Genomic DNA, 57671 nt, shown 5'->3' on the forward strand with positions numbered 1-57671 from the left:
TAATAATGGAGAAATTTTTCTGGCGGATTGGTTACTTAAATTGTTGCTTACAGTTTTAACTTTATCAATAGGATTTCAGGGAGGAGAGGTTACACCATTATTTTCAATTGGAGCTTCTCTTGGAATAATACTTGGTAGCTTTCTTGGAATTTCTCCGATGTTATGTGCAGCACTTGGTTATGCGGCAGTTTTTGGCAGTGCCACTAATACATTAATGGCACCGATTATGCTTGGAATAGAGGTTTTTGGTGGAAACAATATGCTTGCATCTGTGGTAGTATGCAGTCTTGCTTACGTTGTAAATGGCAATAGATCCATATATGGAGCACAGGAAAATATTGACAAAATCATTAGCAGATAGTATCATAACAGTGTTATATAACACTGTTATAGAAGTCGGGAGGTTAAAGTGACTAAACAAGTTGAAGGTGTTTATGAGAGAGTTTTAGCTTGTGCTAAAGAAGAATTCCTTGAAAAAGGTTTTTCCAAATCATCATTAAGAACAATTGCAGCAAAGGCTGACACAACAACAGGAACGATATATTCCAGATTTGGTGGCAAGGAGGGATTATTCAGTGCCATTGTAGAGCCGGTATCAGACAGAATTATTAAGATGTTTTTGGAAACACAGGAAAGCTTCCATGCGTTAGATGCCAAAGAACAACCATCAATGATGGAAACATATGTCAGTGAAGGAATGAAAACAATACTTGACTATGTTTACGATAACTTTGAGGAATTTGAGTTGTTACTTGATGCATCATATGGAACAAAATTTCAAAACTTTGTGGAAAGTCTGGTTGAAATTGAAACAGAGTACACATATAAATATATGGAGGCAATCAACTTTCAGGGAGAAGAAGGTGAAGTAATCACCGAAGAATTTATACACATAATGACAAGAGCAATGTTTGAAAGCATGTTCGAAGTCGTAAGACACAAAATGCCAAAAGAAAAAGCACTGAAATATATGATGATGTTAGAAAAATTCCATTACGGCGGATGGGACACAATAATGAAATTCAGCAACAGCGTGGAAAAATAATGCAAACGTCATAAGACATTAGAAGGAAGCATTAAAAATAAAGTGCTAAAAAAATAATAAAGAATATTAAGTATAGGCTGCTTTGAAAAAGCAGTCAATATTTAAACCACACAGTTAGAACACCCTAACTTCAATAAGTCAAAACAACCTCCAAACAACATTTCATAAAAACACATATTAAGGAGCTTTACTACAATAAATATGGAAAATTTAATTACAAATAATAGGCAGATTTTTGAAATTTTGCGAGCATAGTGTAAGGCGCAAAACCTGCCGTCCGAGCCGAAGGCAAGTTTAGGTTTTCGCCTTACAAAAGACGGCGGAGCAAAATGATAAAATCAACGTATTTGAAATTAAATTTTCCATATGTTCTAGAGAAAAAAAGCAACTTTTGAAAGGAGAAGAAATGAAAAAAGAAAGTGCGTTATCAAAACTTTTTAAGTATGCAGGAAATTACAAATACTTAACCATTGCATCCTGGGTACTTTCAGCAGTTAGTGCATTAATTGCACTGTCACCATTTTATTTTATTTGGAAAATCATTAAGGAAGTGTTAGATGTTTCGCCTAAATTCAGTCAGGCGCAGAATCTTTCAGAGTATGGCTGGAAAGCGGTAGGTTTTGCATTGCTTTCAATGATTATTTATATTGGAGCATTAATGTGCTCACATATTGCGGCTTTCCGCGTACAGGCAGCCATACGTTCAAGCCTTATGAAACATATTTTAACATTACCAATGGGAATAATGGAAAGCGAGGGAACGGGAAAAATAAGAAAAATCGTAAATGAATCAAGTGCGGCAACTGAAACTTATCTTGCCCATCAGCTTCCGGACAAAGCGGGAGCAGTGGCAACACCTGTAGGTTTGCTTGCTTTGCTTTTGGTATTTGACTGGAGACTTGGGCTGTTAAGCTTAATTCCCGTAGTTTTGTCTTTTGCAATAATGGGTACAATGGCAGGAAGCCGCATGAAAACTAAGATGGAAGAATATCAGAACGCCCTTGAAGAAATGTCAGCAGAGGCAGTGGAATATGTAAGAGGTATTCCGGTAGTTAAAACTTTCGGTCAGTCAGTTTTTTCTTTTAAGAAATTTAAAAATTCAATTGAAAAATATAAAAAGTGGGTAATCGCTTATACTAAGGAACTTAGACTTCCTATGACTTTTTATACAACAATTATTAATGCAGTTTTTGCAGTTTTAATAGGGGCAGGTTTTATGCTTGCAGGTGGAAATTATGACAATAAGTTTTTATTGAATTTATTATTTTATATTATTATCACTCCGATTATTACAGTTACATTAAGTAAGATAATGTATTCAAGTGAAAATGAGATGATTGTTGAAGATGCCATTAAGCGAATCGAAAGTATTCTTGAAAAAAGACCTCTTCCTGAAGCTAAGGAGGAAAAGAAGATTTCTAAGGCATCGATTAAGTTTGATAATGTAACTTTCCGTTATGAAAATGCAGGAAAGAATGCTCTTAATAATGTAAGGTTGGAAATAAAAGAAGGTGAGCATGTTGCTTTTGTTGGTCCTTCAGGCGGTGGAAAAACTACTTTGGCAAGTCTGATTGCAAGATTTTTTGACACAACAGAAGGGGCAATTACAATTGGCGGAGTTAATATAAAGGATATTCCTACAAAACAGTTAATGAGTATGGTTTCTTTTGTATTTCAGGATAGCAAACTTTTGAAAATGTCTATTTTGGATAATGTTAAGATGGGAAGAAAAGATGCCACAAGAGAAGAGGTTATTGAGGCTTTGAAAAATGCCCAGTGTGAGGATATTATTGAAAAATTCCCTAACGGAGTGGATACGGTAATCGGTTCAAAGGGGACTTATGTATCAGGTGGAGAGGCACAGAGACTTTCAATTGCAAGGGCAATGCTTAAAGATGCACCTATATTGATTTTGGATGAGGCAACAGCTTTCGCTGATCCTGACAATGAAACAAAAGTTCAGCAGGCTTTTTCACAATTGTCAAAAGGCAAGACAGTTATTATGATAGCTCATCGTTTGTCTTCAGTAGTTGACGCTGACAAAACTTTTGTTTTGAAAGATGGCGAGATTGTGGAAGTTGGAACTCATAAAGAATTAGTTGAAAAAGACGGTTTGTATGCACATATGTGGAATGAATATAACAAATCAGTAAAATGGAAGGTAGGTGCTTAACATAGGATTAAAAGAAAAAATACAGCATAAATATGCACTTTCAAAACAGGGTGCAAATGATATGATTAAGGCTTTTGTTTCAGTAACAGTTTCGAACATTGTATTAATGTTCCCTGTTGGAGTACTTTATTTCTTTGTTAAAGATTACCTGAACGGAGTTGCTTTCCAAAAGGGGATGTTTTATCTCTTAGCATGCATTGGCTGCCTTGTTCTTATTGGCATTACAACTTACATACAGTACAACTCAACATTTCTTGCTACATATGTTGAAAGTGGTGTAAGAAGAATTACTTTGGCAGAAAAATTAAGAAAAATACCGTTATCTTATTTTGGCAAAAAAGACTTGTCAGACCTTACAAGTACAATTATGGCTGACTGTGCAACAATTGAAACAGCATCTTCGCATTGGATTCCTGAACTTTTCGGTTCTTGCATCTCAACATTGTTAGTTGCAATCAGTTTGTTTTTCTTTAATTGGAGAATGGCAATTGCGGCGCTTTGGGTACTACCTGTTTCATTTATAATTGTTATTTGTTCAGGAAATGTTCAGAAGAAACTGGGCAGACATCAGATGAAGTTGAAAATGGCATGTGCCGACGGCATTCAGGAATGCCTTGAAACTGTCAGAGATTTAAGAGCCAACAGTGCAGAAGATGATTATATGGTTGGTCTTGATAAGAAAATTAAAGCAGTGGAAAAACATTCTATTGTAACAGAACTTGGAACTGCTGTTTTTGTTGCAAGTGCCCAGATGATTTTGAAACTTGGAATTGCAACTGTAGCATTAACAGGTGGAATACTTCTTTCAAAGGGAAGCTTGGATGTTTTAACATTCTTTATGTTTTTGTTGTTAGTTTCAAGATTGTATGACCCGATGCAGGTATCATTACAGAATCTTGCTGCAATTATCAGTGCAGATGTTCAGTGCGAAAGAATGGATGAAATTTTATCCCATAAGGTTCAGAACGGAACAACTGAAATGAATAACAATGGTTTTGATATTAAATTTGAAAATGTAGGATTTTCTTATGACACTAATAATGAAGTTTTGTCTGATGTAAGTTTTATCGCAAAACAGGGCGAAGTTACAGCGATTATTGGACCTTCAGGTGGAGGAAAAACTACAGTTTCAAGATTGGCTTCACGATTCTGGGATATTACAAAAGGAAAAATCACAGTAGGTGGTATGGATATTTCAAATGTTGATCCTGAATCTTTAATGTCACTTTATTCCATAGTATTTCAGGATGTAACTTTGTTTAACAACACAATTATGGAAAATATCAGAATTGGTAAAAAAGACGCAACAGACGAAGAGGTAATGGCAGCGGCAAAGCTTGCCCATTGCGATGAGTTCGTTAACAAGCTTCCTAATGGATGGCAGACAACAATTGGCGAAAACGGTTCAGAGCTGTCAGGGGGTGAACGACAGAGGGTTTCAATTGCCCGTGCCTTCTTAAAAGATGCACCAATTATCTTACTGGACGAAGCCACAGCTTCACTTGACGTAGACAACGAAACATTAATTCAGGAATCTTTGTCCAAATTAATACAAAACAAAACAGTTATGATTATTGCTCATAGAATGAGAACAGTCGCCAACGCAGACAAAATAGTTGTACTAAAAGATGGAAAAGTTGCCGAGCAGGGTAAGCCGGATGAACTTGCAAAGACAGGTGGAATCTACAGCAATATGGTAGAAAAACAATTGGCAAGTGCAGAGTGGAAGTTGTAGGAGATGCTTTGCAGTGAAAAGTAGTTTGGAAAATTGCATTATAAATGCGTTAAACTAGGAGGCGGAAAGATTAGTAATCATAATATGAAAAAAAGTTTTCAGCTAATGAATGGGGGATTACGGAAGCAGGGAAGTTTTTGTTTATTTGTGCGTCGGCTGGTATCAGGCACATCATATTTGGCAGAAGGATTACACAATAAAGACAGACAAAAAAGTTGGCAATATTAAGGTGGCACTGTTGTCCGACTCTCATGTTGGAACGACTTTTCACGGAGAAGGTTTTGCAGAGCGAATGAAAGAAATTGAAAAACAAAATCCTGATGTGATTTTGGTGGCGGGGATTTTGTGGACGAGGATACTACAAAGGAAGATATGATTAGTTGTTGCAAAACATTAGGAAGTGCGAAAACAAAATACGGTGTTTATTATGTTTTTGGAAATCACGACAAGGGCTATTACCCGGATTCATACCGTGGTTACGGTGAGGCTGATTTGGTGAAAGAATTGAAGGATAATAATGTTAAAGTTTTACAGGATGAAAATGTTCTAATAGATTTTATATAATCGGTCGTCAGGATCGTTCAGAAGAAGTGGAAAAGAATAAAGGACGAGCTACAATGAGTGAACTTACTTCAAGTCTTGATGACAGCAAGTTTTCAATTGTAATGAATCACCAGCTATGTGATTATGCAAATCAGGCAAAATCAGGCGTGGACTTGGTAGTGTCAGGTCACACACACGGCGGCCAGCTATTTCCGTTAATGAATATTGAAAACCTGACAGGTTTAGGTGACGATAGAGTTTATGGATATGAAAAGCGTGATAACACAAACTTCATAGTAACATCAGGAATTTCAGACTGGGCAATCAAGTTTAAAACAGGCTGCAAGTCAGAATATGTTATAGTGAACATACAGGGAAAATAGGAGAAATATAATTGGGTGTATCAGAAATGGTGCGCTCATTTATTTTTGTTTTGGATTACGTGTCGTGTGGAAAAAACGCTGTGTGACACGTAAATGATTGAAATATTTGATTATTTATGCCTGAGATTACGTGTCAGAGAGAAAAATGCTATTCCACAAGTAATTTGAACATATGAGTTTCTTAGAATTACCATAGATTTTCACAGCCTACTTCTGTATAATAAATAGTGTGAAATCGGGGAAATACAAATTAAGATAAAGCTATTAATAAAAAAAGAAATAATGGTAGCAAGAAGTATCAGTAAATATCAACAAATAACCATAAATAAAAACAAAAAATATAAGGAGGACACTATGAGAAGAAGCGATAGAGAGATAAAAGATTTTGATGAAATAATTGAAGTAATAAATAAATGTGACGTTTGCCGATTGGCGATTAATGATGGAGATTATCCATACATTGTGCCAATGAATTTTGGGCTTAATATAGAAGATGGTAAGGTGGTTCTTTATTTTCACTGCGCAAGCGAGGGAAAGAAGCTTGAATTACTTAGAAAAAATAACAAGGTAGCTTTTGAAATGGACTGTGGACATGAGTTTATTTTAAATGATGAAAAGATGAGTTGCACTATGGCATACGAAAGTGTAATGGGACGCGGTCAGATTCAGTTTGTTGAAGATGAGGATAAGTTTGCGGCACTTAAGATAATTATGAAGCAGTATCATTCAGAAGATTTTGAATTTGGGACAAAAGTAATTCCGGTAACAACAGTATTTAAAATGGTTGTAGAGGAAATGACAGGAAAAAGAAGAAAGAACAATACCAAAAGAAATAATAAAAAGCAAGATTAGAAAGTAATAATAAAAAGCAAGATTAGAAAGCAATAATAAAAAGCAAGATTAAAAAGTAATATTAAAAAGTAATATTAAAAACAAGACTAAAAAGTATAACAGTAATGACAAGTTTAGAAAATCAATCCAAAGAAAGAGGAACACAATGAACATTCTATCATTAGAAAACATAACACATTCATATACAGAAAGAAAATTATTTGACGAGGCAAGTTTTTACCTTCACGAAGGGGAGAAGGTAGGAATTATAGGAATTAATGGGACAGGGAAGTCCACTTTGCTTAAGATTATGGCAGGTCTTGAAATCCCGGATGAAGGACAGGTAATTAAGGCAGCCAATATGATGATTCATTATTTGCCACAGAATCCTATTTTTAATGAAGAAGACACGGTGCTTGAAAGTGTTCAGAACATGATTCACCATCATGCCAATGAAGATGAATTGGTTAAGGCTAAAGCGATGATGACAAGACTTGGAATTACTGATTTTGAGCAGAAAACTTCAGAACTTTCAGGTGGACAGAGAAAGAGACTGGCGTTGGTTTCTGTATTGATTACACCTTGTGATATTTTGATTTTGGACGAGCCTACTAACCATTTGGATAGCGAAATGGCAGAATGGCTTGAAAATCAGTTGCGCGGTTTTAGGGGGGCGCTTGTTATGGTTACTCATGACAGATATTTTCTAGACAGCGTAACTAACAGGATTATCGAGCTTGATAAAGGAAAAATCTATAGTTACAACGAAAAATACTCAGGATTTTTGGAGAGAAAAGCTGAGCGTGAGGCAAGTGCCAAGGCAAGCGAGAGAAAGCGTCAGAGCATTCTTCGAAAAGAAATTGAATGGATGCAGCGTGGGGCAAGAGCAAGGTCTACTAAGCAGAAAGCACATATTCAAAGATATGAAAATCTAAAGAATCAAAAAGGGATTGTTCAGGACGAAAAAATTGAGTTAAGTAGCATTAAGTCAAGAATGGGCAAGACGACTATTGAACTTGAAAATATTTCAAAGGCATATGACTGCAAAGTTTTGATAAATGATTTTTCTTATAATTTTCTAAAGGGCGACCGAGTAGGCTTTGTGGGCAAAAATGGTTGTGGAAAAACTACCTTAATGAAGATTATTGATGGAAGAATTGAGCCTGACAGCGGTAGTGTAAACATTGGACAGACTATCAAAATAGGTTATTATACACAGGAGATTGAAAATAACAAAGAGGCAGGAATTGCTTATATGAATCCTGATGATAGGGTTATTGATTATATAAAAAATACTGCCGAGTTTGTAAGAACAGAGGAAGGGCTTGTGTCAGCCTCGGTTATGCTTGAAAGATTTCTTTTTGAACCGTCACAGCAGTATAGTAAGATTGAAAAATTGTCAGGTGGGGAAAAACGTCGCTTAAATCTTTTGCGTGTGCTTATGGAAGCCCCAAATGTGCTTATACTTGATGAGCCAACTAACGATTTGGACATTGAAACAATGACAATTCTTGAAGATTATTTGGATAGTTTTGATGGAATTGTAATTACCGTATCCCACGACAGATATTTTCTAGACAGAGTTGTCAGAAGAATTTTTTCCTTTGAGGAAAATGGGGTAATCGACCAGTACGAAGGTGGTTACACAGACTACATAAATCGAAAGAAGGAAAAGGGACTGCTTGAAGAAAATGCTTTGTTAAAAACAAAAAGTAGCAGTGCAGGAAAGTCAGATTCAGACAAAACCGAAAAAGAGGAATACAAAATAAGAAACAAAAAGCTTAAGTTTTCTTACAATGAACAAAGAGAATACGAGACAATTGAGGACGATATTGCAAAATTAGAAGAGAAGATTGAAAAGCTTGACGGTGAAATAGTCAAGAATGCAACTAATTCAGTTAAGCTTAGGGAACTTATGGAAAGTAAGGAAGAAACGGAAACACTTCTTATGGAAAAAATGGACCGTTGGGAGTATTTGGAAGATTTGGCAAAGAAAATTGAGGAACAATAAAGAGAATATCTGAGTTTATCCTAGCAATTCCTACCACAGTGGTATTATATATAAAAATCTACTAATCTGGTAGAAAAAATCAAAATCAGGGTTGACATCCCAACCATCAGATGTTACTCTAAAGAAGTAAATTAAATAATTTTAAATAGTATGTAACTTTAAGTAGGCATTAACTATACACACATCTCAAAGGGAGTCGTGTATCTGTTATACCTACTTTTTTTGTGTTTAAAAGAGCTGCAACTTATAACAAAAATAGTCGTAAATGTATGATACATGCCCAAATGAACCAAAATATTATTAGTGTTTGAAAGGAGAAAAAATGAAAGACAAAATTTTTGGTGTTTTACAACGTGTAGGAAGATCATTTATGCTTCCAATAGCTATCCTTCCTGTAGCAGGTTTGTTACTTGGACTTGGTAGCTCATTTACAAATGAAACAATGCTTAAAGCATACGGATTATTAGGTATTATGGGACCTGGAACAGTATTTAATGCAATATTTCAGGTAATGAGTGATGCGGGAAATATAGTTTTTACTAACCTGCCGATTATTTTTGCAATGGGTGTTGCAATAGGTATGGCAAAAAAAGAAAAGGAAGTTGCAGCACTTGCAGCAGCTATAGCTTTCTTCATTATGCACGCATCAATTGGTGCCATGATTACAATTAACGGTGGCGCAGAAAAAATGCTTGAAGGTGCCACAACAGATGTCGTAGGTATTACTTCATTACAGATGGGTGTGTTTGGTGGTATTATTGTTGGTCTTGGTGTTGCAGCACTTCATAACAAATTTTACAAAATCGAATTGCCACAGGTATTATCATTCTTTGGCGGAACAAGATTTGTTCCAATTATTTGTTCATTAGTTTTCACATTAGTTGGCATTTTAATGTTCTTTATCTGGCCGGTTATCCAGAGCGGAATTTACTCTGTTGGAGATTTAGTACTTAATTCAGGTTACGCAGGAACATGGGTATACGGATTTATGGAAAGACTTCTTATTCCATTTGGTCTTCATCACGTATTTTATCTTCCATTCTGGCAGACAGGCGTTGGCGGAACAATGGAAGTTGGAGGTCAGTTAATTGAAGGTGCACAGAATATTTTCTTTGCACAGCTTGCAGATCCATCAGTTACAAAATTTGCAGTTTCAGCAACAAGATTTATGTCAGGTAAGTTCCCACTTATGATTTTCGGACTTCCTGGAGCAGCACTTGCAATGTATAGAACAGCAAATCCTGAAAAGAAGAAAGCAGTAGCAGGTCTTCTTTTGTCAGCAGCTTTAACATCAATGATTACAGGTATTACAGAACCATTGGAATTTACATTCCTTTTTGTTGCACCATTACTTTATGGTATTCACTGCGTATTTGCAGGACTTGCATATATGTTAATGCATGTATTTAAAGTAGGTGTAGGTATGACATTCTCAGGCGGTCTTATTGATATGTTCCTGTTTGGAATAATGCAGGGAAATGGAAAGACTAACTGGATTTGGATTGTTATTGTAGGTATTGTTTACTTTATCGTATATTATTTCTTATTTAGCTTCTTAATTAAAAAATTAGATTTGAAGACACCTGGTAGGGATGACAGTGAGGAAGTCAAACTTTATAGAAGAAGCGATGTTGAAGCTAAGAAAAACGGCAAGTCAGAAAACGGAGAAAATAGTGATGTTGACGAATTATCAGAAATGATTACTAATGGTTTAGGCGGAAAGAAAAATATTTCTGATGTTGATTGCTGTGCAACAAGACTTAGATGTACAGTTTTTAAAGCTGAATTGGTTAATGACGGAATGCTTAAGGCAACAGGAGCGTCAGGTGTAGTACACAAGGGTAACGGTGTTCAGGTGATTTATGGACCAAAAGTAACAGTAATTAAGTCTAACTTAGAAGATTATCTGGAAACAGCTCCAAATATAGAGTATAATGGTAGCAATAGTCAGTCAGACGAAGTTGAAAACAAGACTGAGGATGGAAATAATCAGAAGGAGCAAGAGACAAAAATAGTAAAATCAATTATTATCTCAAGCCCTATTACAGGGATAGCCGCAGATTTAGGTACAGCGCCGGATGAAGCTTTTGCAAGCAGAATGATGGGAGACGGTGCAGTTGTAACTCCAACAGATTCAGTTGTTAAGGCACCTGCTGATGGTGAAATTGTATTTGTTTTTGATACTAAGCACGCAGTAGGATTTACAACAGAAGATGGTATTAGTATGATTATCCATGTTGGTATTGACACAGTAAAACTTAACGGCGAAGGCTTTGATGTAATGGTAGAAGCAGGACAGAAAGTTAAAAAGGGTGATCCTATTATGAAACTTGATTTGGATTATTTATCTGCCAATGCACCATCATTGGCATCACCTGTAATGTGTACAGAGCTTAGCGACAATCAAAAAATCAGATTACTTAAGGAAGGCGATATACAGGCAGGGGAATCACTTTTTGCTATTGATATTTACGAATAATGTCACAGAGTAATTAGGATATGTATAGAGTAAAAAAAGCGTTAAACCACAATGCGGTTGTGGCAATTGATGCAGAAAAATGTCAGGAATTTTTGATTTTGGGAAAAGGCATCGGGTTCGGTAAGAAAGTTACTGAGTATGTTGAACCAAGAGCAGAAGACACTGTATATTCAATGAAAGAATGTACGGAAAGAGGAGAGGCAGAAGACATTGTTAATGAAGTTTCTCCAGTTTGTTTAGAGATTGCAGATGCAGTTTTAAACAAGGCGGAAGAAGAATTTGGAAATATTGACAGAAGAATACTTTTTCCATTGGCAGACCACATTGAGTTTGCAGTCAAAAGAATAAAGAACAATGAGCAAATAAGCAATCCGTTAACAGCGGATATAAGAGTTCTTTTTCATTCAGAATATAAAGTGGCAGAGGGGATTAAACCATTGTTGCTTGAAAAGATGGGTATAGAAATAGATGAACATGAAGTAGGCTATATTGCACTTCACATTCATTCAGCCATTGATACAGAGAACGTATCCCAGTCAATGATTATAGCTCAGGGTGTGCGTGAGTGTATTTCTATGGTAGAAGCTGAAACAGGAAGAAAAATAAATGTTCTATCTATTTCATACAACCGTCTAATGAACCACATTAAATATATGATAGCAAGAGCCCTTAAAGGTGAAAAAATCAAGCTTAATCTGAACGACTATATGGAAAACAAATTTCCACAGGAATTTCAGATGGCAATCACCATATGTGACAATATAAGCCATTTGCTTAAGTTGTCCTTTGATGAGTCAGAAATAGGATATCTTGCAATGCATATCCAAAGGGTAACAAGCGGAGAGCTTGACTAAAAGTTGTGAAAGAAAAATAAAGAAAGTAAAACTAGTCAGATTAACCATAGTTGATTTGGCTAGTTTTTTTTGTGGGTGCGAAAGTGGTTTGTTTTGCAATTGTGGAAGTGGTTTGTTTGCAATTGCGGAAGTGGTTTGTTTGCAATTGCGGAAGTGGTTTGTTTGCAATTGCGGGAAAAGATTGTTTGTTTTGTCTTGTTTCGTTGCTGATTACGTGTCGTAGAGCGAAAATGCTGTGGCACACGTAAAATATTGAAATATTTGTCTTGATTCGCAGCCGATTACGTGTCGTAGAGCAAAAATGTTGTGGCACACGTAAAATATTGAAATATTTGTCTTGATTCGCAGCCGATTACGTGTCGTAGAGCGAAAATGCTGTGGCACACGTAAAATATTGAAATATTTGTCTTGATTCGCAACCGATTACGTGTCGTAGAGCAAAAATGTTGTAGCACACGTAAAATATTGAAATATTTGTCTTGATTCGCAACCGATTACGTGTCGTAGAGCGAAAACGCTGTGGCACACGTAAAATATTGAAATATTTGTCTTGATTCGCAACCGATTACGTGTCGTAGAGCGAAAATGCTGTGTGACAAGTAATTTATTGAAATTAAGCTTGTATTTTTGCATGGGATTACGTGTCGGTGAACGAAAATGTTATATGACACGTAATTCTCCAAAAGTTCATTGATATTTTATGAATAATTACGTGTCAGCGAAAGAAAATAGTGTATGATACGTAATTGAAAACAGTATTACGGATATATGAGCAAAAACATCTCATAAACCGTAAAATTAGGAAAAAATCTTATCCTATCGTATCCCATTACGGAATCTGGCAGCCAAAATATTTCAGAATCCGTAATTTATATTCAAGAATCCTTGAGCAGGACGAATATTACGGAACTATAGGAAGACAATCTCTCAGAATCCGTAATTTATATTCAAGAATCCTTGAGCAGGACGAATATTACGGAATTTCAGTATAAAGTTTTCCAAAAATCCGTAATGCTCCAAATCAAGCCTGTCCACAGAGCAAAAAAATCAAGTCTACCGCATTAGAAAATCATAACAAATAATCTAAACCCCTCATATGGTTATAAAAATAAAGAATAAATTACATGAATCCATGCTAAAAGTCATAACAATCAGATGAAAATATTAAGGAGGTTATGATTTTGGCATAAAACCACTTGACTTCTAACTACCACAGGGCTATACTACATTATATCAGTAATGTAGTATAGTTGATAAAAGATATTATACAAGGAGGTACATCATTGAAAATTGATGAAAACAGTATGATTCCAATCTATGTGCAAATTGCTGATTCCATTGAAGATGACATACTATCAGGAAAATTGAAGGAGAACGATACATGTTACTCACAATTAGTTTTGGCGAAGGAGCTTAAAGTCAATCCGGCTACTGCGGCGAAAGGAATTAATCTTTTGGTTAGCAGAGGGATTCTTATAAAGCACAGAGGCCAGGCAATGACAGTTGCAGGCGATGCCATAAGTATGATTTCAGAAAGGAAGAGGCATAGTGAAGTGGAACAGATAGCAGAACAATTAATTAAACTAAGTAAGAAATTGTCAATTACAAAAGAGGAGTTACTTAAACTAATAGCAGAACAATACGATAAGAAGTAAATAAGACAAAAAAGCTAAACATAAAGTTAAACAATCAAAAAAATTAAATACTAAGCTAAAAAGAAAAACAGACACATAATTAAATACAAAGCTAAGTACAAAAGCCAGAAAAAACAAACAAAAAAGAAGTAATTTACAACAAGTAGTAGTAACAACAATTTTAGTCAGGAGGGAAGTGCAGTAATGCATAATGAAAACATGGAAGAGATTAAAAGCATAAGCATGCAGAATGTAACTTTCTCATACAAGGGAAAGAAAAGATATGTTTTTGAAGATTTTTCTGTAGATATTGAGCCAAATCACATTACGGGAATAATTGGTAGAAACGGACAGGGAAAAACAACATTAATGAATTTAATAGCCGGCAAGTTTGAACCGGATGAAGGAATAATTGAAATAGACGGAAAGAATCCGGCAACTGATATAGGGACAGCTAAGCGCATTGTTTATGTGGCAGGGGTAATGAGTTACAGCGAAATTAAGTTAAAAAAGATAATCGAAGAGTATAGGTTGATGTATGAAAAATTTGATGAAGAGTTTGCTCATAAGTTAATGGAATTATTTGGTTTAAATAAAAAAGCAAAAATTAAAAACCTGTCAAAAGGTCAGGAAACAATTTTTAATTTTTGTTGTGGAATGGCAACAAGAGCAGACATAACAATACTTGATGAGCCGGTTTCGGGAGTTGATGCAATAAGCAGAAACAAAATATATGAAATTATTTTAAGAGACTACATAGAACATCCAAGAACAATATTAATTTCAAGTCATATGTTAGGTGAAATGGAAAAGATTTTGTCACATATGATAATGATAGGAAACAAAGATGTACTTTTTGCAGGAGATATTGAAGAACTGAAAGACAGCGTTTACAGGGTAGACGGCGAACTTGCAAATATTGAAAAATATTGTGAAGAAAAGAAAGTTTTATATAAGAAAAATCAGACATTGGGAGCTATGGCAGTTATCGAAGGCAGACTTAACAAAGAGGAAGCAGAGAAAGCCGATGAATTGGAACTTGCCACAAGCAAGCTTTCAGGGGAAGAAATTTATATGTATAAGACAGATTTGAAAAACACAAATCAGATGGAGGCATTATGGGAAAAGAAGAACTAAATAATATTAAAAAAATGTATTTGCTAAGAATGCACACAAATAAAAAATATGCAATAATAGTATTTTGTGTTGCCATTGTATTTGCATTAGTAGATATATTGTCAATGGTTATAAATTTTTCAACAGACAAAGATGTATTTTATCTGAATCTTAACCGCAATAGCGTTGCATTGTTTTGGATAGTAATTTTGGTATTGGTTATCACATCCTTTAATATTGGTGAATACAAAAACAATTATATGGTATTTCCACAGAACAGTGTTACAAGATATGTATCAGCATATTTGGCCGATGTAACAACCTTTGGAATTGCGTCATTGTTTCAGGTAATGAACCAGTTGATTTTGTTTGGTGCGGTATCATTAGTTTCATTATTTAATAAAAACATAAAACTAATAAATGTTTTTTCAATGAAAACTGTTTTTGCTGAGTTTGTATATTTATTGGGATATTTTTTACTTATTACAGCAATTATCAAATTATTTGCAGTTATTTATAGAAAAAGCATGGCAGTATTTGGCGTTATTACAATTACACTAATTGTAGGAGCTTTAAGCTATAGGAATATTTTGCAGAACATTGCAGCTTATGCTAAGGAAAATAACAAATTATTCCTATATGAAAAAGCTATAGATTTAGTTTCAGCTATAGCTGGATTTTATAAAAGAGAATATAATATGGGATTATTTTTCTTAAAAATCGTAGTGACTCTTGTAATAGCATTCTTCATAGGATTTATTATTGAAAAGAAAATCCGTGATAGCAAGTCATTGACTTTTGGCGGAAATCAAAGAGCAATATTAATAAGAATAATGGCAGTTTGCGGTTTTACAATGGCAATAGCAGGGGTTACTATGCATTATGACAGTAACGTAATATCTAAAACAGCTACTGAAAAGAAAACATATCCGCTACAAATAAAAGAAGATGACAAGTACCCGCAGACAATTTCAACTTCTTATGATATGAGTGCAGTTGGAGTAGGAAACATTGATATAAGTAAAAGCAAAAATCCAAGAATTGTAATTGAAAGGATGGAATTAGATTCAAAGAGCAAAAATAAATATATTAAAGATGTGTTTAAGGATTGCCAGATAAGTGCAGAAGTTAAAGATGGAAAAATTCAAGTTACAAGCAGTGCAAAAGATAACAAATTTGTTTACATATCAAATATGTATCAGGAAAATAACCACGTAAGAAGATTTTTAAACAAAGATCAGACAGCGGATTCAATTATGGGTACGGATATTGAAAACATGGCTAACAGTTATATGACAGAATATTTTGTTACGCTGTATGTTCCAAAGGCAAACATAGTCAAAGATGATGAAGACTACAATATGAAATTGTTTGTTAATGGAAGAGATATGAGTGATAACTTGGGATATTTTGATGAAGAATAAATAATATATTACAGTGCAGGGCTGTTGCTTTAACGGTAAAAAACGTTAAGGTGACAGCTCTGTTTTGATGTTCCAAAATAAAAAGTCAATTCAGGAAAAAAATTTTTGGAAAAATTTGGTATACTGAAAATATAATATTATTTAGGAGCGTTTACGTTGAGAAATAACTTAGTGACAGAGATAGAAAAATATTTAACTAAATATAAGGAATACACTGTAGAAGATAAGCTGGCGTGGAACCAGGGAGGAGTATGTTTTAAAGTTATTTTAAATAAAAAAGAGAAAACGTTATTTGCCACAAGTCTTGAAGAAAATCAAATGTATTTGGAAGACTATTTTGTTAAGGTATATAATTTTTGTAAGAATAATGACAGAACAATAAAGTGCGAAGATATGTACATAAAGAAATACGAAAAGGTCATGTATATTTTTGTAATTATGGAAAAATTAACGCCTATGACTAATTTAATTCTTGGAAAAGAATATACAAAAGCTAACGAAAGCGAAAACAATAAAAAGTTAAAGATGTTAAACAATATAATTGAATCAATAGACAATGTTAGAATTATTGAAGAAAATTTTCCGGAAATAAAGATTAATATTGGGAATCAGCAGATTTGTATTAATGAAAATGGAGTGGCAAAAGTTCAGATTTTTGATTTGATAAAAAACAGAGTTTATGACAATGATTACATTTCTCAATTTATACATATAGTAAATAGAATGTCAAAAATTCTTAAAGTAAAAATTGAATTAGGTTCGAATGAAATAAATAGTCCGAATTTATTGGCTTATTGTGTTAATGAAAAGAAAAAAATAGAGGAATTGGAAGAAACGTACAAGAGTATTTTGAAAGAAAATTTGGAATTATCACAAACGGAAAATCCTTTAATATATACCAATTTGGGATATATGTATGAGAAAGGAAGAGGAACGAATATTGATTATAAGGAAGCACTGAAATGGTATGAAAAGGCAGCAGAGTATAATAGTGCCAATGCATACAATAATATGGCTCATATGTACCAAAAAGGATTAGGTGTGGAAAAAGATTATGGGAAAGCCATAGAATATTTGCAAAAGGCTACGGATTTGAAAGATAATGTGGCACAGTTTAATTTAGCATTAGCTTATCAAAAAGGGCAGGGTGTGGAAAAGAATTATAAGAAAGCATCATATTGGTATAAAAAATCTGCAAGAAATGGAAATAGTATTGCAAAAAAAGCATACCGACAACTAAAAGAAAAACAGGATGGAAAATGAAATGAACAGTATAAAAACCAGAGATATGTACGAAAAAATAATTAATTGTGAAGAAATAGATGAATTAAAACAGGTTCTTAATCAATATAGTCCATATTATGCAGCATGGAATAATTACATAAATGATGTTTTGTTAAACAATGGTTTAACATATGAAAATTTAGGGGACTTGTGTGGCTTTAGTAAGAATACAATAAAAGCATGGGCTACGGAGAATAGAATTCCAAGAAGTCGTGAAAAATTTATTCAGTTTGGGCTTGGAATAAGATGTTCTTTAAATGAAATGAATTATATATTACAAAGATATGGAAAATATCCAAGGCTATATTCTAAATCGTTGGAAGATGCCATTTGCATATTTGTAATATCTCATTATACTGAAGACGAAAATGTAAAAGCATATGATATTTATAATGAATTGAAAAAGAAATTTTTGGAAGAAATACAAATAAAAAACAAACGAAGATTTTTACTGGATTCAAAAAATGAAACTTCAAAAATGGAAAATGAAATAGTTGAAATGAAGGATTTACAGGAATTTAAGAAATTCGTTAAAGACAAAGAAATGGAATTTATGAACAGTTATTACAAATTGCTTGATTATATTGTAGCTTTTGTAAAAACAGAAAACCTTGGAAGATCATATCATAGTCTTGTGCTTGGAAAAGAAATGGATAAGGGTTATGAGAAAATGATATCTAATCTTAGAAACTGGGGAGAAGTTCCAAACAGAAAGAAATTAATAAATCTTGGAATAACATTAAATATGTCTTTGGCAGAAATAAATACTATGCTAGAGTATGCAAATATGGAAAAGTTGTGTCCAAAAGACAAATTAGAATGTATAATATTATATGTATTGGCAAATGTTGACGTAACAAGTCCATACCATGAAATTAATCATGCGGTACTTGTGGCTCAATATACGGAAAATCAGGAAATAAAACAACAGTGTAATAAGCTGTTAGAAGAATTAATTGGATTAAAAAATGCAGATGAAGTAAGGGAAGATGTTGAATTCTATGTTCGAAATGCCCTTGAAACTTTAGAAATAGACGAAAGAGAAATACTTATGATAAGTGAGTAGACAAAACAGGAAAAGAACTAAAAAGAAGTAAATGAGGAAATAAAAGTGGATTCTATATTAGGTAGAACTATATTAGGATACGAAGTAAAAGAAAAAATAGGCACAGGCGGTTTTGGAAATGTATACAGAGTAGAGCGAACAAATATAGTTGGAAATGTAAACAGAGCCTTAAAAGTAATAACTTTGCCTGAAGATAATCAATATTTGGAAATACTTAATTCTATGGGTGGTGATTATGGAAAGGCAGACCAGTATTTAAAAACTGAACTTGACAGAGTGGTAAATGAAATAAGAGTTTTTTCAATGATATCTGAGAAAGATAATCATCACATAGTTTCTTATTATGAAAATGACATAGAAAAAACAGAAAAGTATAAATACAATATTTATATTCTTATGGAATTAATGATGCCTCTTGATAAATGGTTATACGAAAATAATTTAACGGTGTCACAGGCAATAGACATAAGTCTTGATGTTGCCAAAGGAATAAAGATTTGTCATGACAATAATATTGTGCACAGAGATATAAAACTAAATAATATCTTTGTTTCTAAGGATGGAAAGTTTAAGCTGGGGGATTTTGGCATATCTAAGAAAATAGGAGAACTGACAAGGTCTCATACGATAAAAGGAACACCTCATTACATAGCTCCGGAAATATATGTAAAAAATGAAAAGTATAGCAACTCGTCAGATATATATTCACTGGGCATTTTAATGTATTATCTGTTTAATAAGAGACGTTATCCTTTTTATCCTAACTATCCTGAAATTTATAAAAGAGAGGACGAAGATAGGGCATTCTATGAAAGGATGCAGTATGAGAAGCTTGCTTATCCCATTTGTGCACCGGATAATGTGGCTGAAATCATATTAAAGGCAATGGAAAAGCCAGGAAAGAGATACAAAAATATTAAGGCGCTGATAAATGATTTGGAGAAAGCCAAAGCCAATTTGGATGAAAAAACTCTAAACATAAAAGTAGGATTTGAACCTAAAACTTTTGACAAAGGCAGAGAGAACAAGGTTGATTCACCTACTGAAAAAGAACTTCTTGAAGCATTAGAGCGAAATATTGGAAAGAGCATAAGCTTTCAGGAACACAGCATACAGAAGAAAGTGAATGTTAACAAATCTAAAACAAGAAAAAAAATCGCTTTTGGAATTATCTCTTTGATAACTGTGGCAATAGTTTTATTTTTTGTTTTTAGAATGAATAACACGAAGAAAGTATCGGATTCAGATAGTGATTCAATGGTAATAACAACAACTTATAATCAGAAAAAGACAACTGACAAAGAAACTAATAAACCAACTAAGTTAATTGAACCGACTACATACATTCAGGTTATAAAAGTTGAAAATTACAGAAACTGCAAATACAGCAAAGTAAGCAGAAAAATAGAAAAGTCAGGCTTAGTTGTAAAAAAGAGATTAGCATATAGTGAAAGTGTAAAAAAGGGATTAATTATTTCCCAAAGCATAGCATCCGGTACGGAAGTTGTTAAGGGGACGACTATTGTATTGAAGGTAAGTAAAGGTAGCAAAAAAACAACAACTTCGAAAAATGTTGTTAATGAAACAACAGGGAGATCTACAAATATTCCTAAAACAACAGGTCAAAGCAATCCTGATAAAGGCAAATCAAACTCATCAAAGAAACAGTTTGATTTTGGAGAGATAGTGGAATAATTATTGAGGTACAATAATGAATACAAAGATTAAAAGGATAATTGCATACATTTTAACAATAACACTACTTGTAACAATGACGGGCATAAATAACTATGTTAAGGCAGATGAAAACATAGATCAGGGAAAGTGCGGCTTAAAGGCAAGTTATGTTATAGACAATGATGGAATACTTACAATATCTGGTAGTGGTAAGGTTACTAATAAAAATTGGTCAAGCTTCAAAGAACAAATAAAGAAAGTTGTTATAGAAGAAGGAGTAACAGAACTTCCGTATGGAGCATTTAGTAACCATAAGAATCTAACCGATGTGATTATGGCTGATAGTGTAAGAAAGATTGGTAGTTGTACTTTTGATGGGTGCATATCTCTTCTAAAAATAACATTATCAAAATCTTTGAAAGAAATTCCACTTAAAACATTTAATAATTGTGCTACATTAAAGGAAATTCAAATTCCTGATAGTGTTACAAAAATCAGTGATTATGGATTTTATAATTGCGTACAGTTAAAGGACATAACTATGTCTTCCAATATAGAAGAGGTGGGAAATGAAGTATTTGACAATACTGTTTTTTATAATGACAGTGATAATTGGACAGATGGAGTGCTTTATTGTGGAAATGTAGTGGCAGCATCTGATGAAAATATTTCCGGAGAGATTGTAATAAAAGAAGGTACAAGAGTTATAAGTGAACATGCTTTTGAAGAAAGAAAAATCAGTGGGGTTAGTTTTCCTGAAAGTATGATTAGAATAGGCAATTGTTCATTTTATGAATGCAATTCATTAAAATCGGTTATTACAAAACCAGGTCTAAAGTATATAGGGGTGAATACTTTTTATCATAATGATTTGTTAAAGAATGTACAATTACCGGATACAGTAATCGAAATAGGTGCTGGAGCTTTTCAAGTATGTATAAGATTGGTAAGTATAAAGATGCCGGAAAATCTTGCAAAGTTAGGCGAAAAGGCATTTTATGGGTGTGCTTCGCTTGAAAGTTTTGAAGTGCCTAAGAGTGTATCAATAATTGGCGAAAATTGCTTTGAAGGATGTGAGCAACTTTCGGAATTTACTTCACATAGTACTGCTTATCCAGGAAACTATAAGAATGCATTGGCAGAATTAAAACTTTCAGAAACAATTGAAAAGATAAGAGCCATAGAAGGTTCAGCTTATGAAGAATATGCAAAGTCAAAGGGGATAACTTTTGAAAAGGTGGACGATTGGCAGACCATTGAATCAGAAAATGAATACGGAAAAATAACTGTTACAAAAAATCATAAGCAATATTCTAAAAATATTATTGATAATGGAAAAACATATTTGGACTATGCAAATATATCGAATAATAGTTCAGTTATAGCAAAAATCGAAAGTGAGTATTATAATCAGAATGAAGTACAGAATATTTTGAATGGGGATTTGATTAAGTATTTTCAAACAAAATATTTATATAAGGATTGTTGTATAACAATAGACTTAGGAAAAAGTATATCTTTTGACAAAATAAAATTATGGATTTGTAATACAGGTTTGGAATATGAAGTAAATATATCTAATGATAATATATATTTTCAAAGAGTAATGTATGTAACTAATCCATGTTTTAACGCTCGAACAGATGAATTAACATTAAGAGAAAATGTAAGTGCAAGATATGTACAGATTAACAGGTTGTATGACAGTGGAGGAAGTGATTATTTATACGAAGTTGGAGTATATGGTGTGGAAGGTCAGGTGGAAAAAACGGACGAACCAGAAACCACAACTAAAGAATCTGAACAGGAAGTTACCACAATAGATGAACAACAGGAAAGCACAGGGGAAAACATATATGAAACCACAACATATGAACGTGAATCCGTAACAACAAGTGAAAAGCAGGGATGCGAATCGGAATCTGTGACAACAACCGATGCAAAAGATAATGAGGAATCGGCTACAACTACAGGAAAACAAGACCACGAATCTGTCAGCACTACGAAAAAGAAAAATTCTGAGTCAGAATTAGTTAGCACAACTAACAGTCAGAATAATCGTGCAACATCAAAAGCAAAAAATGAAAGATTAGCAGTTCCAAAAATCAAAAGCATAAAAGAAAAGGACTACCACACAGTTCTTCTTGAATGGAGCAGGTCAAAAGATGGCTGTAGCTATGAAATATACAGGTCAGAAAATAGGAAAGGAAGATATAAAAGAATAGCAACAACATCCAAACTACAATGTGCTGATAAGAATATTAAAGCAGGAAAAAAATATTTTTATAAAATAAAAGCAATTGAGGCAGATGAGACCATAACTTCAAGTGTTAAGAAAATAAAAATAAAAGGAACGCCATCAAAGCCATCTTTAAAACTTAAGGCAGATAGTAGAGTTCTTAAAATAAAGTGGGGAATAATTAGCGACAACAGCAAAGGCGTAGAAGTGTATGTAAAATCCAATGGTGGAGGCTATAAAAAATACACAAAGATTTATGCAACAACTAATTTAAAGAAAAGCAAAAGTAAGAAAGGCGCAACAGGTATCGAAAGCCCGAAATCAGGAATGAAAAAAGGCTGTACATACCAGTTTAAGATAAGAACATATGCAATAGTAAACCGTAAAAAAGTTTACAGCAAATGGTCGAAAGTAAAGAAAATAAAAATTAAATAAAAGATAAAAAACAGGCTAAAAACAATGGTTGAGAGTTATAAAAGTTATGACAAAACCAACGTACAATAGCCTGTTTTTTTAATTAATAGAATTTCTTTGGAAATCCTATTAATTAAAAAATCCTCCGGAGGATCGCAGAGGCGCGGAGAGGTAGTTTTTCTTACGAACCGCGCCTCGCGAGAGAGTTCGTAAACGAACTCTATGTTTATGCCCTTTTTTGAAAGTCAATTCGCGAAAAATTTTTAAAAAAGGTGGTGGTATACTGGGGCTAACAAACGAAGGAAAGCAAAGGATAAATAATTGAAAAATTATTATGATTTATTGGAAATAAATAAGAATGCTTCAGAGGAAGTTATAAAATCGGCATACAGGGCTTTAGCTAAAAAATATCATCCCGATAATAATGGAATGTCAAATGCTGAAAAATTAGCTGAAATAAATGAGGCATATGAAGTTTTATCAAATCCTGAAAAAAAGAGAGAATATGATGCCCAACTAAAGGACGATAATGTGGATACAGAAAAAACATACCATAAAAAAGCTGAGTATACACCAAAGCAAAACAACTATGAAAAATATGAAACAGATCCGGAAATGGATGCTGTTGCAAAAAGGTTTATGAAAAGCAAACCAATACGTTTTTTTAGAAGTGTGGGAAGAGAGATAAGTCACAGTCATTCTGAAAATCTTAAAAATGTTGATAATGCTTATTTAATGGGGTTAAGTATGTCAGAGTATGAATTAGTAAAAGCGTTTAAAAAGTCGTCAGGTGCAGAAAGAGGAGGATACCGAAAAGCATTAGTCGAAAAAGGACTTTTGAAAAGAGATTCACAGGGAAATCTTGTACCTACAGACGTGTTTAAAAATTTATATTAAAAGAGGAGAAACCAATATGGAAGATTACGATTTAGACACAGAAAAAATCAAAAAATCAATGGAAAGTGGAATGAGAACGTTAGAAAACGGATTTCAAAAATTAAGCAATGATGTAAAAAATGAGGAAGGAGTATTCGGAAAGTTATTTAGCAAATCAATTTCATTTTTGCAGGAAGGTAATGCAAAATATGAAGATGCATATTACGAGGCAATGAATATGTCAGACAAAATGTTGATGCGAAGATATAAAAATTCATCAGGTTTCAAAAGAACAGGTTATGCGAAAGCATTAAGAGAAAGAGGATTGCTTAAAGACAAGTAAAGTAGAACATTAGATAATTTATTTAAAAGAATAGGAGAGTAAGAAAATGGCAGAGAAATTTAATCATATAGCATACATTTGCAGTTATTGTGGAGCACGTCAGGTGAAATCAGCAGGAAGCGGACGTCCTGCACCGGGTACATGTGCAAGAAAAGGTAAAACAAGGGACGGAAGATCAAAACCACATACATGGGTTATTGATAAGAAGTTTTAGGAATGTTTTAAATGCCAAGGAGTAAACGTAGGAAATGCAGGCAGTTAATTATTATTTTTCGAGAATTAAATATGAATTGCGGAGGAGAAACAAATGGCAAAGAAAGTAAGATTTTCATTAGAAATGAAAAATGGAGTAGAGGTAACGGATTTAGAATCACTAAAGGAAAATTTTGACATAGAAAAAGTTAAGCAATATATGATTGACGGCAGACTTTTAACATGGCTTCAGGACAGATATTATGAGGATGAAGCGGATGAAGTAGAAGAACTTGATGAAGAGGATAGAAAGCTTGGTGAAAAACTTTGTGAAATCTTTGAAGTGCCATATGATCCAAGGGAGGAACAATCAGCAGAAATGATTGAAAGATTAAACAAGCTTAAGGAGTATACATGTAACGAAGAAGTATTAAATCATGTAACAAGTGTAGCCTTTTCTCAGGAAGAATTAGCAGATTTGTTAGATGAAGAGGAAGAGGTTATTTATCTTTGTGGAGACAGATTTAGCATTCCATTAAGCAAAACTAATACAACATACATTGGTGTAAATGAGCCAATTGTAACTTACAAAAATAAAAAGAATAAAAATCTTGACGAACTTGGAATTAAGTTTGCATATGTAAAATTTGATGAAGGGGTTGTTAATACACCTCAGATAGCTGAAATAGATAAGACCGAAAACAAAAATTATAATGAAGAACAACATAAAGATGAGGAAAGACTAGAAGAATATCCAATAATTTTATTTGCAGAAAATTCACCGTATAAAGGGTCAGAATACAGATGTCTTTATATGAATGATCCAAGGACGGGTATGGATGTAAAAATTTCAGAGGAAAGAAAAGATTCAGTAGTAGATTACTGTAATTCAAAAGAATATGTTTTTTATGCATTTGAAAATGACAATAACATTATGAGATATAATATTAGGACAGGTGAAACAATGATAATTCCAACCAAATTAAAAGGAAAAATGGGACTAGTGTATAAAGAAGATTCATTGTTTAATATGTTTGAAAAAGTAGATTATTTTGAAGAAAGGAAAAGAAAGGAGGAAGAATACAAAAAAACTACATATAATACAAGACGCTGTGGTTTTGTTGATCAAACTGACATTAACCGAACAAATGGGAAGGAATCAGAATTTGACAGAGATATTTCAGATTTACAATATGAGAGAACAATGTTTTGTGGAGAAAACTGCGTAATAGTCAGAAATCCTGAAAATGGAAAATTTGTTCAAATTGGATTTGATGGGAATAGTCAAAAGGAGATTAGCATATTAGGAAATGATGAAACATGTGCTATAGGATGGATTCATAAGGACATTATATATTATTGCAATATGGGAACTTATATGATGTATAACTTAAAGACACGTGTAAACCAAAAAATAAAGTCAGAAGATGAATATTATAAAATTCCTTTTTTAGTTACGGATGGTGAATGTGTTTGTTATCCTGAACAATATGCTGAATACAAAAAGAATGGTGAATATATTGACAGTTTTTACAGAGTGATTTGCCAAAATATGGATGGAACTGACAAAAAAGTAGTTAAGGACAGACTGAATACATCATCTAGTGAAGTAAAAGCAATAGTCATTAATGGAAACAAAATAAAAATAAAACAGTATAGTAAAAGTTTTGTAATTGAAAAATAAGAACAATAATAAAGACATATTAATTTAAGAACTAAAAAACAAGAAATAAAGGAGATTATTCTCCTTTATTTTTTTGATAATATATGTTATTCTATGTTTAGATTTTTGCGCTTATATATTGTTTAATATATGAAATTATGTTGCGCATATATTAGAGGAGATAAAGATGAACAGAGTTTTATTAAAGTTAAGTGGGGAAGCCTTAGCAGGTGATAAAAAAACTGGTTTTGATGAAGATACTTGTGTAGCTGTTGCAAAACAGGTTAAGACTATAGTAGATAAGGGAGTTCAGGTAGCTATCGTTATCGGTGGTGGAAATTTCTGGAGAGGACGTACAAGCAATAAGATTGACAGACCAAAGGCTGACGGAATCGGTATGATGGCAACAATTATGAACTGTATGTATGTATCAGAAATTTTCAGAACAGAAGGAATGGATACTAATGTGTATACACCTTTTGCATGCGGAACATGGACTAAGTTATTTTCAAAGGATGAGGCAGTAGCAGACCTTAATGCAGGAAAGGTTGTTTTCTTTGCAGGTGGTACAGGACATCCTTATTTCTCAACAGATATGACTATGGTTCTTAGAGCCATTGAAATTGAAGCTGACTGCATTCTTGGTGCAAAAGCAATTGACGGTGTTTATGACAGTGATCCTGCTGTTAACCCTGATGCTAAGAAGTACGATGAACTTTCAATCAGCAAGATTGTTGATGACAGATTAGGTGTTATTGACTTGGCTGCAAGTGTTCTTGCAATGGAGAACAAGATGCCAATGTTATTATTTGGATTAAACGAAGAAGACAGCATTAACAAGGCTGTATCAGGTGAAAAGATTGGCACAAAGATTACTGTAGAATAGTTAATAATTATTAACTGAAAAGTAATTTTGGATAATAACTATAGAATCAAAAATTTTAAGGATTATATAATTAGAAATATAAAAAGATTATTAATCAAAAAATTATTAAGTATAAAATTTTATTAATTATAAAAGATTAGAGGAGAATTATAATGGAAGAATTATTAATGATATACGAAGATAAGATGGAAAAATCTTTGGCTAATTTAGGTGAAGAATATGCAACAATCAGAGCAGGACGTGCTAACCCACATATTCTTGACAAAATCAAAATTGATTACTATGGAACACCAACACCTCTTCAGCAGGTAGGTAACGTTTCAGTTCCTGAAGCAAGAATGATTTGTATTCAGCCTTGGGACGCTTCAATTCTTAAAGATATTGAACATGCAATTAATATGTCAGATGTAGGAATTAACCCTACAAACGATGGTAAGGTTATTCGTCTTGTATTCCCTGAACTTACAGAGGACAGAAGAAAAGAACTTGTTAAGGATGTTAAGAAGAAGGGCGAAAATGCCAAGATTGCTATCCGTAACATCAGAAGAGATGCAATTGATGCCATTAAGAAGAAAGGCAAAGAAGACGGCATTTCAGAAGATGAAGTAAAAGGATATCAGGATGATGTTCAGAAGAAGACAGATGAATACATTAAGAAGATTGATGTGGCAATCGAAGAAAAATCAAATGAAATAATGACAGTATAATAAAATATCAGATTTTAGAGAATAAGAGGAAACCTGTGTTTCCTCTATTTTCGGTTAAAGGAGATTAATTATATGGCAAAAAAGATTGATATAACAGGACTTAATATACCAAAGCATGTTGCCATTATTTTGGATGGAAACGGCAGATGGGCAAAGAAAAGATTTCTTCCAAGAAACGCAGGACATGCAGCAGGTGCAAAGAATGTGGAGAAGATTATTAAAGATGCCCACGATATGGGAATTGAATATATTACAATGTATGCTTTTTCAACTGAGAATTGGAACAGACCTGATGATGAAGTAAAGGCTCTTATGAAGCTTCTTAGAAATTATCTTTCAGACTGTATTGAGAGAGCAAACAAGAACAATATGATTGTTAAAGTAATTGGTAAGAGAGAGAGACTTGATCAGGATATTCTTGACAGAATTGATGAGTTAGAGGAATGCTCAAAGAACAATACAGGAATTACTTTTATTATAGCTCTTAATTACGGAAGCCGTGATGAAATAACAAGAGCAACTAAGAAGATGGCAAAGGCTGTTGCAGACGGAGAGTTAAATCCTGATGACATTACAGAGGATACTGTTAATTCATATTTAGATACAGCAGGCATTCCTGATCCTGACCTTCTTATTAGAACAAGTGGTGAGATAAGATTGTCTAATTATCTTTTATGGCAGTTGGCTTACACAGAGTTTTATTTTACAGATGTTTTATGGCCGGATTTTAACAAAGAAGAATTAAAGAAGGCTATTGTAAAATATAATGAAAGAGACAGACGTTTCGGCAGAGTAAAAACAGAAGAATAAAATAATATTATAAATACATAATGGTAGGAGAAAAACAAAAATGGTTTTAAGTAAATTTGCAAATAAATCTTTCTTTACAAGATTATTAAGTGGAATAGTTCTAGTAGCTTTAATGTTGGCTACAATTATACCGGGAGGAAACATTCTTTTTGTGGCAAATCTTTTGATTTCAGTAGTTGGTGTGTATGAATTATACAAGATTCTTGGAATTGAAAAAAATTCACTTGGAATTACAGGTTATATAGCAGTTTTGGCATATTATGCAGTACTTTATTTTGATAAGAAAGAATATATGATGATTCTTATGGTAGTATTTTTAATGTGCTTACTTGCTCAGTATGTATTTATGTTCCCTAAGTATAAAACAGAACAGATTTCAAATGCTATTATGAGTATGTTATATGCAGGCGTAATGTTATCATATCTTTATAGTGTACGTGAGGGAAATAACGGAGCATATACAGTATGGCTTATTTTCCTTTGCTCATGGGGAAGTGATACATGTGCATACCTTGCAGGTGTAGCTTTTGGAAAACATAAGATGGCTCCTGTTTTAAGCCCAAAGAAGTCAGTTGAAGGTGCAGTTGGGGGTGTTGTTGGAGCAGCAGCACTTGGAGCAATTTATGCAACAATTTTTTCAAGAAATATTACAATGAGCATTAATCCGGTTGCGGGATTTGCAATTATTTGTGCAGTGGGAGCTTTAATTTCAATGGTAGGCGACCTTGCTGCATCAGCTATTAAGAGAAATCATGATATCAAGGATTATGGCAAATTAATTCCCGGACATGGCGGAATTATGGATCGATTTGACAGTGTTATTTATGTGGCACCTGTTATTTGGATTTTATTACAGATTTTTTAAGGAGACGATATGAAAAATATTTCCATTCTTGGATCAACAGGATCCATAGGAACACAAACATTAGATATTGTAAGAGCAAATGATGATTTGAACGTTGTTGCCATTGCGGCAGGCTCAAATATTACAAAATTAGAAGAACAGATTAGAGAGTTTCATCCTGAACTTGTATGTGTTTTCAATGAAGATGCAGCATTAAAACTTAAAGATGCAGTTAAGGACACATCAGTAAAATTAGTAGCAGGAATGGACGGACTTATTGAAGCAGCTGTTTATGAAAAAGCTGAAATAGTTGTTACGGCTTTTGTTGGAATGATTGGTATCAGACCTACTTTGGAAGCAATTAAGGCAGGTAAGGATATTGCTTTGGCTAACAAGGAGACTTTGGTTACAGCAGGACATATTGTTATGTCAATGGCTAAGGAATATGGCGTAAAAATTCTTCCGGTAGACAGCGAACACAGCGCTATTTTCCAGTGCTTAAACGGCGAAAATTCAAGAGAGATAGACAAGATTCTTCTTACAGCTTCAGGCGGACCGTTTAGGGGCAGAACAAGAGAGCAGATGAAAAATGTTCAGGTTGAAGATGCATTAAAGCATCCAAATTGGTCCATGGGACAAAAAATAACCATCGACTCTGCTACAATGGTTAACAAGGGATTGGAAGTAATCGAAGCTAAATGGCTTTTTGGAGTTGGTCTTGATGATGTTCAGGTTGTTGTTCAGCCACAGAGCCTTATTCATTCCATGGTACAGTTTAAGGACGGCGCAATTATGGCACAGCTTGGAACTCCTGATATGAGATTACCTATCCAGTATGCACTTTATTATCCTGAAAGAAGATTTTTGGCAGGAGAAAGAGTTGATTTTGGCAAAATAGCACAGATTACATTTGAAAATCCTGATCCTGAGAACTTTAGGGGATTAGCATTGGCTTATCAGGCAGCAACAGTTGGAGGTTCAATGCCTACAGTATTTAATGCTGCAAACGAGAAGGCAGTAGCTAAGTTCCTTAACAGAAAGATTGGATTCTTAGACATAACAGATATTATTGAATATTGTATGAGTATGCATAAGGCTATACCAAACCCTACAGTAGAGCAGATTTTAGACATTGAACAGTGGACATATGAATTAATCGAAAGTAGGTGGTAGGATGCAGACATTAATTAGTATTATAATAGCCCTTATAATTTTCAGTGTATTGGTTTTAATACACGAATTTGGACATTTTATAGTTGCAAAGAAGTGTGGAGTTGTAGTTAACGAGTTTTCCGTTGGTATGGGACCAAGACTTCTTAGCAGAGTTGCAAAAAGTGGCACAAGATATTCAATTAAGGCACTTCCTTTTGGCGGTTCATGTGCAATGCTTGGTGAAGATGAAGATAATGCAGAAGAAGGTTCTTTTAACTCTAAACCTTTATGGGCAAGAATGGCAATTGTTGTTGCAGGACCTTTCTTTAACTTTATTCTTGCATTTTTATTGGCCTTAATTGTTATTGGTTACAACGGCATTGATATTTCTTACGTTTCTAAAGTAACAGAAGGCAGTAATGCATACGAGGCAGGACTTAGAGAGGGAGACAGAATTACTAAATATAACGGAGCTACAGTTTCAGTAGGCCGTGAAATTTATTTGGAAGATTATGTTAGCCCACTTGACGGAAGTGATATTTCAGTTACTTTTGTAAGAGATGGAAAGAAGCAGACTATTAGTTATGCACCTGACAGTGAAGAGCGTTATATAGTTGGCATTTCATATTATGAAACAGATTCAAAGGCTACTATTAGTAGTGTTCCTGAAGGTTCAGCAATGGATCAGGCAGGAGTTGTTGCAGGAGATGAAGTTGTGGAAATTAACGGTACAAAGATTTCAACAGGAAAGGATTTAAAGGAATATATTGATGCACATCCTTTTGGAAAAGAAGAAATCAATATTACTGTTAAGCGTAATAATAAAGAAAAGAAAGTAGTCGTAGTTCCACAGATGACTAAGCTTTACAGCAGCGGATTTGTTTATAATCTTGCAAGAGATAAGCAGTCTGTAGGCGGAGTTTTAAAATATAGTCTTGTTGAAGTGAGATATGAAATTAATACAGTTCTTAAAAGCTTAAAAATGCTTGTAACAGGAAAGGTTTCAGCTAATGAAGTATCAGGTCCGGTAGGTATTGTTAATGTTATTGGAGATACTTACAACCAGACTAAGTCAGAAGGCTTTATGGTTACTTTGTTCACAATGATTAATATGGCAATTATGCTTAGTGCAAACCTTGGTGTAATGAACCTTTTACCTATACCGGCATTGGACGGTGGAAGATTATTCCTTTATATTGTAGAGCTTATTATTAGAAGACCTATACCTAAGGACAAAGAAGGAATGATACACTTTATAGGATTTATTTTGTTAATGGTGCTTATGGTATTCTTAATATTTAATGATATTAGAAAGATTATTTTATAAGATTGCAAGGTGGCAGGTAATATGTATAGAGATAATACGAAAGTAATTAAGATTGGCGACAGAGTAATAGGCGGGGGAAATCCTATTCTTATTCAGTCAATGACAAACACAAAAACAGAAGATGTAGAAGCAACGGTTAACCAGATTAAGGAGTTAGAGGCAGCAGGTTGTGACATTATAAGATGTGCAGTTCCAACAATGGAAGCAGCCAAGGCTCTTAAGGAGATTAAGAAACAGATTAATATTCCACTTGTTGCGGATATTCATTTTGATTACAGACTGGCAATTGCAGCAATGGAGAACGGAGCTGACAAGATTAGAATTAATCCGGGAAATATCGGCTCAGTTGAAAAGGTTAAGGCAGTAGTTGATGTGGCAAAGGAGAGAAACATTCCAATAAGAGTTGGTGTAAATAGTGGTTCTCTTGAAAAACACATTCTTGAAAAATATGGAAAAGTTACAGCAGAGGGAATAGTTGAAAGTGCATTAGATAAGGTTAAAATTATTGAAGACTTAGGCTATGACAATCTTGTTATCAGCATTAAGTCATCAGATGTTTTAATGTGTGTTAAGGCACATGAACTTATTGCGGAAAGAACTAAATATCCACTTCATGTAGGAATAACAGAATCAGGTACTGTAACATCCGGAAATATTAAGTCAGCAATAGGACTTGGACTTATTTTAAATCAGGGAATAGGTGATACTATAAGAGTTTCACTTACAGGTGATCCTGTTGAGGAAATAAGAAGTGCTAAGCTTATTTTGAAAACATTAGGACTTAGAAAAGGCGGTATTTCAGTAGTTTCATGTCCTACATGTGGCAGAACCAGAATAGACTTAATAGGTCTTGCCGAAAAGGTTGAAAAGATGGTATCCAAATACGATAATCTGGATATAAAGGTTGCCGTAATGGGCTGTGTAGTTAACGGTCCCGGAGAGGCAAGAGAAGCTGATATTGGAGTTGCCGGTGGAGTAGGCGAAGGACTTTTAATTAAGAAAGGTGAGATTGTTAAGAAAGTTCCTGAGGATATGCTTTTACAGACACTGGAAGATGAATTGAAAAATTGGAGTGAATAATTTGGAGAGAAAGAAGTTTTTTGACGTTTTTCCAGCACTTAAATTAAATGATAATTTGCAGGCTATGTTTGAGGAAGTTTATGTAACACGAGTTTCCTCTAACATGTCTCATGACAAGTTAAGAGTTTATATTGAAAGCAGCAGACTTATTGAAAAGTCTGCTATTTTCACCGTGAGAGATGAAATTATAAGAAATCTCAGAATGGGAAAGCGAATTGGAATTGAAATAGTAGAAAAATATCATTTATCACAACAGTATACAGTAGAAAATCTTCTTGATGCCTACAAGGAGAGCATAGTTATGGAACTTGGAGTAAGAAGTCCCATAGTTTCAACTATGTTTAAAAAGGCTCCCATTCGTTGGGATGGCAATAAGATGATTATTGACTTGGAGGCTAATATTATTTCAGAATCCAGAATGAAGATTTTAAAGGACACAGTTGAAAGAATATTTGCTAACAGATTTGAAATGCCTATTGAGGTAGTTATTGATAAGAAAAGATTTGAAACTAACAGGTTTGCAAAGCAGAATGCCAGACGACTTCAGAACGAGGTTGAGGTGTTGCTTAACAGAGATAACGGACCAAAGGCTAAGAAGGAAGAAAAGAAAGAGGAGGCACCAAAGCCTGTTGTAATCAGAAAGGCAAGCCGTTCAGACAATCCTGAGGTAGTATATGGAAGGGACTTTAAGTTTGAGTCAGATACTAACCTTTGTGATGTTTTTGAAGGCACCGGAGAATGCACGGTAAAAGGTCAGATTATGACAATGGATGAGAGAGAAACAAAGACAGGAAAGTTTATTGTCACTCTTGAAATTACCGATTTTACAGACAGTATTGCCGTTAAGATGTTTTTGGCAGACGGTAATGTGCTTAAGGACTTCAAACAGAAAGTAAAGAAAGGTTCTTTTGTGCGAATTAAAGGTGTTGCCCTTTATGATACATGGGATAAGCAGGTGGAAATCAGCCGTGTTGACGGAATGAAGTCTATTTCTCCATTTGCCACAGAGAAGCGTAAAGATACAGCAGTAGACAAGCGTATTGAACTTCATTGCCATACTAAGATGAGTGATATGGATGGTGTAAGTGAATGTAAAAAAATTGTACGTCGTGCTTATGAGTGGGGACACAAAGCCATTGCCATAACAGACCATGGTGTTGTACAGGCTTTCCCTGATGCATGGCATGAATATGAAGCTATTGAAGCTGAATGTGAAAAGGCAGGCAGGGAATGTGACTTTAAGGTTATATATGGTGTTGAAGCTTATCTTGTAGATGACTTAAAGGATATGATTGTTAATCCTAAAGGTCAGCATTTAAATGACAGGTATGTTGTTTTCGACTTGGAAACTACAGGTTTTAGTGCAAAAAGCGACAAGATTATAGAAATTGGTGCCGTTAAAGTTGAAAACGGAAAGATTATTGACAGATTTAGCACTTTTGTTAACCCTGAAATTCCTATTCCTTTTAGAATTGAAAAGTTAACAAGCATTAATGATGAAATGGTTATTGATGCACCGAAGATAGAAGAAATATTGCCCCAATTTATGGAGTTTTGTAAGGACTCGGTTATGGTTGCCCATAACTCAGACTTTGATATGAGTTTCATAGAAGCCAATTGTAAAAGACAGGACTTGGAATGTGATTTTACAGTAATTGATACAGTTGCAATGTCAAGATACCTTATTATCGGACTTGGACGGTATAAGCTTGACAATGTGGCAAAGGCTTTGGGCATTGTTTTGGATCATCACCATAGAGCGGTAGATGATGCAGAATGTACGGCACTTATTTTCTTAAAATTATGTAAAATGCTTGAAGGCAAGGGGATTGATAACCTTGATGAATTAAACAGACAGGGAAAGCAGTCAAAGAACTTAATTGACAAACTTCCTGCCCATCACGCAATTATCCTTGTAAAAAATCAGGTTGGAAGAGTAAATCTTTACAAGTTGATTTCAAAATCACATATAGAAACTTTTGCAAACAAAAGACCAAGAATCCTAAAAAGTGATTATCTTGAATTAAGTGAGGGACTTATTATCGGTAGTGCCTGTGAAGCAGGTGAGTTGTATCAGGCAATTCTTCATGGAAAAAGCCAGCAGGAAATAGCACGTCTTGCTGAATTTTATGATTATTTTGAAGTGCAGCCAATTGGAAATAATGAGTTTATGTTAAAAACAGGTGATCCTGAAATAGATGACAGAAAGAAGTTTCTTGTTGATTCAGTAGAAGAACTTCAGGAAGTTAATAAGAAGATTATTGACTTAGGAAAGAAGTTTAACAAAATGACAGTTGCAACATGCGACGTTCATTTCCTTGATCCGGAAGATGAAATTTACAGACGAATTATCCAGTGCGGTAATGGCTTTAAAGATGCAGACAATCAGGCACCTTTGTACCTAAGAACAACAGATGAAATGCTTAAGGAATTCGATTATCTTGACAGTGATTTGGCAGAAGAAATTGTTATTAAAAACCCTGCCCGAATCAACGATATGATAGAGAACATTTCACCTATTCATCCTGACAAATGTCCACCTGTATTGGATAATTCAGAAGAAAACTTGCGTAATATTTGTTTTGAAAAGGCACACGATATGTACGGCGAGAAATTGCCTAAAATAGTTGAGGACAGACTGGAAGTAGAACTTAACTCAATTATCGGTAACGGATATGCGGTTATGTACATAATGGCGCAGCGTCTTGTTTGGAAGTCTAATGAAGACGGATATTTGGTAGGTTCCAGAGGTTCCGTTGGTTCTTCTTTTGCAGCAACAATGTCAGGTATAACAGAGGTTAATCCTTTGGCACCCCACTATTATTGTACAGAGTGTAAAAGTTCATTCTTTGAAGACGAAGTTACAGTACCTGATGAGGCAGACAAAGAAGCAGTGAAGGAGATTCAGGATACAATAAGACAGTTAAGGGAAGACGGTGGTGTAGGACTTGACTTGCCACCAAGAAAATGTCCTTATTGCGGAAAGGATATGTGCAGAGATGGTTTTGAAATTCCTTTTGAAACATTCTTAGGTTTCGGTGGAACAAAGGAGCCGGATATTGACTTGAACTTCTCAGGAGAATATCAGTCCAATGCCCATGCGTATACGGAAGTTATGTTTGGCAAGGGACACACATTTAGAGCAGGAACCATAGCCGGACTTGCAGAAAAAACAGCTTACGGTTATGTAAAGAATTATTACGAAGAACACGGACAAATAAAGCGAACAGCAGAAATTGACCGAATTTCAAGAGGGTGCCAGGGAATCCGTAGAAGTACGGGACAGCATCCGGGTGGTATTGTTATTGTTCCAAGAGATAAGGAAATATATGAATTTACCCCTATCCAAAAACCGGCAAATGATATGACAACTGATATTATTACAACTCATTTCGAATATCATGCCATTGATGCCAACTTATTGAAACTTGATATTCTGGGACACGATGATCCTACAATGATCAGACGTCTTGAAAAGTTGACAAATACTAACGTTAACAGAGATGTTCCAATTAATGATCCAAAGGTAATGTCTTTGTTTACAGGCCCGGAAGCACTGGGAATAACATCAGATGATATAGATGGATGCCCAACAGGTTCGTTGGGACTTCCTGAACTTGGTACAGACTTCGTTATTCAGATGCTGGTTGATACAAAGCCTACTAAGATTTCTGATCTTGTTAACATATCAGGTTTGTCTCACGGAACAGATGTATGGCTTGGAAATGCCCAAACATTAATTGAAGAGGGCAGATGTACAATTTCAACTGCTATCTGTACCCGTGACGACATTATGGTATATCTTATGCATAAAGGCATTGAACCACAGGTAAGTTTCCAGATAATGGAGCATGTACGAAAAGGTAAAGGCCTTCAGATATACAAGGACAAAAAGAGTGGCAAGGAAATAAACGAAGAGGAAGTAATGCACCAGCATAATGTTCCTGACTGGTACATTGGTTCATGTAAAAAGATTAAATATATGTTCCCTAAAGCTCATGCGGCAGCATATATTATGATGGCACTTAGAGTTGCCTGGTATAAAGTTTACATACCACTTGCTTACTATGCTGCATACTTTGCCATTAGAGCAAAAGCATTTAACTACGAAACAATGTGTCGAGGCAAGGAAAAGCTTGAATATTATATGGCTGACTTGAAACGAAAGAAAGCAAATCACGAAATAGCTAAGAAAGATGAAGACGCTCTTGGCGACATGAAAGTTGTACAGGAAATGTACGCCAGAGGATTTGAGTTCATGCCTATAGACATATACAAGGCTAAAGCACATGAATTTCAGATTATAGACAACAAGCTAATGCCAAGCCTTGACACAATAGAAGGCTTAGGCGAAAAGGCTGCCGATGGTTTGGTAGAAGCAGTAGCAAATCAATCAGGCCCATTTGTTTCAAAAAATGAATTGCGAGAAAAAAGCAAGCTAAGTAAGACAGTAATAGAAACAATGTCAAGTTTGGGACTGCTGGAAGGAATGCCGGAAGACAGCCAGTTGTCAATATTTGACTTCTAGGGTGAAGAGTGGAACAGAGAATATAGAAGTAAGGATGAAGGACTGCCCGCTGGGCAGTCCTTTGTTGATGGGGGAGCATGGTAGCTGAAATATTATACGTGAATATTATACGTGAATATTATACGTGAATTTTATATTAAAAAGCACTTGCAAAATTTGCTAAGATTGTTATAATAGTAAAGTGTCTTGTGCAAAAAGCACAGTGTCATAAAAATGGCTCGTTGGTCAAGTGGTTAAGACGCCGCCCTCTCAAGGCGGAATCACGGGTTCAATTCCCGTACGAGCTGTATCAGAATCGCTTATGAATGGGCGATTCTTTTTTTGATTAATAAGAAATTCCTATGCAACAGATATTAATTAGAAAATCTCTTTATGCTCCCATTGAAATGCTAAGTATTTAGTGATAAAATCACCCTATAAAAATGCTTTTATATATTAAGGATTAGAGATGAAAAATAAAAAACATATTGATAAGACAGAACATAAAAATAATGAAAACAGTATTGAACAGCTTGAAAAAAATAAAGAAATACGACATAAACTTATAAAAAATGAGATTTTAATAGTATGTATTATCATTGCTTTATTAGTTGCCACAGTTGCATGGCTGGTTAGTAATAAGAATGCACAGGCAAAAAGCACTGAATTATCAGCCGTAGGAGCACCGTTCTACCTTGCTACGAAGGAAAGTGATGATGGAGCAGAGGATAATATCTTGCATAATAAATTAAATGTTATGAAAGGAACCAAAACTGAAAGTTATAATGGGGAAAAATATTTTATTGTAGAAAACGGAATTATCTCTATGCAGATAGACAGTGATAATAATATGAATAATCAGCAATCGAACGCTAACGGACTTAAGCCCGGAGCATCAGGGAAGATTACTTTTTATGTAATTCCTAAAAAAAGAGGATGTAAAGAATTTTCACTTTCAATAAAGTTAATTCCATATAAAACTACAGATAATAAAACAGATACAGCTATAGAAAGTGAATCAGGAAATGAAGATTTCCAACTACAAGAAGTAAGTGATGAATCAGTATGTGAACTTTTAAAGGGACATATTCTTTTTTTTGAAAATTATACGGAACAGGATGGATATACAAAGCCAATTAAAGATAAAAAAATTTTAATTAAAAGTGATTCGGATGGTGGATATCAGATAGATGTTCCAATAACTGTAAATGTTTATTGGGTATGGCCAAATTCATTTAGAGATTTTAGGGGAATACCTGATAACGGAAAATTGTTCAATACAGAGGTGTCGGAATTCTTTGTAGAAAAAATTAATGATGAGATAAAAAATAAATCTGAAACAAGCAAATTTTTCTACAATTATAATTGGAGTCATCTTAATCTGAAGGCTGACGAAAAAATTAGTTTTAGTACTTTAAATGCATCACAGTTTACGTATCTTGCTAATTGGTATAATGCTGCGGATCATATGATTGGAGTTAATGTAGATTATATGTATTATGAAGTTGAATGTAAGGAATAATAGAACTAAATTACGGAGATGGTGCATATGGAAACAAAATCACACAAAAGAAAAACATTTATGGTTACAATACTTATAATGATTGCTTTAGTAATAGCTGTTGGCTATGCTTGGTTTGCATATAAACATAAACTAGCTTCCCTTACAAAAGTAAATTCACCGGGAGATGTTTCAATTGCTGGTGTACACGGCGGAGAAATGAATGGAATCAACTTGTCATATGAAAGTAAGGATGTAAGCAGTAGCAAAATTGTTACTGTACAAAATGTAATTTGTATTAGAAGTAATAGTGATAAAGTACGCTTAGAAGTCGCACATACTCAAAATGTGGAAGGACTGGTATTAAAACTTTATCCGGCTACTGAAAGTGAAGGAACAACATCTTCTGAAGAAAACACATCAACCATTTGTAAAAAATATAAAGATAAAAATTATTACTATTCGTATTATCCTAATAAAGGATATTCTACAGATGGTAGTAGTGGTTTGGAGTTACTTGTAAAAAATGAAGGAAAGGGTCAGACTTATACATATGGCGATAATGAAAAAAGAGTGCAGAGTCAGGCTGTGCCAATTTACTGGGAAAGCAAGGAGTATGTTCCTCTTGATTCAACAAATAACATGAATAATTCAAATCTTACAAATTATAATTATTATAAATATTTTATTGTAGAAGCCAGTTGGAGGGAAACGGACAAAGAAACAGATATTGTGTATGTTATGGCAAAACAGTAAGAAATCTTATTACGAGGAACAAATGATAAAAAGAAAAAAGAAAAAAGAAAAAAAGATTATATTAATATTGGTGGGAATCCTATTTTCTTTGGCAATTATATATGCAGCATATGTTTCAATGGGATACCAAAAAGCGGTCATCGCTACAGCACAAAAGGTAATCCCATTTTCATCAAACTATTTGCTACAGATAGACCAAAGAGATAATATTACTTACAGTAAGGTAATTCCAAGTTAAAAATATGAGAATGATAAAGCGATATTTACAATTACTGTTAATAATTACTCGATTACAGGCAATTCTGCTACAGCAGAGGGGGTTATTACGTATGTTGCACAGTTTATGTTTAAAGGTGAAAAACAAGGATGTATTATCACTAATAAAGAAAATGATAGTATTCCCAATGAGTCTGGAATAGTAACTTATAATGACACGTTGCCATTAGGAAGAAACACAAATACTTATACAGTTAGTGTTCCGGTTGAAAACCTGGGAAAAGTGACTGTTGAAGTTTCGGTTAAACCGGACAGTGATTCATTAGAGTGGACAGATAACAAAATGCTTGCTGCAGAAATTACACCGGTGAAGGTTAGTGAAAAGATTGGGTTTGCCTGTAAAAGTGGATTTAGTGATAGCGAATTAAATAATAAGCAACCTTATGATTATTCTGCTTTTCGATATTATATAGAGATAAATTCAGGACAAGCCCAGATTACGCTTAAATGGAATGACAAATATGTAAAACCGGATAATCTTTTTTTAGAGTCTTTAGGAGATGGAATCACAATAAAAACGGACGGGGATTACAAAGTTATAGTGTTTACGATGGATTATGCTGATAAGTCAACTATAAATACTATTTTTTATCGTAAGAAAGGAAGAAATTCTAACGAAGATTGGCAGAAAACATGGGACAATATGAAAAATGTTGTTGTAGTAGATGCTAAAGAAATAAAGAATAATTAATAGAGAAAGATTAATTTGGAGTGATGATAATGGTGAGACGATGGAAAAGAGTCATGGCTTTTCTTATAGCCATCATATTTTGTATAAATTGTGTGATGAATATAGGCGTGAAAGGTACTTATGCTGAAAATTCAAATAAAGATAGCAACACAGAAGAAGTGCATACATCTGCAGAAGAAAAAGAAGATACAACCGAAATAGAGAAGGAAACTACTTCAAAGGCAGAAAAAAATAAAAGTGATGGAGATTTGTCTGTAGACAAAAATGAAAAAACAACAAATAAAACGGAAGATGATGAAAGTAAAACGAAAGCTGTTAACAACACAATTTTAGATTGGGATACATATAAGTCAAAAACAACTTTGGTTACCGTAGATGATACAAATAAAAGAATATATGTTAAAACAGGAGAAGCACTTACATTACTTTCAAATTGTTCGGCAGAGAACTATAAAGACTACATAATTTCATTAGATAGTTCAGTTACCGGAGGTGCAATAGAGATTCCGTTTACATATGATGGGTATGAGTTTAAAGGATTGGGAACTAAAGAATGTCCTTTTGAAGGAAATTTTAATATTGCTAACATTAAGATTCAATCTACTTTATTTGCAGGATTATTATGATCAATTGATGGTTACAGACTGTAATAATAATACAATTGAAGCAGGAGAATCAAATGATCTGATTGAAAAAATGGGACTTACATTTGCAAAATTTGATTCAAACAGAGGTGTAATGCTCCCTATTGAAGATACTGGCAAAATAACATTTTCTACTAAAGGTTTAGATTTTGCCGGAGAACATAATGTTAAGTTTACATATGATAATTTATCATGTACGGTTAATGTATTAACAAAAGGTAGAGAAAATGAAAATAAAGTAAATGTAATAAAGAGCCCAACAGGACAGTTTGAATCTCAAAAGCCTTTCAATGGAGATTTCGGAACACTTTATGGTGATGCTGTTTATAATTATAAATTAAAGGATACTAGTCCATTACAGTCAAATGTGGAATTGATTTTAAATGAAATTAAAAATGGCAGTGTAGCAACTAATAGTAACAGAGTATTATACACTACCACAAACACTACCAATTTCAAGATAAAAAATAAGATTTCTACATATAAAAGGCAAATGGATAATACAACGTTTGATAGTGATTTTCGAGTGCTTTTGGTTAATGGTACTTCTGACATTATTACTAAAGACATTACTGATTATTTGAATATTATTACCAATGGTGGATACAGCAGTGCAGTAGAGAACGAATCTGTAGATGTAATAAGCCAAAATTATAAATTTGAGAGTGGAAAGTTTATAATTAATAATGATGCAAAAAAGCATTCATTACGAATTTCAAAAGGATCAAATTCAATTTCTTATTATATGGGAAATGATTATGATAATGGTAAGGACCAGTTTACTTTATTGACAGTAACATTTAAATCAGGAAATCATTCTTATGCAGTGTATGTACCTATGGTTGTTCGAAGAATTGTGCAGATTGATTTTTCTGCAACGTTAAGTGAGGAGAGTATTTTTACTTCTTCTGCATATGATAAATTGGACTCACATGTTCTTGTTGATTATGACAGTTATATGACAGGATATCTTACATGTACATATGATCAATCACAAGGTGAAAAAGTTGTGTTTGACTGGCAGAGCTATATGGAAACCGGCGCAGATTTAACTGCAGGGTTTGGAAAAACAGTACAGTTTGACTTTTTGAAGAATGAATATCTTCCTACGGGAACAAAGCTTACATTAATTGATACGATGAATCAGGATAAGATGTATTCCTATGATATAACTGCAGAAGACATAAAGAAAGATAAAACATTCAGTATTGCATTAAGTAACTTTACTGATGAGAACAATAACTCATATAAGGAAAAAGCAATTAGTGTTCTATATGGTGCTAGGGCTACTACTGATAGCAATGGCAAATTTGTTAAAGCTCAAGAAGGAGAAAAAGCAACAGTTGTTACCACTGATGGTGAAAAATATCGTCTAAAAACAGGAGAGGAAGACGAAAGTAAAGATACTTATTCAATCACCTTGGCAAATCAGGGAAAGGCAGTATCTGAGAACTTTTACCTCATAGTCAATGTACCAAAGAATAAGGCTGAAGCGGCGAAGATTGAAGGAATTAATGGGGCAGTAAAAACCATAGTAAATACTGAGGCTGCACCATGTTCAGTTTTGCAGGTACATAGATATGATAATCATAAGACTGATAATGGATTGAATACAGAGAGTACATTTAGTATTCTTTCTGCATATACTCAGGAATTAGTAGATGAATCAAGTGATTATGTTAAGAAATTAAGAACTTCATCAGAAACGGCATATGTAGATACAGACAGGCAGGTAAACATTAAATTGCTTGACAAGATTGGCTTTAATTCAAATCAGGCATATGGCGATGATGATAAGTTATATCAGGAGTTTTTAATCACACCATATAGTAGCAGTGTAATGGAAAGTTTTCTGGATGATGCAACTAGTGTAAATGTTAGTTTTAGGGTTTATTCGCAGAATTCTGCCGGTGAAAAGACGTATTATTCATACGATAATGCTAATAACAAACTGATACAAAGTAATTCATCAGCTATTGCATGTTCTTATAATGTTCAAACAACGCAGGACAGATTAAAGCTGGTAATGGGGACTGCGAATTCAGAAGATGCAGCAATTGATTTATCTGAGATACGTAAAGCAATTGCCAGTGAAACAGGTTCTAAAATTTGTATTGAGGCGGAAATTAAGATGACATTGTCAGATATTAGTATAAGCAAACTTGTACCGTCATCTAAATTGGTGTCAGGTAATCCTGAAACGTTTATGAATTTTCAATTTGTCTCACGTCTTTCTAAGTCAAAGACTACATTTAATGAGAGTAGTTGGAGAGTTAGCAGTGATGGAACCGGCAAATATTATAGAGATAATACTGGGTATGTTGATATGTCTTTTTCGGGAGATGACAAACAGCAGTTGGGCATTAATTTAAATAATTTGCCTTACAGTGGACCTCAGACAATTGAAGGTACAGTGGCTATTGATTTCAGACAGATGGATGGATGGGAATCGATTATAAAAAATGCTAAAGAAATACAATTTTCTTTTGAACTGAAGCAAAAACAGGATACAAAAGAGTATATAAAATTGGATGCACCATCATCACATATTGCCGGATTAGAAGTAGGTGTATTGAATTCATCAACTGAAGAATATAATTATAGTTCAATTTATGAAAACTGGAGTTGGATTCAGGAAAATAATTCAGGCTTTAAGAATATGCAGGAAGGTGTATTCCGTCTTCCGGTTAGATGGAAGGTAAAAGTGGATTCTGAGCGAGATACGTTCTATTATGCAAACTATCGCTTAGTTGTAAATGTATCTTTAATCGACCAAGATGGTAACAAAATTGAATTCTCTGTAGCAGATAGTGAAAAAAATATTAGACAAACAGGTGTGTTGACTGATTTTGTTACTTATACTGTTGCAAGAATTGTTGTGGAGTAAAATGGTATTGCGTATGAGTTGACTCTTCAATAAAAGAAAATAGAAGGGGCTGGATGTTACTTTTCAAGAAAGTGGCATCCAGTTTTTTATTAGAAATTGATTTGATGACAGACGTTACAATTAATCGAGCGAAAGCTGTTACAAAAGAGGAAGTCGGACTTTTAGAATTAAATGATCTATTTGAATATAGAATGGAAAATCCGTATATGTTCACAGGTAAGGTTGAGAGAGTAAGAATACGTATAGATGCAGATCAATTCACACAGGTTGTGGATTGGTTCTCAGATCGCTTTAAGGTTGTAGGATACGATGTGGACGAAAACAAGTATTTTGATATAGAACTCAAAGTAAATCTCAATAGTTTTACTTTTTGGGTATTGCAATATAGCGGATGTGTAGAAGTTCTTGACAGAGGGAAAAAAGGCGAGAAATCCTATAGAAATAAGATTAAAGAAACATTGAAAAAAGCATTGGAAAAGTATGAGAAGGATGAGAGATGAAGATAGTTAGTCTGAATATCAATAGTTTTGGTGGTGATGGTGAATCATTTGAAGAAATGAAGAAAAATCTTGTAAGAAAAGATTATGGCGGGAATTTAACAAAGGAATGTAAATACCAAAGAGGAGAATTTGCCCTCCTTTTTCTCCTCCTCTGAAATCTTGTAAGTAGTATATAATAGTATATATAGAATCAAAATCAAGAAAGAGAGGTTAACGTAATGATAGTTTTCGACAATTGGAAATTCAGAGAGATATTGAAAAGCATAGTAGAGAAAAAGGAACTTAATGGAGATAGGATATATTCTAAACAACAGTTATATATGCGGATAGGTGAAGCACTGCATGTATCACCGGACACAGTCAAATATTGGCAGAGGGATAAGTCCAGTGGACCAGATCCTAGAGACCCAGAGCTTTTGAAGAAATTGGAACATTATTTAGGATATCCTACTAGTGCTTTGCAAAAGAAGATAAACATAGAGGAAGAGGAAACGGAGGATAAGAGAGTGAAAAAAATAAGTGAATTTCAGAAACAGCAGATTATGGATATTTATGAAGCGTTAAAAAAATATGTGAGTGAGATGGATATAGAAAATGAAGATGAATACTACAGAATCAGAGCTGTGATAGAAAGAAAGAAACTGGTTCTTCCGGAGACAATATTTAATGCGATATTGCAGTTTATGGACAATGTCGTTGAGAAATATGTGTTTGAAGCGGAATATCCAGCTTTTACCGAAGAAGAAGCAGAATATGAGAATGGTGTGATGAACATAAAAACAGATGCAGCGTTTAATAAGCTGATGAGTCAGTTCTTAGAAAGACTTCAGGAGCTGGATGAAAAAATAGACCATTTTGCTGTAAACGAATTAAAAGATTATCTTTTAGGATGATTTTTTCGAAAGAATCGATTTGTGCGGATTTAAAAGCTAATCAATATTGTAAAATGGTTGAGTGTAGTAATACATTTGTAGCTGCAAAGGTATTTTTGAGGTCCTCGGGTGACTGAGGGTATATTTGAGAGTTCAATTTTAAAAGACGTTTCTGTTTTTTATTTTAGTTGGATTGGTGGAAGAGGAAGGTGAAAAGAATTGGAGCGAAAATTTAGTTCGGATTTAGAAATACCCAAATATCTCAAACGGAAAGAAAATGATATATCTAAAGCTAATAAGAAGTCAAAACACAAGCATCAATATGAAGAATGTCTAATTAGATATAAATGGAATTGGGATGAACACAAAATTCATACATCACTTAACAGCTATTGTACTATCTGTGGGAAGATCAATGATAAAATAAAAAATTCTATTGTAATAGATTATATGCAAAAAGTAGACACACCAGTGGGGAAACACTATAGACAGATTTCAGAAGATGTATTATATGAAACATATCATGACAGATTACCGGTATTCTTTGTAGAAGATATATGCAAAGATAAATATGTGAATTTAGGATAAGCGGGGATTATTTATGAATACAGGAAGAAAAATTGAAACAAAAAGATTAAACTTATTGCCAGGAGTTAATATGCGTGATTCCAAGCCATTTTTGAAAATGTTACGAGAAGATGGTGATTTTCAAGGATATTGTGAAGAAGCTTGTAAAGCAGTAATAAAACAAATATTTGGAGAAGGACTATCGGCAGATCATAATCAAATCACGGTAGATAGATTGTATGCAACGATACTTGCAGAGAATACACCAGCAGTAGAATTGTTGAAAAAGATTGGATTTCACGGAGATAATCCAGAAGATGGACCGATTTTAGTAATGCAAGAATTTTTGGATGAAGATAAGGAAATTAATATATGTTCCGTTATTAAGATGATCTATGAAGAGAAATCAATGTGTACATAACATCAATATCGTTAAAAGAGATGAAGAAAACATAGAGGTGAAAAACGTATGAAATATCGACAAAAAATAAGATGAATTCACATAGATTTTACAGTTTTGGAAATCACAGGGGTGGTATGAGCGCACCAAAATCGATAGGATGCTAGATGAATTTGAAAAGTTTTATACTGAGATTGAAGAAATATAAAATCTGTTTTTGGGATAATTCGTTGAAAGACTATCAAAATGGTAGATTCACAATTTTGCCGGAATGGGATGAGTAGGGATAAAAAAGAAGAAAAGCAAAGATATTTTGAAAAAAACTTCCGTGACTAGTATTGGTGAATTGATGATTAAATGAAAGAAGGTTGAATTATATGAAATATTATATCAGTGATTTGCATTTGTTTCATGAAAATGCAATTAAATTTGATCATCGTCCATTTGAATCTGTACAGGAAATGCATGAAGTGGTCCTGAAAAATTGGAATGGTCGGGTGACGAATGGTGGTTTTGTATATCTATTAGGTGATATGAGTTTGCGAGGAAAAAACGAAGATCTGATTGCTTTTGTGACGCGTCTAAAAGGAAAAAGGTGCTGATTAGAGGCAACCACGATGATGTGTCTGATTACAGGTATCAACAGTCATTTACTGAAATTTGTGATTATAAAGAAATTTATGATTCAGTTGGAAAAGAAAAATATGGATTGGTATTATCTCATTATCCGATAATATCGCCAAAAGGATGCCGACAGCTATTGTTACTCACTTCAAATTAGGTGTATATGAGTGGCAAGATCAGTCGACATTATTTAAAGCATAATAGAAAGAGGTGCGGATATGAAAGAGATATACAAGGACTATTTGTTTGAAAAGCATATTCTTGTCAGTGATGAAGAGAAAGAAGAAAAGTTACAGCTTAACACATCGGGGAAAGCCCGATTGTACTGGTCAAGCATTTTTTATTTTTGCAGTCGACAGTAAAATTTTGATTTAAGAGATTGTCAAAGATTTTATTCTTTTTTCCAGTCTTGTATCCCAGTTTAGAATGCATGATTACGGCACATAAATTTAATTCTTTATTCATGTATTTGTACATAGTGGTATTGCTTAATTCATAGCCATAACGTTTGATGAAAATACGCATAGCCCTATAGCCTATAACACGTTTATTATTATAGTATACATATTTTATAAGTTCAAAAATGTGTTCCAAACGTTTGTGATGTTCACGCTTGGTATCTTTTTCGTTAAGAAGCTGATTTAATCTTCGTATTTCCTTTGCGTCATTAGACTCGGATGTTGTATCGGTGGTATAAAGGCATTCTTCCCTGTATTCATTAGCCCACTTGCTAACGGAACTTTTTGCAACATTAAATTCAACAGCAAGTTGATGTATTGATTTGTCGCCTACCATATAGGCTTTAACGACTTCTTTTTTGAAGTCTTCGCTGTAACGTACTGACATAGTGATGTCCTCCTTATTTAAGTAATATTATAATATATTATTCGAACAAGGTGTTACAAATTTAGTTTACCACTACAGTGGCACAGATATTTCAGGAAAACATTGAGGACAGAAATGTACCGAAAGTGGAAAAATCCATAGATGGATATAGCGGATTCCTGTTTTACGATGATAATGGAATACCACTTGTGGCAATGCACTGGCAACATCGTTTCAATCATATTGTTGGCAGATACAATGACATTTACCGGGTGCAGATGCCAAATATTACACCTCATGTATGCCGACACACCTATTGCTCCAATATGGCAAAATCGGGAATGAATCCAAAGACATTACAATACCTCATGGGGCATTCGGATATATCGGTCACAATGAATGTGTACACGCATATCGGATTCGATGACGCTGAGGAAGAATTGAAACGGATGGAAGAGTTTAGAAAGGCACAGGCGGAGATAGAGAAGAAAAACGATGTCAAAGCGGTATCGCAGAAAATGTTTAAAGTAGTGTAGTAATGCTACGCAGCAGAGACGCTCCGGCTTCGGCTGGAGCTTTTTAATATTTCCAAAAGTGGAAGTAAGTAGAAATAATATTCCAAAAGTTCTTGCTATACCTTAATGAATTTGGTATTATAATTCCAAAAGTGGAAGTAAGTAGAAATAATATTCCAAATAATTAACAAGGAGGATACTGCAATGGAAGAAAAATATGTATCTGTGAAACCGACGACAACCATTATTACTTTATTTGAACGAATTGTTGAAATGGAAGGAGGAGTAGAAGGCTTTGACAGACAAGCTATTTTTAACAGGGTACTACTGTATAGCAAAGATTTGACAGATAATCAATTGATTGCTGCAGCAAAAAAGGTAATAAGTGTTGAAGAAAGGGATGATTTACCTACTTCATTAAAAGTTCGAACCAATTGTGAATTATTAGATGATGTGGTAGAACGATTCAAAGATGTATTTAAGATTTCTAGAGTAAAGTCGCCGTTTCTTATGAGAGTAACATTGACAGCCTATTATAATTATCTTGTTGAAGGCAATAAGAATGAAGTAGAGGCAGAAGAAGTTAAATTAGGTGATTTGAGAGCGGACGAAGTTAGTAGGCTTGTTCGTCTGAACAAATACCTTAATCTGCTTATACATACTGATTCTGTAAGTATCGAAAAGATAAAGAAAATTGATCAAATTATGAAGGAGGATTGATTATATGATGACTATACATGAATTATATGATTATGTTATTGAAAATTACGGGAAAAGGAAATGCTGGATTTCAGACCTTGCAACTACATTGAATATATCCCGTGAAGACGCAAACTATTTGACATTTTTTCTGGGCTACCGGAGGGGAAAAGAAGGCTTGATAAAATCGGAAATCCAATTTATTTCCGATGCAGGAGTAAAAGCTATCTATGCCAAAATATAAAGGAGAAAAGCAAAACTGTTTGTGAGAATTGCGGATAAACAGGAAATATGCGAATGGATATGCCTTGGAAAAGAACATTGTGTGATGATTGTTATGAGAATTACCTGCAAAAAATTTAAGCAAAGAAATAGGGGGGATTATGGACTATATTGATAAAGTTGTTAGTGGTGTAAATAAGATGGAATTCGAACAGTTTGTGAAAATGGAAACTTTATGACTTCTTCTTTTGGGGCAACTATTTCCAGAATAGCATCGATACAGTGTCAAAATGGTTCGATGAAAGAAGATTTTCGATTAACTATGACCTGTTAAAGGAGGGGAAACGAAACTATAATGAAAACCCTTAGTAGTAGGAATTTTCCTTTTACTACTATTTCTACTACTAACAGGTATTCACAACTTGCTAAATTATGCTATAATTTGCCTTATTAACACATAAATAAATGTTAAACCAATATCTCGGAAATATCTGCAAAACTGGGCTTTTTCGTGCAAAAAGGAGCAATCAATTACTATGATTAGAGTTTTATTTATCTGCCACGGCAATATACTAACATAGGCAATGAAGGTGGCTTAAATAAAGGGATTTAAAGGATTACGTTTTTTATTTACTTCAAATTTACTTCATTATTTTCAAAAAACACTCTTTTTTAATAAATAATTATCAATTTTTACATATATTTTAAAATATAATATTGTACAATTATTTATAATTTGGATACAATAAAAATGAGAATATAAGTTGTCAGGAAGGAGAAATTCATAGGGCACCGAAAGTATTAGAGATAAACAGTTTATTAGATACATTACAGGATGAAGATTATAATACGGTAATAAGTTTCATAAAATTTCTTTCCAATTCTAGAAAAAAGGAAAAAGCAGAAAAGAGTGTAGATACATTAAAGGAAATACAAAACATGTTTTCTGACGATAAGGGATGGGGTTCAGAGGAAAGTATGATTGAAGATATGGCTAAATTCAGAAGGGAAAGATTAGGATTATGAAAATAATGCTTGATACAAATGTATTGATTTCAGCACTGATATTTGGAGGACAGGCTGGAAGACTACTTTCAAAGTTGTTTTTATCAGAGCATGAATTGTTGGTTTCAGAATATGATGATGAAGAATTTCAAGCAAAGTTACAACAAAAGTGACCAGCAAAAGCTGAAAAGGTTTATCAGTGTTATAGAACTTTAAATATTAACTTTTGTAAAAGTACAGATAAGGTATTGGGGCATTTGAGAGACGAAAAGGATATCCCTGTATTGAGTGATGCAATATATAATAAAGTGGATATAATATTAACAGGTGATAAGGATTTCTTAGAGGCTAATCTAACTAATCCATTAGTATTTTCACCATCTATGCTCTATGAATATTTAAATAAAGAGTGACGAAATGAGGTATACTGTATTGAATTGAAGTACAGTATGCCTTTTGTATTAATTAATAATTGGGAGACAGGAGTTATTTCCTGTCTCCTATTTTATTGAAAAAATTTGGAGGAAAAAATGATAGAAGATATTTATAAAAACATTGTGTATTCATCAGAATACATGTAGGAAAAAGCAAAAGAAGTAGATGAATACATAGACGGAGTATTAAACAATGATAGACGTAGTTTAGATAATAATGAATATGAGAAAAAAAGAGATTTGCTTTTTGGAGTTGCCAATAAAGCAGAAGAGTCGCTATATTAATTCTTTAGTACATAATCAACAGTAGTACCTAAAACATTGCATACATTAACAAGTGTGGTAAGGGAGATTTTAACCTTACCATTTTCTATGTTACTAATATGGCTGGTATTCACTTTAACAGAAGATGCAACAAATTTCTGAGTAAAACCTTTGTGTGTCTGTATTTCTTTTAATTTCTTGCCAATAGAATCGAAATCAATATCCTTCATGAAATCACCTCAAATTATATGATATATAATTGTAATATTTTTATAGCTGTAGTATAATAATCCAAAACTATAAAAAAGTTTGGCTACAGAGTAAAAACAAGCAGAAAGGAGAGAAGATAAGGGTTATAGAAGCAATTATTTTGATAAAAATGATACCCCAAAAGATTTGTTTGGAGCAACTAAAATGGAAGTAAAAAGTTATGCCGGTTATTACACTTCTTACAGGAAAGATTGATTTTAGCAATCTGTTTATTGCACTTGACGGTGGCAGTTATAAAACTTTGGCTGAGGCACAAAAAGCCGGGGCAGCAACACTTAATTATGGAACATTTATTTCAGGACTTATAAACTTTTTGATTATGGCATTTGTAGTATTTATGATTGTGAAGTTTATGAATAAATTAAGAAGAAAAGAGGAACCTGCTCCAGCTACAACAAAGATTTGCCCACATTGCAAATCAGAAGTACATATTGGTGCCAAAAGAAAAAGTTATTATAATAATTAAAACGTCTTTATAAAATTTGAATACCACATAAAAATACAGACCATTTAAAGAAAAAATGAATATTCATATAATTAAAAGGCAGTATAGCGAGATTATTTCCGTAAGGGAAAAGAAAGGAAGGATTATGAAAGAATTTTTTAGTATGGGAAGAACTATGAAAAAATTAATTTCTGTTGTAATGTCTCTGGCATTGTTGCTTACTTCAGCAGAAGTAATTTTTTCAGGTAGTGATGTAAAGGGAGCAGCGGCAGAAGTTGTTTCATCAATGGATTATTATTCAACAAATGATGGACCAACAATTACACATTCAGGAGTTGGTACAGTCAGCTATGGATTTGTAATGCCAAAGTTTAACGGAAAAGCCAGTAGTGAACTTTCCATTGCAGATGTGGAAAAAGACATTCAGGTTTATGTTAAACAGGAAAACGGAACAAATGGTGAATGGAAAAAAATTGAAGATGTAAGTTACTTTAAGTGGAATGACACTTGGGCATGGGAATATCAGTCATGGGGTGGCTGGGTTTGCTGGATGAAACTTACAGAAACAACATATTTCCGTTTCCATGGAAAAACAAATAACATAAATCTTGATTACAAATTGGAACTTAACAAACTTTCAAAGTATAAGCTTACAAGTATTTCTACAACAGAAACAAATATTCAGGCAGATACAACAGGTGGTTCAGCTACACATTGGGGAGCATGGACATTTAATGGAGACAAGAGTATCAAGTATGAACAGATTCAGGATGATGTTAACATTACAGTAGACAACAATGACGGAAAAGGATTTGTTCAGTTTTTAGGCAATGCAGCATCAGGATTTCTGTGGGATCAGAACTTTGGATATTACTCAGATGGTGATGGTGGATATTGGTTTACAAATATCAGTTGGTCATTTACGTTAAGATTTGCATCAAAGTCAAATCCAAATGTACATCAGGATGTAAAAGTTACATATACAAAGCCAACCAGATCAAATTACAAAATCACAGCATATAATGGCACATCATACGATGCAAGCACAAGTGGTACAGCATCAGTTGGTATTCCACTTCCAAAAATTGGTGGAACAGAAGCTATAAAAGATGATTTGGATTTATTTAAATACGAAGTTAAGGTAGATGGAAAGTGGATTCCACTTACAGATGTTGCAGCCTGTGGATGGGTATATGAAGGAAGTGGTTACAACAAATATTCACTAAGCAGTCAGTGGGGTTATTTTGTTGATCATGTTTATGGACTTTGGCTCCAGCCTGTAAGACAGGATACAGAAATAAAAGTCACATATCCTATTGATGGTAAAAAAGGTGGAGATGCAAGCAATAACTATGTATTGTATACAATTAAAGGAAATACATCTTATAAGCCAACACTTCCATCAGATATGTCAGATATTAAAGTAAATGACAATTCAAATGCATATACACCGGCAGGTTGGAAGATGATTTTCAATGATGAATTTGATGGTGCATCTCTTGACACAAGCAAGTGGTCATATGATGAAGGATTCTTACTTAAAGAAGACGATATTAACACAGCCGGTTGGGGAAATCAGGAACTTGAATACTACACAAGAGACAATGTATCAGTAAAAGATGGTGCATTAAATATTCTTATGAAAAAGCAGTCAAAGGTATTTACAGAAAAAGGTGATCCATCTAAGAAAGCAACTGCTCAGTATTCATCAGGAAAGATTACAACAAAAGATAAATTCTCAGTGAAATACGGACGAGTTGATTTCAGAGCAAAAATGCCTACAGGTACAGGCATATGGCCTGCTATGTGGATGCTTCCAAATGACTCACGTTATGGTTCATGGCCATTATCAGGTGAAATAGATGTATTTGAAGGACGTGGAAGAACACCAAATATGGTATTTGGTACATTACATTATGGTGCACAGTGGCCAAATAATATTAATACATCAGATGCATTTAACATAACACGAGATGGTAATAAAAAGACAGGCATTGACGACTGGCATGTATACAGTGTTCAGTGGGATGCTGAAAATATTAAGATTTACTGTGATGGCAAATGCTATTTCAAATGTACATATGGTGAGTGGTATTCAGGCTCAGACAGAGGAAATGCATATGCACCGTTTGACCAGAGATTTTACCTTATTTTAAATCTTGCAGCAGGTGGAACATTTGACAGTGGTTATGTACCTGACAGCAGTTTTACATCAGGAACAATGTTAGTTGATTATGTTCGTGTTTACCAGCGTATGGTTAAGGCAGGAGAAGACGAGAAGGCAGACAAGAATGCAGGAGTTTCTACAAATGGAGCAAAGGATGGTCTTTATGGAGATTATAAGATTGGGAAAGGTGTAACACCGGTTACTCCAGAAACAACAAATCCAAGTGAAACAAAACCTGAGGGAACAACAGCTTCAGGTGAAACAAAACCTGAAGGAACAACAGCCTCTCCAACAACAAAGAAAATACAGAAAAAGACTCCAAACAAAGCATTAAAAACAACAGTTGTAAAGAAAGCAACAAAGAAGAAAAATGCAAATAAAATCAGGCTTTCATTTAGAAAAGTTAAAGGTGCTAAAAGATATCAGGTACAGGTTTCTAAGAATAAAAAGTTTACATCAGTTATTGTAACAAAGACAGTAAAGAAATATAAAAAAGTAACAATTTCTAAAAAAGCATTTGAAAAGAGAAAGAAACTTTTTGTACGAGTTAGAGCCGTTGGCTGCAAGAAGTGGTCAAAACCTAAAAAAGTTAGAATTTTAAAGAAATAATAATTAAAAGATAAAGTAGACCGTTATATTATAAAAATTTCATTATAATGATGAAGTTTTGGCTCTTTGTCAAGAGCGGGGGTAAAAAGATTTTTTACACAGTTGTGAACCATTGTTCACAACTGTGTTTTCTCTTTTAAGGAAAGCCTTGATTTTATTGGGGTTCTTGGAGGGAAGCATAGAATTTACACCTTATTTATACCTTTGGAAGACTGGATCGGAATAATTAAAAAGTTGTCATAATTCAATTGGTCAAAAAATAATACTACACTCAAAATTAATTAAAAAATCAATCGTAAAAAAATACAATTGATTTTTTGCGCATTTTTGCATATAATATAATCATTATGGTTGGAAAGGGAACGATTACTATGCGTGAAACAAGAATATTAGAATTCAAGGAAATGATTACGAATACTTTTTTGAAAACAGTTAGTGCCTTTTCGAATTACAATGGTGGAACAATTCTTTTTGGGGTTGATGATAATGGAAATGTGAAAGGATTGCCAGATGTAAAACAGGCCTGTCTGGATATCGAAAATAAAATCAATGACAGTATATCACCTCAACCAAACTATACACTCGAAATACAGAATAATGATCAGACGATAAAACTTACTGTAAAAAGTGGTCTTCAAAAACCGTATTTATATAAATCAAAAGCATACAAACGAAATGATACAGCAACGATAGAGGTAGATACATTAGAATTTTCAAGGCTTGTATTAGATGGAAAAAATATTAGCTTCGAAGAATTACCTTGTAAAGATCAGGAGCTATCTTTTAAAATTTTACAGTGTAAACTGAAAGAAAATATTTACATTGAAACTTTCAATCAAGATACTTTAAAGACATTGAACCTGTATGACAATATAAATGGTTATAATAATGCAGCGGGACTTTTGGCAGATAAAAATCATTTTTCAGGAATTGATATTGTTAAGTTCGGTGAGAATATCAGTATTATTCAAAAAAGAGTAACGTTTGAACATATATCGGTTTTAGAAATATATGAAAAAGCACTTGCTGTATTTAGAGATTATTATCAATATGAAGTAATACAGGGGGCTGACAGAAAGATGGTGGAGAAAATACCGGAAGCAGCTTTCAGAGAAGCAATTGCAAATGCTTTGATTCATAGGGTATGGGATATTAATTCACACATCAGAGTTTCTATGTTTGATGATAGAATAGAAGTAGTGTCTCCTGGTGGATTGCCGGCTGGAATAACGGCAGAAGAATATTTATCAGGTAAACTATCTATTTTAAGAAATAGAAATCTTGCAAATGTATTTTACAGACTGGGATTAGTAGAGATATTTGGAACAGGAATTACACGAATCAAACAACTGTATGCAGAGAGTTTGATAAAACCAGAATTTGAAGTGTCAGAAAATGCTATAAAAATTGTACTACCGATATTTGAAACGAATGTCAATTTAACCGAAGACGAAAAAGTGATTTACAAATTTTTAAGTAAGACGATGCTGAAACCAATAAGTGAAATTGCACCATATGTCCCATTTGGCAAATCAAAAACAACACAATTACTGAAAGCTATGGAGAAAAAGGGTGTGATTGCAGTTGAAGGAAAAGGCAGAGGAACAAAATATATCATTAAGTGATTGAGAACATAGCGGGTTCAAATTACACAATCTTTCAATAACACAAGGAGAAAATCATATGATAAAAATTTTATTTTTATGCCACGGCAATATTTGTAGATCAACTATGGCCCAGTATGTCCTTCAGGACATGGTTAACAACCAGGGCATTGCTGACCGTTTTTACATTGATTCGGCAGCCACAAGTTATGAAGAGATTGGCAACGGAGTTCATCCGGGAACAAGAAATAAATTAAAAAGTGAAGGCATTCCATGTGGTAATCACAGAGCAAGACATATGGAGAAGAGTGATTATAACGAATTTGACTATATTATTGGAATGGATAGTGCTAATATTAGAAACATAGGAAGAATTGTAGGAAATGACCGGGACGGAAAGGTTTACAAGTTACTACATTTTGCAGGAGAAGAAAGGGACATAGCAGATCCTTGGTACACAGGAAATTTTGATGCAACTTATGATGATGTGTTAAAGGGATGCACAGCTCTTTTAAATGAAATATTGGACGCAGAGAAATTCACAAAGGAGAATTGATATGAAGGAGATTACTTTAGGAAAAACAGGTATTAAAACTCCACAGAACGCTTTTGGAGCTTTGCCTATTCAGAGAGTTACAATGGATGAAGCTGTAAAGATTTTGCAGAGAGCATATGAGGGTGGAATGACTTTTTTTGATACTGCAAGAGCTTACAGTGACAGCGAGGAGAAACTGGGACAGGCGTTTGAGGGAATGAGAGATAAGATTTTTATTGCCTCAAAGACATTGGCGAAAACTCCTGATGAGTTTTGGAAGCAACTTGATACATCTCTGACTAATTTAAAGACTGATTATCTTGATATTTATCAGTTTCACTGCGTGCCACAGTGCTACAAGCCGGATGATGGAACAGGTATGTATGAGTGTATGCTTAAAGCTAAGGAACAGGGAATTATTAAGCATATTGGAATTACTGCCCACAATATTGAAACGGCTTTTCAGTGTGTTCAGTCAGGACTTTATGAGACTATGCAGTTTCCTTTCAGTTATCTTTGCTCTGAAAGAGAGATTGAGCTTGTTAATTTGTGTAAGGAAAAGAATGTTGGCTTTATAGCCATGAAAGGCTTGGCAGGAGGTCTTATTCACAATTCTAAAGCTGCCATGGCTTACATTTCAAAATACGACAATGTTCTTCCAATTTGGGGCATTCAGAAGATGAGTGAGTTGGAAGAGTGGCTTAAGTTTATGGATGAAGAGTCGGTTTGGGACGATGAAATAAGTGAATATATTGAAAAAGAGAGAAAAGAGTTAGTCGGGGATTTCTGCAGAGGATGCGGTTATTGTATGCCTTGCCCTAAGGGAATAAAGATTAACAACTGTGCAAGAATGTCTCTTATGCTTCGTCGAGCACCTTCAAAAGAATGGTTAACAGAAGATATGCAGAAGGAAATGATGAAGATTGAGGATTGCATTAATTGCGGACAGTGCAAGAGCAAGTGTCCTTACAAGCTTGATACACCTGTTTTGCTTAGAAAAAATCTGGAAGATTACAAAAAAGTTCTGGCAGGCGAAGTTAAGGTGCAATAAAAAAATTGACAGA

Annotated in this window: 54 protein-coding genes and 1 tRNA gene (1 of these 55 running past the window's edge); 53 read left to right on the top strand and 2 right to left on the bottom strand. The window is 33.9% G+C overall.

Annotated elements, in window-relative coordinates:
• From NQ558_RS07165 to NQ558_RS07380, 44 genes are all read left to right on the top strand, one after another.
• Positions 1-361, top strand: partial view of a chloride channel protein gene (locus NQ558_RS07165; RefSeq protein WP_005363921.1) — the end only. The gene continues 872 nt to the left of window position 1, outside the view; the window shows 361 of its 1233 coding nt (coding positions 873-1233); the start codon falls outside the window, past its left edge; its stop codon occupies positions 359-361.
• A gap of 48 nt (positions 362-409) precedes the next feature.
• Positions 410-1045 (top strand): TetR/AcrR family transcriptional regulator, encoded by a 636-nt coding sequence (locus NQ558_RS07170; RefSeq protein ID WP_040447388.1) that lies wholly within the window; start codon positions 410-412, stop codon positions 1043-1045.
• A 406-nt stretch (positions 1046-1451) separates the two neighbouring features.
• The gene (locus NQ558_RS07175; protein WP_005363929.1) at positions 1452-3218 is read left to right on the top strand and encodes an ABC transporter ATP-binding protein; all 1767 of its coding nucleotides are present in this window, start codon (positions 1452-1454) and stop codon (positions 3216-3218) included.
• 61 nt (positions 3219-3279) lie between these two features.
• A complete protein-coding gene (locus NQ558_RS07180) occupies positions 3280-4953 on the top strand; it encodes an ABC transporter ATP-binding protein (RefSeq protein ID WP_005363932.1) in 1674 nt (557 codons plus the stop codon).
• Positions 4954-5062: 109 nt separating this feature from the next.
• Positions 5063-5329 (top strand): metallophosphoesterase family protein, encoded by a 267-nt coding sequence (locus tag NQ558_RS07185; protein ID WP_005363935.1) that lies wholly within the window; start codon positions 5063-5065, stop codon positions 5327-5329.
• A complete protein-coding gene (locus tag NQ558_RS07190; RefSeq protein WP_156775010.1) occupies positions 5299-5517 on the top strand; it encodes a metallophosphoesterase family protein in 219 nt (72 codons plus the stop codon). The genes NQ558_RS07185 and NQ558_RS07190 overlap by 31 nt, the downstream gene beginning before the upstream one ends.
• A 53-nt stretch (positions 5518-5570) precedes the next feature.
• On the top strand, positions 5571-5879 hold the full coding sequence (locus tag NQ558_RS07195) for a metallophosphoesterase family protein (protein ID WP_005363941.1): 309 nt from the start codon (positions 5571-5573) through the stop codon (positions 5877-5879).
• Positions 5880-6233: 354 nt separating this feature from the next.
• Positions 6234-6731, top strand: a complete 498-nt coding sequence (locus NQ558_RS07200) for a pyridoxamine 5'-phosphate oxidase family protein (RefSeq protein ID WP_040447392.1) — start codon at positions 6234-6236, stop codon at positions 6729-6731.
• Between the two features lie 145 nt (positions 6732-6876).
• On the top strand, positions 6877-8721 hold the full coding sequence (locus NQ558_RS07205) for an ABC-F family ATP-binding cassette domain-containing protein (protein ID WP_005363947.1): 1845 nt from the start codon (positions 6877-6879) through the stop codon (positions 8719-8721).
• Between the two features lie 322 nt (positions 8722-9043).
• A complete protein-coding gene (locus NQ558_RS07210; RefSeq protein ID WP_005363949.1) occupies positions 9044-11200 on the top strand; it encodes a PTS sugar transporter subunit IIABC in 2157 nt (718 codons plus the stop codon).
• Positions 11201-11220: 20 nt separating this feature from the next.
• Positions 11221-12054, top strand: coding sequence for a PRD domain-containing protein (locus NQ558_RS07215; protein WP_005363951.1), 834 nt, complete (start codon positions 11221-11223; stop codon positions 12052-12054).
• A 1283-nt stretch (positions 12055-13337) separates the two neighbouring features.
• Positions 13338-13709: a GntR family transcriptional regulator gene (locus tag NQ558_RS07220; RefSeq protein ID WP_050750996.1), complete on the top strand. Its 372-nt coding sequence runs from the start codon at positions 13338-13340 to the stop codon at positions 13707-13709.
• 183 nt (positions 13710-13892) lie between these two features.
• Positions 13893-14825, top strand: coding sequence for an ATP-binding cassette domain-containing protein (locus tag NQ558_RS07225; RefSeq protein WP_005363956.1), 933 nt, complete (start codon positions 13893-13895; stop codon positions 14823-14825).
• The gene (locus NQ558_RS07230; RefSeq protein WP_005363958.1) at positions 14807-16228 is read left to right on the top strand and encodes an ABC transporter permease; all 1422 of its coding nucleotides are present in this window, start codon (positions 14807-14809) and stop codon (positions 16226-16228) included. Before NQ558_RS07225 ends, NQ558_RS07230 begins: the two co-directional genes overlap by 19 nt.
• Before the next feature lie 156 nt (positions 16229-16384).
• Positions 16385-17491, top strand: a complete 1107-nt coding sequence (locus tag NQ558_RS07235; protein WP_050750997.1) for a tetratricopeptide repeat protein — start codon at positions 16385-16387, stop codon at positions 17489-17491.
• A gap of 1 nt (position 17492) precedes the next feature.
• The gene (locus NQ558_RS07240) at positions 17493-18578 is read left to right on the top strand and encodes a hypothetical protein (RefSeq protein ID WP_156775011.1); all 1086 of its coding nucleotides are present in this window, start codon (positions 17493-17495) and stop codon (positions 18576-18578) included.
• 45 nt (positions 18579-18623) lie between these two features.
• Complete coding sequence (locus tag NQ558_RS07245; protein WP_040447394.1) at positions 18624-20273, top strand: serine/threonine protein kinase; 1650 nt, start codon at positions 18624-18626, stop codon at positions 20271-20273.
• A gap of 16 nt (positions 20274-20289) precedes the next feature.
• A complete protein-coding gene (locus NQ558_RS07250) occupies positions 20290-22929 on the top strand; it encodes a leucine-rich repeat protein (RefSeq protein WP_005363966.1) in 2640 nt (879 codons plus the stop codon).
• Between the two features lie 300 nt (positions 22930-23229).
• Positions 23230-23805, top strand: a complete 576-nt coding sequence (locus NQ558_RS07255) for a DnaJ domain-containing protein (protein ID WP_050750998.1) — start codon at positions 23230-23232, stop codon at positions 23803-23805.
• Between the two features lie 16 nt (positions 23806-23821).
• Positions 23822-24127 carry a hypothetical protein gene (locus NQ558_RS07260; protein ID WP_005363971.1) on the top strand — a complete coding sequence of 102 codons (306 nt, stop codon included), beginning with the start codon at positions 23822-23824 and terminating at the stop codon, positions 24125-24127.
• Positions 24128-24173: 46 nt separating this feature from the next.
• Positions 24174-24341: a hypothetical protein gene (locus tag NQ558_RS07265; RefSeq protein ID WP_005363973.1), complete on the top strand. Its 168-nt coding sequence runs from the start codon at positions 24174-24176 to the stop codon at positions 24339-24341.
• A gap of 93 nt (positions 24342-24434) precedes the next feature.
• The gene (locus tag NQ558_RS07270; RefSeq protein WP_005363977.1) at positions 24435-26003 is read left to right on the top strand and encodes a hypothetical protein; all 1569 of its coding nucleotides are present in this window, start codon (positions 24435-24437) and stop codon (positions 26001-26003) included.
• Between the two features lie 160 nt (positions 26004-26163).
• Positions 26164-26868, top strand: coding sequence for a UMP kinase (gene pyrH, locus NQ558_RS07275; RefSeq protein WP_353955019.1), 705 nt, complete (start codon positions 26164-26166; stop codon positions 26866-26868).
• A gap of 152 nt (positions 26869-27020) precedes the next feature.
• Positions 27021-27575, top strand: coding sequence for a ribosome recycling factor (frr, locus tag NQ558_RS07280; protein ID WP_005363982.1), 555 nt, complete (start codon positions 27021-27023; stop codon positions 27573-27575).
• A 72-nt stretch (positions 27576-27647) separates the two neighbouring features.
• Positions 27648-28385 (top strand): isoprenyl transferase, encoded by a 738-nt coding sequence (locus NQ558_RS07285; protein WP_005363983.1) that lies wholly within the window; start codon positions 27648-27650, stop codon positions 28383-28385.
• A gap of 40 nt (positions 28386-28425) precedes the next feature.
• Positions 28426-29250 (top strand): phosphatidate cytidylyltransferase, encoded by an 825-nt coding sequence (locus NQ558_RS07290; protein ID WP_005363984.1) that lies wholly within the window; start codon positions 28426-28428, stop codon positions 29248-29250.
• Positions 29251-29259: 9 nt separating this feature from the next.
• A complete protein-coding gene (locus NQ558_RS07295; protein ID WP_005363985.1) occupies positions 29260-30402 on the top strand; it encodes a 1-deoxy-D-xylulose-5-phosphate reductoisomerase in 1143 nt (380 codons plus the stop codon).
• A gap of 1 nt (position 30403) precedes the next feature.
• Complete coding sequence (gene rseP, locus NQ558_RS07300; RefSeq protein ID WP_005363986.1) at positions 30404-31708, top strand: RIP metalloprotease RseP; 1305 nt, start codon at positions 30404-30406, stop codon at positions 31706-31708.
• A gap of 21 nt (positions 31709-31729) precedes the next feature.
• Entirely contained in the window at positions 31730-32788 is a 1059-nt protein-coding gene (ispG, locus tag NQ558_RS07305) for a flavodoxin-dependent (E)-4-hydroxy-3-methylbut-2-enyl-diphosphate synthase (protein WP_005363988.1), read from the top strand.
• A complete protein-coding gene (locus tag NQ558_RS07310) occupies positions 32781-37316 on the top strand; it encodes a PolC-type DNA polymerase III (RefSeq protein WP_341271141.1) in 4536 nt (1511 codons plus the stop codon). The genes ispG and NQ558_RS07310 overlap by 8 nt, the downstream gene beginning before the upstream one ends.
• Positions 37317-37531: 215 nt before the next feature.
• Positions 37532-37603: transfer RNA gene (locus NQ558_RS07315), tRNA-Glu, on the top strand.
• 161 nt (positions 37604-37764) lie between these two features.
• Entirely contained in the window at positions 37765-38817 is a 1053-nt protein-coding gene (locus NQ558_RS07320) for a hypothetical protein (RefSeq protein ID WP_005363997.1), read from the top strand.
• A 27-nt stretch (positions 38818-38844) separates the two neighbouring features.
• Positions 38845-39552: a hypothetical protein gene (locus NQ558_RS07325; protein WP_040447398.1), complete on the top strand. Its 708-nt coding sequence runs from the start codon at positions 38845-38847 to the stop codon at positions 39550-39552.
• A gap of 22 nt (positions 39553-39574) precedes the next feature.
• On the top strand, positions 39575-39790 hold the full coding sequence (locus tag NQ558_RS07330) for a hypothetical protein (protein WP_156775012.1): 216 nt from the start codon (positions 39575-39577) through the stop codon (positions 39788-39790).
• A gap of 105 nt (positions 39791-39895) precedes the next feature.
• Positions 39896-40519, top strand: a complete 624-nt coding sequence (locus NQ558_RS07335; protein ID WP_005364002.1) for a hypothetical protein — start codon at positions 39896-39898, stop codon at positions 40517-40519.
• Between the two features lie 92 nt (positions 40520-40611).
• Positions 40612-41145: a hypothetical protein gene (locus NQ558_RS07340; RefSeq protein WP_207634894.1), complete on the top strand. Its 534-nt coding sequence runs from the start codon at positions 40612-40614 to the stop codon at positions 41143-41145.
• Complete coding sequence (locus NQ558_RS07345; protein WP_040447402.1) at positions 41099-44050, top strand: hypothetical protein; 2952 nt, start codon at positions 41099-41101, stop codon at positions 44048-44050. Before NQ558_RS07340 ends, NQ558_RS07345 begins: the two co-directional genes overlap by 47 nt.
• 53 nt (positions 44051-44103) lie before the next feature.
• Complete coding sequence (locus NQ558_RS07350; RefSeq protein ID WP_005364007.1) at positions 44104-44550, top strand: WYL domain-containing protein; 447 nt, start codon at positions 44104-44106, stop codon at positions 44548-44550.
• A complete protein-coding gene (locus NQ558_RS07355; protein ID WP_005364008.1) occupies positions 44547-44705 on the top strand; it encodes a hypothetical protein in 159 nt (52 codons plus the stop codon). The genes NQ558_RS07350 and NQ558_RS07355 overlap by 4 nt, the downstream gene beginning before the upstream one ends.
• 63 nt (positions 44706-44768) lie before the next feature.
• A complete protein-coding gene (locus NQ558_RS07360) occupies positions 44769-45443 on the top strand; it encodes a hypothetical protein (RefSeq protein ID WP_005364010.1) in 675 nt (224 codons plus the stop codon).
• Between the two features lie 429 nt (positions 45444-45872).
• On the top strand, positions 45873-46010 hold the full coding sequence (locus NQ558_RS07365) for a hypothetical protein (protein ID WP_005364013.1): 138 nt from the start codon (positions 45873-45875) through the stop codon (positions 46008-46010).
• Between the two features lie 13 nt (positions 46011-46023).
• Positions 46024-46410, top strand: coding sequence for a GNAT family N-acetyltransferase (locus NQ558_RS07370; RefSeq protein WP_005364014.1), 387 nt, complete (start codon positions 46024-46026; stop codon positions 46408-46410).
• Between the two features lie 356 nt (positions 46411-46766).
• The gene (locus tag NQ558_RS07375; RefSeq protein ID WP_005364015.1) at positions 46767-46991 is read left to right on the top strand and encodes a metallophosphoesterase family protein; all 225 of its coding nucleotides are present in this window, start codon (positions 46767-46769) and stop codon (positions 46989-46991) included.
• Complete coding sequence (locus NQ558_RS07380) at positions 46985-47170, top strand: metallophosphoesterase family protein (protein WP_156775013.1); 186 nt, start codon at positions 46985-46987, stop codon at positions 47168-47170. Before NQ558_RS07375 ends, NQ558_RS07380 begins: the two co-directional genes overlap by 7 nt.
• Positions 47171-47310: 140 nt before the next feature.
• Here NQ558_RS07380 and NQ558_RS07385 read toward each other — a convergent pair whose 3' ends face one another.
• The gene (locus tag NQ558_RS07385) at positions 47311-47859 is read right to left on the bottom strand and encodes a transposase (RefSeq protein ID WP_005364016.1); all 549 of its coding nucleotides are present in this window, start codon (positions 47857-47859) and stop codon (positions 47311-47313) included.
• A gap of 77 nt (positions 47860-47936) precedes the next feature.
• Between NQ558_RS07385 and NQ558_RS07390 the strand changes: the two genes are divergently transcribed.
• The 4 genes from NQ558_RS07390 (at position 47937) to NQ558_RS07405 (ending at position 50452) form a co-directional block, all read left to right on the top strand.
• Positions 47937-48374, top strand: a complete 438-nt coding sequence (locus NQ558_RS07390; protein ID WP_341271142.1) for a tyrosine-type recombinase/integrase — start codon at positions 47937-47939, stop codon at positions 48372-48374.
• A gap of 183 nt (positions 48375-48557) precedes the next feature.
• The gene (locus NQ558_RS07395; RefSeq protein WP_005364018.1) at positions 48558-49073 is read left to right on the top strand and encodes a hypothetical protein; all 516 of its coding nucleotides are present in this window, start codon (positions 48558-48560) and stop codon (positions 49071-49073) included.
• A 4-nt stretch (positions 49074-49077) separates the two neighbouring features.
• On the top strand, positions 49078-49296 hold the full coding sequence (locus tag NQ558_RS07400) for a hypothetical protein (protein WP_005364019.1): 219 nt from the start codon (positions 49078-49080) through the stop codon (positions 49294-49296).
• Positions 49297-50296: 1000 nt separating this feature from the next.
• The gene (locus tag NQ558_RS07405; protein ID WP_005364020.1) at positions 50297-50452 is read left to right on the top strand and encodes a hypothetical protein; all 156 of its coding nucleotides are present in this window, start codon (positions 50297-50299) and stop codon (positions 50450-50452) included.
• Between the two features lie 542 nt (positions 50453-50994).
• Here NQ558_RS07405 and NQ558_RS07410 read toward each other — a convergent pair.
• Entirely contained in the window at positions 50995-51207 is a 213-nt protein-coding gene (locus NQ558_RS07410; RefSeq protein ID WP_005364022.1) for a helix-turn-helix domain-containing protein, read from the bottom strand.
• Between the two features lie 200 nt (positions 51208-51407).
• Between NQ558_RS07410 and NQ558_RS07415 the strand changes: the two genes are divergently transcribed.
• The 5 genes from NQ558_RS07415 (at position 51408) to NQ558_RS07435 (ending at position 57658) form a co-directional block, all read left to right on the top strand.
• The gene (locus NQ558_RS07415) at positions 51408-51713 is read left to right on the top strand and encodes an MscL family protein (protein WP_005364023.1); all 306 of its coding nucleotides are present in this window, start codon (positions 51408-51410) and stop codon (positions 51711-51713) included.
• 124 nt (positions 51714-51837) lie between these two features.
• Positions 51838-54468, top strand: a complete 2631-nt coding sequence (locus tag NQ558_RS07420) for a glycoside hydrolase family 16 protein (RefSeq protein ID WP_050750999.1) — start codon at positions 51838-51840, stop codon at positions 54466-54468.
• A gap of 347 nt (positions 54469-54815) precedes the next feature.
• Positions 54816-56093, top strand: a complete 1278-nt coding sequence (locus tag NQ558_RS07425; protein ID WP_005364027.1) for an ATP-binding protein — start codon at positions 54816-54818, stop codon at positions 56091-56093.
• A 58-nt stretch (positions 56094-56151) separates the two neighbouring features.
• Complete coding sequence (locus NQ558_RS07430) at positions 56152-56628, top strand: low molecular weight protein-tyrosine-phosphatase (RefSeq protein ID WP_040447408.1); 477 nt, start codon at positions 56152-56154, stop codon at positions 56626-56628.
• Position 56629: 1 nt separating this feature from the next.
• Entirely contained in the window at positions 56630-57658 is a 1029-nt protein-coding gene (locus NQ558_RS07435; protein ID WP_005364038.1) for an aldo/keto reductase, read from the top strand.
• The last annotated feature ends 13 nt before the right edge of the window (positions 57659-57671 follow it).

The organism is Eubacterium ventriosum (assembly GCF_025150745.1).
Classification (GTDB): domain Bacteria; phylum Bacillota; class Clostridia; order Lachnospirales; family Lachnospiraceae; genus Eubacterium_G; species Eubacterium_G ventriosum.

What these genes read in the sequence shown, in the direction of transcription:
- NQ558_RS07175 (WP_005363929.1), top strand. Translation starts at nt 1,452, where the DNA reads ATGAAAAAAGAAAGTGCGTTATCAAAACTTTTTAAGTATGCAGGAAAT.
- NQ558_RS07180 (WP_005363932.1), top strand. Translation starts at nt 3,280, where the DNA reads ATGATTAAGGCTTTTGTTTCAGTAACAGTTTCGAACATTGTATTAATG.
- NQ558_RS07185 (WP_005363935.1), top strand. Translation starts at nt 5,063, where the DNA reads ATGGGGGATTACGGAAGCAGGGAAGTTTTTGTTTATTTGTGCGTCGGC.
- NQ558_RS07195 (WP_005363941.1), top strand. Translation starts at nt 5,571, where the DNA reads ATGAGTGAACTTACTTCAAGTCTTGATGACAGCAAGTTTTCAATTGTA.
- NQ558_RS07200 (WP_040447392.1), top strand. Translation starts at nt 6,234, where the DNA reads ATGAGAAGAAGCGATAGAGAGATAAAAGATTTTGATGAAATAATTGAA.
- NQ558_RS07205 (WP_005363947.1), top strand. Translation starts at nt 6,877, where the DNA reads ATGAACATTCTATCATTAGAAAACATAACACATTCATATACAGAAAGA.
- NQ558_RS07210 (WP_005363949.1), top strand. Translation starts at nt 9,044, where the DNA reads ATGAAAGACAAAATTTTTGGTGTTTTACAACGTGTAGGAAGATCATTT.
- NQ558_RS07215 (WP_005363951.1), top strand. Translation starts at nt 11,221, where the DNA reads ATGTATAGAGTAAAAAAAGCGTTAAACCACAATGCGGTTGTGGCAATT.
- NQ558_RS07225 (WP_005363956.1), top strand. Translation starts at nt 13,893, where the DNA reads ATGCATAATGAAAACATGGAAGAGATTAAAAGCATAAGCATGCAGAAT.
- NQ558_RS07230 (WP_005363958.1), top strand. Translation starts at nt 14,807, where the DNA reads ATGGGAAAAGAAGAACTAAATAATATTAAAAAAATGTATTTGCTAAGA.
- NQ558_RS07240 (WP_156775011.1), top strand. Translation starts at nt 17,493, where the DNA reads ATGAACAGTATAAAAACCAGAGATATGTACGAAAAAATAATTAATTGT.
- NQ558_RS07250 (WP_005363966.1), top strand. Translation starts at nt 20,290, where the DNA reads ATGAATACAAAGATTAAAAGGATAATTGCATACATTTTAACAATAACA.
- NQ558_RS07260 (WP_005363971.1), top strand. Translation starts at nt 23,822, where the DNA reads ATGGAAGATTACGATTTAGACACAGAAAAAATCAAAAAATCAATGGAA.
- NQ558_RS07265 (WP_005363973.1), top strand. Translation starts at nt 24,174, where the DNA reads ATGGCAGAGAAATTTAATCATATAGCATACATTTGCAGTTATTGTGGA.
- NQ558_RS07270 (WP_005363977.1), top strand. Translation starts at nt 24,435, where the DNA reads ATGGCAAAGAAAGTAAGATTTTCATTAGAAATGAAAAATGGAGTAGAG.
- frr (WP_005363982.1), top strand. Translation starts at nt 27,021, where the DNA reads ATGGAAGAATTATTAATGATATACGAAGATAAGATGGAAAAATCTTTG.
- NQ558_RS07285 (WP_005363983.1), top strand. Translation starts at nt 27,648, where the DNA reads ATGGCAAAAAAGATTGATATAACAGGACTTAATATACCAAAGCATGTT.
- NQ558_RS07290 (WP_005363984.1), top strand. Translation starts at nt 28,426, where the DNA reads ATGGTTTTAAGTAAATTTGCAAATAAATCTTTCTTTACAAGATTATTA.
- NQ558_RS07295 (WP_005363985.1), top strand. Translation starts at nt 29,260, where the DNA reads ATGAAAAATATTTCCATTCTTGGATCAACAGGATCCATAGGAACACAA.
- rseP (WP_005363986.1), top strand. Translation starts at nt 30,404, where the DNA reads ATGCAGACATTAATTAGTATTATAATAGCCCTTATAATTTTCAGTGTA.
- ispG (WP_005363988.1), top strand. Translation starts at nt 31,730, where the DNA reads ATGTATAGAGATAATACGAAAGTAATTAAGATTGGCGACAGAGTAATA.
- NQ558_RS07320 (WP_005363997.1), top strand. Translation starts at nt 37,765, where the DNA reads ATGAAAAATAAAAAACATATTGATAAGACAGAACATAAAAATAATGAA.
- NQ558_RS07325 (WP_040447398.1), top strand. Translation starts at nt 38,845, where the DNA reads ATGGAAACAAAATCACACAAAAGAAAAACATTTATGGTTACAATACTT.
- NQ558_RS07330 (WP_156775012.1), top strand. Translation starts at nt 39,575, where the DNA reads ATGATAAAAAGAAAAAAGAAAAAAGAAAAAAAGATTATATTAATATTG.
- NQ558_RS07335 (WP_005364002.1), top strand. Translation starts at nt 39,896, where the DNA reads ATGTTTAAAGGTGAAAAACAAGGATGTATTATCACTAATAAAGAAAAT.
- NQ558_RS07350 (WP_005364007.1), top strand. Translation starts at nt 44,104, where the DNA reads ATGTTACTTTTCAAGAAAGTGGCATCCAGTTTTTTATTAGAAATTGAT.
- NQ558_RS07355 (WP_005364008.1), top strand. Translation starts at nt 44,547, where the DNA reads ATGAAGATAGTTAGTCTGAATATCAATAGTTTTGGTGGTGATGGTGAA.
- NQ558_RS07360 (WP_005364010.1), top strand. Translation starts at nt 44,769, where the DNA reads ATGATAGTTTTCGACAATTGGAAATTCAGAGAGATATTGAAAAGCATA.
- NQ558_RS07365 (WP_005364013.1), top strand. Translation starts at nt 45,873, where the DNA reads ATGCAAAAAGTAGACACACCAGTGGGGAAACACTATAGACAGATTTCA.
- NQ558_RS07370 (WP_005364014.1), top strand. Translation starts at nt 46,024, where the DNA reads ATGAATACAGGAAGAAAAATTGAAACAAAAAGATTAAACTTATTGCCA.
- NQ558_RS07375 (WP_005364015.1), top strand. Translation starts at nt 46,767, where the DNA reads ATGAAATATTATATCAGTGATTTGCATTTGTTTCATGAAAATGCAATT.
- NQ558_RS07385 (WP_005364016.1), bottom strand. Translation starts at nt 47,859, where the DNA reads ATGTCAGTACGTTACAGCGAAGACTTCAAAAAAGAAGTCGTTAAAGCC.
- NQ558_RS07395 (WP_005364018.1), top strand. Translation starts at nt 48,558, where the DNA reads ATGGAAGAAAAATATGTATCTGTGAAACCGACGACAACCATTATTACT.
- NQ558_RS07400 (WP_005364019.1), top strand. Translation starts at nt 49,078, where the DNA reads ATGATGACTATACATGAATTATATGATTATGTTATTGAAAATTACGGG.
- NQ558_RS07405 (WP_005364020.1), top strand. Translation starts at nt 50,297, where the DNA reads ATGAAAATAATGCTTGATACAAATGTATTGATTTCAGCACTGATATTT.
- NQ558_RS07410 (WP_005364022.1), bottom strand. Translation starts at nt 51,207, where the DNA reads ATGAAGGATATTGATTTCGATTCTATTGGCAAGAAATTAAAAGAAATA.
- NQ558_RS07415 (WP_005364023.1), top strand. Translation starts at nt 51,408, where the DNA reads ATGCCGGTTATTACACTTCTTACAGGAAAGATTGATTTTAGCAATCTG.
- NQ558_RS07420 (WP_050750999.1), top strand. Translation starts at nt 51,838, where the DNA reads ATGAAAGAATTTTTTAGTATGGGAAGAACTATGAAAAAATTAATTTCT.
- NQ558_RS07425 (WP_005364027.1), top strand. Translation starts at nt 54,816, where the DNA reads ATGGTTGGAAAGGGAACGATTACTATGCGTGAAACAAGAATATTAGAA.
- NQ558_RS07430 (WP_040447408.1), top strand. Translation starts at nt 56,152, where the DNA reads ATGATAAAAATTTTATTTTTATGCCACGGCAATATTTGTAGATCAACT.
- NQ558_RS07435 (WP_005364038.1), top strand. Translation starts at nt 56,630, where the DNA reads ATGAAGGAGATTACTTTAGGAAAAACAGGTATTAAAACTCCACAGAAC.